Here is a 55,133-nt window from a genome sequence, read left to right as displayed (position 1 = left end):
GACTTCGGCCTCGTCCCCGGCAACCGCGTCCTGCTGCGCGGCCCCAACAACCCGTGGCTCGTCGCCACGTGGTTCGGGGTCCTGAAGGCCGGCGGGGTCGCCGTCACCACCATGCCGATGCTGCGCGCGTCCGAGCTCGCCGAGCTCACCGACATCAGCCGGCCCCTGCTCGCCGTGTGCGACCACCGCTACGCCGACGAGCTCGACCCGGCCCGCCGCCCCGGCGGGGCGGACGCCCAGGACCTGCAGGACCTGCCGGACCTGCCCGTCCTGACGTACGGCGGTCCCGGACCGACGGACCTGACCGCGCGCTGTGCGGCCAAGGACGGCCGGTTCGCCACCGTGGTCACCGCCGCCGACGACGTGGCGCTGATCGCCTTCACCTCCGGTACGACCGGCCGCCCGAAGGCGACCTTGCACTTCCACCGGGACGTCCTCGCGAACGCCGACACGTTCTCCCGGCACGTCCTCAAGCCCCGCCCGGACGACGTCTTCACGGGCACACCGCCGCTCGCCTTCACCTTCGGGCTGGGCGGGCTGGTGGTCTTCCCCCTCTCCGTCGGGGCCGCCACCCTGCTGATCGAGCAGGCGCCCCCGCTGCAACTGGCCGAACTCGTCGCGGCGCACGGGGTGACCGTGCTCTTCACCGCACCCACCGCCTACCGCGCGATCATGGAGGGCGGGGCGGTGGACCGGCTGGCCGGGCTGCGCCGCTGCGTGTCCGCCGGGGAAGCGCTGCCGGCCGCGGTCTGGCACGAGTTCCACGCCGCCACCGGGCTGCGCATCATCGACGGCATCGGCGCCACCGAGATGCTGCACGTCTTCATCTCCGCGGCCGACGAGGACATCCGGCCCGGTTCCACCGGCCGCCCCGTTCCGGGCTACCGCGCCGCCGTCGTCGACGAGCAGGGCGATCCCGTCCCCGACGGGCAGCCCGGCCTGCTGGCGGTCACCGGCCCCACCGGCTGCCGCTACCTCGCGGACGCGCGCCAGGCCTCGTACGTCAGGAACGGCTGGAACATCACCGGCGACACCTACATCCGCGACCCGGAGGGCTACTTCTGGTACGTCGCCCGCAGCGACGACATGATCGTGTCCTCCGGCTACAACATCGCGGGCCCCGAGGTGGAGAAGGCCCTGGCCACCCACCCCTACGTGGAGGAATGCGCGGTCGTCGGAGCCCCGGACACGCGACGCGGCATGGTCGTCAAGGCCTACGTGGTCCTCGGCGCCGGCGTCCCGGCCGCCGAGGGGACCGTCCGCGAGCTCCAGGCCCACGTGAAGCAGACCATCGCCCCGTACAAGTACCCGCGCGCCGTCGAGTTCGTCACGGAACTCCCGCGCACCGGCACGGGGAAGCTCCGGCGCGGCGCACTGCGCGAGCGCGCCCTCTCCGACACGGCGAGACCCGACACGGCGAGACCCGACACGGCGAGACCCGACACGGCGAGACCCGGCCCGGCGACACCCGCCCCGTCGGCACTCGCCCCGTCCGCGCCACTGTCCGCGCCGCCGTCCCCGCCCGCCGCGCCGTCGCCCCTGCCGCCCAGCGTCATCGTCGAACGCCGCGTCGAGTGGACCGACACCGACGCGGCCGGCCACTACCACCACTCCACCGTCGTGCGCTGGGTCGAGGCGGCCGAGGCCGTCCTGCTCCACCGCCTGGGCCTGGCCCACCTGTTCGGCAGTACACCCCGGGTGCACTTCGAGGCCGACTACCGGGCCCGGCTCTGGTTCGGCGAGGCGGTACGCACCGAGCTGACGGTCACGAAGGTCGGCTCGGCCTCCCTGCACTACGCCTTCACCGTGCGCGGCGAACAGGGCGTGGAGGCGGCCACCGGCCGCATGGTCATCGCCCACTCGGCCGCCCACGCCACCGGGTCCACGCCCTGGCCCGCCGACGTACGGGAACGGCTGGACGCGGCGGGGCCGCAGGAACCCGAACTGCTCACCCGCGCGGCATCCGCGCAATCACCAGGAGGTACGGCGTGCGCGTCGCAGTCATAGGAGGAGGGCCCGGCGGACTGTACTTCGCGGCCCTCACCAAGCAGCTCTCCCCGCACTGGGAGGTCACCGTCTGGGAACGCAACGCCCCCGACGACACCTTCGGCTTCGGTGTCGTCTTCTCCGACGAGACGCTCGACGGCATCGCCCAGGCCGACCGCGAGATCCACGCGGCCATGTCGGCCGAGTTCGCCCGCTGGGCCGACATCGACGTCCGCTACCGGGGCTCCACCCTCACCTCGGGCGGCCACGGCTTCGCCGCCCTCGGCCGCCGCCACCTGCTGCGGATCCTCCAGGAACGCTGCGCCGCCCTGGAAGTGGACGTCCGCTACCGCACCCAGGCCCCGCCCGCCGCCGAACTCGCCGCCTCGTACGACCTGGTGGTGGCGTGCGACGGCGTACGGTCGGCCACCCGCGCCGCCTACGCCGACACCTTCGGCACCGACCTCGACGAACGCAGCGGCCGCTACATGTGGCTGGGCACGGACAAGGTCTTCGAAGCCTTCACGTTCATCGTCGACGAGCACGACTTCGGCACCCTCCAGGTGCACGCGTACCCGTACGACGCCACCCGCTCCACCTTCATCGTGGAGATGGAGGAGGAGGCGTGGCGGCGTGCGGGCTTCGAGGAGTTCGCCGCCCTCGACCACCCGCCGGGCACCAGCGACGAGGACAGCATCCGGCGCTGCGAGGAACTCCTCGCGGACCACCTCGACGGGCACCGCCTCCTGCCCAACAACTCCAAGTGGCTCCGGTTCACCACCGTCCGCAACCGCACCTGGCGCCACGAGAACGTCGTCCTCCTCGGGGACGCCGCCCACACCGCGCACTTCTCCATCGGCTCCGGCACCAAGCTCGCCATGGAGGACGCCCTCGTCCTCGCCGCCAGCCTGCACGAACACCCGGACGTGCCGACCGCGCTCGCCGCGTACGAGGACGAGCGCAAGCCGGTGGTGGAGTCCACCCAGCGCGCGGCCCAGGCCAGCCTGGAGTGGTTCGAGCACATCGACCGCTACACCGGCCAGGACCCGCACCAGTTCGCCTTCAACCTCCTGACCCGCAGCCGCCGCGTCACCTACGACAACCTGCGCGTGCGCGACGAGAAGTTCACCACCGCGGTCAACCGCTCCTCGACCGTGCCGCCGATGTTCCGGCCCTACCCGCTCGGCGGACTGCTGCTGCGCAACCGGGTCGTCGTACCGCCCACCGCCCTGCACACCGCGCGCGAAGGCGTCCCCGGCGACTTCGACCTCGTCCACCTCAGTACGCAGGCCCTCGGCGGCGCCGGCCTGGTCCTCGCCGGGATGACGGCCGTCAGCGCCGACGGCCGGGCCACCCCCGGCTGCCCCGGCCTGTGGAACGACGAACAGGAAGCGGCCTGGCGGCGCATCACCGACTTCGTCCACGGCCAGTCCGACACCTGCCTCGGCATCCAGCTCACCCACGCCGGACGCCGCGCGGCCGCGCACGACCGGCAGCCGATCGCCGCCTCTCCGCTGGCCTGGGACGAGCGGAGCCCGGTGCCGCGCGAGGCCGACCGCGCCGACATGGACGCGCTCGTACGGGACTTCGTGAGCGCCGCCCGGCGCGCCGACCGGGCCGGCTTCGACGTGCTGGAACTCCAGTACGGGCACGGCCACGTGCTCTCCGGCTTCCTGTCCCCGCTGACCAACCTGCGGACCGACGAGTACGGCGGCGACCTCGACGGCCGGCTGCGTCTGCCGCTCGAAGTGCTGCGCGCCGTACGGGAGGTGTGGCCGGCCGGCAAGGCGCTGCTCGTGCGGATCTCCGCCGCCGACTGGGCCGAGGGCGGCACCAGCGAGGCCGACGCGGTCGCGATCGCCCGCGCGCTCGCCGAGGCGGGCGCCGACGCCGTCGACGTCTCCACCGGCGAGGTCGTCGCCCACGAGCGGCCCCGCTACGGCCGCAGCTACCAGACCCCGTACGCCGACCTCATCCGCAACGCCACCGGTATCCCCACCATCGCCGTCGGCGCGATCTCCACGTACGACGACGTGAACTCGATCATCCTGGCCGGCCGGGCGGACCTGTGCGGCGTCGGCCGCGCGCAGATCCACGACCCGCTGTGGACCCTGCACGCCGCGGCGGCCCAGGGCTACCAGGGCCCGGCCGCCCCCTGGGCGCGCGCCTGGCGGGCGGGCAGCGGCCGGCCCCCGTCGGCCCGCACCGACCGGATCCCGCCCCGCCTCGAACTCCTGCGGCAGCCCGCCGCGTCCGCCCACCGCCGCTGGCTGCCGCGCGCCGCCGCACCGGCGCCCGCTCCCGTCGCCCGATAGCAGGAGGCCCCCATGCCCAAGGACAGGGAGAACCTGCCCCGTTTCACCGCGGCGGCCGTCCAGGCCGCACCCGTCTACCTCGACCCCGCCGCCACCGTCGACAAGGCCGTCGCCCTGATCGCCGAGGCCGCGGCGGGCGGAGCCGAACTCGTGGTCTTCCCCGAGGTGTTCGTCCCCGGCTACCCCTACTGGAACTGGACGATGAACCCGGTCCAGGGCTCCCCCTGGTTCGAGCGGCTCCAGCGGGCCTCCGTCGACATCCCCGGCCCGCACGTCGACGCCCTGCGCGCGGCCGCCCGCCAGCACGGGATCGTCCTCGTCATCGGGGTCAACGAGCGCGCCCCGCACAGCCTCGGCGTCCTCTACAACACCCTGCTGACCATCGGACCCGACGGCGCCCTCCTCGGCGTGCACCGCAAACTGGTGCCGACCTGGGCCGAGAAGCTCACCTGGACCGGCGGGGACGGCAGCTCACTCGTCGTCCACGACACCCCCGTCGGCCCCCTCGGCGCGCTCGCCTGCGGCGAGAACACCAACACCCTGGCGCGCTTCACCCTCCTCGCGCAGGGCGAACTCGTCCACGCCTCCTGTTACATCGCCCTGCCCGTCGCCCCCGCCGACTACGACATGGCCGACGCGATCGCCGTCCGCACCGCCGCCCACAGCTTCGAGGGCAAGGTCTTCTCCGTCGTCGCCTGCTCGACCGTCTCCCCGGAGATCGTCGACCTGATCGCCGGGGACGACGAGGAACTGCGCAAGCAGTTCACCCGCCCCCGCAGCGCCCTGTCCGGGATCTTCGGCCCCGACGGCCGCCCGGTCACCGAACCCCTCGTGGACGACGAGGGCATCGTCTACGGCGAGATCGACCTGGCCCGCTGCATCCAGCCCAAGCAGATGCACGACATCACCGGCCATTACAACCGCTTCGACATCTTCCGCCTCGAAGTCGACAACCGCCCCCGGCCGCCCGTGACCTTCACCGTGCCCCCGGCCCCCTTCACCGACACCGCCACCCCTGAGGAGGACGTATGACCATCGAGCAGGACGACACCGTGCTCGGCCGCGCCCGGGTGTCCGAGACCCCCGAACTCACCGCGTACTACGAAGAGCTCGGCGCCCTCGACGCCGGCGCCCTGTGGACCGTGGCCAACGACATCGAACCCTGGTACCCGCAGCCCCGCTCCGTGCCCGTGCTGTGGCGCTACGACGATCTGCGCCCCCACGTCCTGAAGGCCCTCGGCCTCGTCAAGGGCGACGACGCCGGCCGCCGTGTCGTCATGCTCGTCAACCCGGGCCGCAAGGACGTCAGCGCCGCCGCGGGACTCCTCTACACCGGCCTGCAGATCATGGGACCCGGTGAGGCCATGACCGCCCACCGCCACCAGGCCGCCGCCCTGCGCTTCGTCCACGAGGGCACCGGCGCCTGGACGATCGTCGACGGCCAGAAGCTGAAGGTCGGGCCCCGCGACTTCGCCATCACCCCGAACGGCACCTGGCACGAGCACGGCAACGACGCCGAGGACGGCCCCGTCATCTGGCAGGACGGACTCGACATCCCGCTGGTCAACGCCCTGGACGCCGGGTTCTACGAGGTCCACCCCGACCTGTACCAGACCCCGGGGAAGGTCATCAACTCCTCGGTCCTGACCTACGGAGCGAACCTCTTGCCGTACGGGGTGGAGAAGTGGACCCGGCCCTACTCGCCGCTGCTCGCCTACCCCTGGGAGCCCACGTACGAGGCCCTGCGCGGGCTCGCCAAGGCGAGCGAGGGCTCCCCGTACGACGGGGTCATCGCCGAGTACACCAACCCGGTGACGGGCGGCCCGGTCATGCCCACCATGGGCGCCCACATGCAGCTGCTGCGCCCCGGCCAGGCCACCCTCGCCCACCGCCACACCGGCTCGGTGATCTACACGGCCGCCAAGGGCCGCGGAGTCTCGGTGATCGCCGGACAGCGCTTCGAGTGGAAGCAGGGCGACATCTTCTGCGTCCCGTCCTGGGCCTGGCACGAGCACCACAACCTCGACCAGACCGAGGACGCCTGCCTCTTCTCCTTCAACGACTTCCCCGTCATGCGCTCGCTCGGTTTCCACCGGGAAGAGGCGTACGCCGACAACGGCGGGCACCAGCCCGTCACCGCCGCCTGACCCACGAGGAGCCCCCGCATGCGCTTGCTGACCTTCACCACCGCACCCACCGCACCCACCGGAGCCACCGGAACCACCGGAGCCACCGAACGCCTGGGCGTCGAGGCCGACGGCCTCGTCCTCGACCTGGCGGTCCTGGCCGACCACGCCGGCGTGAGCCTCCCGCACGACCTGCTGTCCTTCGTCCAGGCCGGCCCGGCCGCGGAGGAAGCCGCCCGGCAGCTGCTCGCCGCCGACCCCGCCGGACCGCTCGCCGGCGCCGTCCACCGGCTGGAGGACGTGACCCTGCGCGCCCCGCTGCGCCCCGGCAAGATCATCGGTGTCGGCCTCAACTACATCGAGCACGTCGAGGAGTCCAGCCGCAGCCTCGACACCGACAAGGACCTGCCGCCCCGCCCGGTCCTCTTCGGCAAGCCCGCCACCGCCGTCACCGGCCCCGGCCAGCCGATCCTGCACAACGCCGACCTGACCACCCAGCTGGACTGGGAGTGCGAACTCGCCGTCGTCATCGGCCGCACCGCCCACCGGGTGAGCGAGGAGGAGGCGTACGACCACATCTTCGGGTTCAGCATCATCAACGACATCAGCGCCCGCGACCAGCGCCGCTCCGGCCAGTGGTTCTTCTCCAAGGGCCAGGACTCCTACGCCCCCTTCGGCCCGGTCATCGTGACGCGCGACGAGATCCGCGACCCCATGTCCCTCGACCTGTCGCTGCGCGTCAACGGCGTCACCAAGCAGAAGTCGAACACCCGCCACATGCTCTTCCCGATCGCCCGCCTCATCGCCGACATCAGCTCCGGCATGACCCTTGAACCCGGCGACGTCATCGCGACGGGCTCGCCCTCCGGTGTCGGTGCCGGCATGGTCCCGCCGGAGTTCCTCACCCCCGGCGACACGGTGGAAGCCACCGTCGAGCTGATCGGCACCCTGACCAACCCCGTCGTCGACGCCCGCTGAGGAGCACCCCGTGGCACCCCGCACCTACCGCATCGGCCAGATCGTGCCGAGCTCCAACGTCACCATGGAAACGGAGGTCCCGGCGATCCTCCGGGCCCGCCAGGCCATCGCACCCGACGAGCGCTTCACCTTCCACTCCAGCCGGATGCGCATGACCCACGTGACCCCGGAACAGCTCAGGGCCATGGACGCGGACTCCGACCGCTGCGCCGTGGAACTGTCCGACGCCCGGGTCGACGTACTCGGCTACGCCTGCCTGGTCGCCATCATGAGCATGGGCCTCGGCTACCACCGGACCGCGGAGCAGCGGCTGCACACCCGCACCGTCGAGAACGGCGCCCCGGCCCCCGTCGTCACCAGCGCCGGAGCCCTCGTCCACGGTCTGCACACCATCGGCGCCAAGAAGATCGCGCTGCTGGCCCCCTACATGCGCCCGCTCACGCGGACCGTCGTGGACTACCTCACCCACGAGGGCATCGAGGTCCTCGACTACGAGGCCCTCGAAATCCCGGACAACCTCGACGTCGCCGCCCACGACCCGGCCCGGCTGCCGGGCCTCGCGCGGGCGCTCGCGTACGCGGACGCCGACGCCGTGGTGCTCTCGGCCTGCGTGCAGATGCCGTCCCTGGGCGCCATCGAGGAGGCCGAACAACTCCTGGGCAAGCCGGTCGTCTCCGCGGCGGTCTGCACCGCCCACCAGATGCTCCGGGCCCTGGACCTCGACGCCGTGGCCCCGGGGGCCGGCCACCTGCTGTCGGGCAAGTACGCGCGGAGCCCCCTGCCCGGGCAGCTCTAGCGGTGGCGGGCTAGCGCATGGGCGGCGGCACCGTGTAGTTCGGGATCGACGGGTCCTTCGGGTCGAAGGGCGTCGGCTTCCAGCTCGCCGGCGGCGGGCGGTCGGGCGCCGGCGGCGGGTTGGGGCCCCGGTTGGGGTTCTGCGGGACCTCCGACGGACCCGCAGGGGTCCGCTGCGGCGCCGGTCCGCCGGTGGCCGAAGGCCTCGCCTCCGCGGCCGGCGTCGAGGCGGGGACGGACGGCTGCGCGGTCGCCGGCTCCGAGGGGGAGGGAGCCGGCGGGGCGGTCGTCGGGGCGCCGGGCTTCCCGGCGTCCGGTCCGGCCGTGCCGCCGGAGCAGCCGGCCAGCATCAGGGCGCCCGCCAGCGCCACGGTCACGGCGCCCGCCACTCGGTTCCCGGAGCCCATGCCCACCGCCCGCCCTCGCCGTACGGTCCGTCCGTTCGGGTCGGGCGATCGTAGCTCAGCCGTGCGCGGACGCCCCCGGCAGGATGATCGTGACCCCGGCTCCCGCGGCCGAACCCATCGCGGCCAGCGCCGCGGGGGCCGCGTCCAGCGGGATCGTCGAGGTGACCAGCAGGTCCGGGCGCAGTGCCCCGCCCCGGACCAGCTCCATCATCGGCGGGTAGGCGTGCGCCGCCATTCCGTGGCTCCCGAGGACCTCCAGCTCCCAGCCGATCACCCGGTCCATCGGCAGGACCGCCGCGCCGGCCGCCGCCGGAAGCAGCCCCACCTGCACGTGCCGGCCCCGGCGGCGCAGGCCGCTCACCGAGGCCGCGGCCGTCGCCGGGGACCCCAGCGCGTCGAGCGAGAGGTGCGCGCCCCCACCGGTCAACTCCCGCACCACGGCAGCGGTGTCGGCGTGCGCCGCGGCGTCCACACCGTGCACGGCGCCGAACTTCCGTGCCAGCTCCAGCGCCCCCGGGGCCGTGTCCACGGCGACCACCCGCGCCCCGGCCGCCGCCGCGATCATCACCGCGGAGAGGCCCACCCCGCCGCAGCCGTACACGCTGACCCACTCGCCCGCCGCGACCCTGCCCTGCGCCACCACCGCCCGGAAGGCCGTCGCGAACCGGCAGCCGAGCCCGGCCGCCGTGGCGTACGAGAGTTCCTCGGGGACGGCCACCAGGTTCACGTCGGCGTGGTCCAGGGCCACGTACTCGGCGAAGGACCCCCAGTGGGTGAACCCGGGCTGCGTCTGCCGCGCGCAGACCTGGTGGTCACCCGCCGCGCAATCGGCGCAGCTCCCGCAGGCGCACACGAACGGCGCCGTGACGCGGTCACCGACCCGCCAGTTCGACACTCCGGCCCCCACCGCCTCGACGACGCCCGCCAGTTCGTGCCCGGGGACGTGCGGCAGCACGATGTCCGGGTCGTGCCCCATCCATCCGTGCCAGTCGCTGCGGCACAGCCCGGTGGCCTCCACCCGCACCACCACCCCGTCCGCCGCCGGCCGCGGCTCCGGCACGTCCCTGACCTCGGCCTGCTCGCCGTACCGCTCGAAGACCACCGCTCGCATGGATCCCGCCCTCCGCTCGACTGCCCGGCACGCTACCCCTCCTCATGGCGCGCCGTCCCCGGCCTTCGCGAGGGCCAGTACCCCCGTGCCGATCAGGGCGATGCCCAGCAGCTGGGGGAGCAACCACCAGCCCGACCGGAGGTGTTCCTCGTAGAGGATCACGCCCAGTGCGATGCTGATGCTCGCGTCGCCGAGGGTCAGCGCGGGCTGCGAGGCGACCAGCGGCCCGCCCTGCATGGCGTGTTCGAGGAGCAGCAGGGCGCAGATCCCGCTCGCGCCGAAGGCGTACGTCTCCCAGGAGGTCAGGAACGCGCCGAAACCGTCGTCGTCGAGGACGTGCACCGAGGACTTCATCAGGGCGGCGGTGAGCGCGTAGCAGACGGCGGTGGCCGCACCGAGGCAGCCGGCCCGCGCGCGGCCGGGCGGGCGGCGCAGTCCGGCCACGGCCAGGAGGGCCACGACGACCGCGCAGGCCGTCAGGGCGACCACCCACCGCGCGGCGGGCACGTCCGTACGGTTGCCCTGGGGCGAGGCGGCCAGCAGCGCGATCCCGAGCCCCGCCACCACCCCCGCCACGGCCAGCCACAGCCCCCGCGGCAGCCGCTGACGCGTCACCAGCGAGGCGATCAGCAGGGCCAGCGGCAGTTCCAGCACGAACAGCGGCTGTACGAGGGCCAGCGCACCCGTGGCCAGCGCGAGGGCCTGTCCGGCCCCGGCCGCGATCACGGCCAGGATCCCGCCCACCCACACGGGCCGCCGCAGCAGATCGAGGACCAGGCCGAAGCGGAAGCCGTCGCTCTGCGGCACGGTGAGCGCCGCCCGCCGCTGGAGCACGGTGGCCAGCGCGTTGCTGAGCGCCGCGAACAGCGCGAAGAGGACCGGCAGGACGACGCCCATGCCCCGATCCTCACCGTGCCCCCTCCCGACCCCCGCCACGACACCGCCCCGCGCCCTTCCCACCCCGCGCATTCCCCCGTCCGGCCGCGCGCGTCCGCCCCGAACCGGAGTCGCGTGGTTCGGGGCATCGTGCGCGGTCGGACCGACCAGGCGGGCTCAACGGTGGCGGCGGTGGAGCTCCAGGGCGGTGACGACCGCCACGCCGAGGGTGATGTGCATGAGGGACAGGGCTGCGACGGTGCCGCCGTCGGCACCGGACGACAGCGGGCCGGCGACCGACAACAGCGCCAGCCCACCGCCCACGACCTGCGCGATCCGCAGGAAGACCGGCTTCCACAGGGCCAGCAGGAGGGCGGCGCCCGCCCCGACGAGCAGCGGGACGACGGAGGCGCCGATGACGCCCCCGACCGTGATCGCGTGCTCCTCGCCGCCGTCGTCGACGACGAGCGGGGCACCGGCCAGCTCGGCGACGGCAAGGACGATCAGATTGACCACGGCCGCGCCGACCGCGCCGGTGGCCAGCGCCTTCCACCAGGCGAGACCGGAACGGCGGACCGAGGGTGCGGTGGGAACGGCGGGGCCGGAGTTCGGAACGGCACTGCTCGACATGGGACTTCCTCCAACGTATGAAGTGCCGCGCTGCCGTACGGCAAGCGGCATACGAAGGAGCCTCCGACCTGAACCTCGCTTGAGGTCAAGCCCCACGTGCCTACGGTCGGCGGCGGTCCGCCGCCCGGCGCAGGATCAGGGACGCGAGGGCCGCCGGGGCTCCGGCCTGGCCGCGGATGCCGGGGAAGGCGTTGATGTCGACGATCAGCGGCGTACCGCCGCCGGTGTCGATGACGTCCACGCCGAAGACGTCCAGCGCGAACACCGCGCCCACCTCCCGCACCAGGCCGGCCCATCCGGGCGGCAGTTCCTCCGGGGACAGCGGCAGGTTGGGGCCCCGCCCGCCGGGGGAGAGCTCGGAGCGGCGCCGGGCAGCGAAGACCTGGTCCCCGATGGCCCACAGCTTGTGGTCCCAGCCGCTGTTGGGCGCGTACTCCTGCACCACGACCGGCTCCCGGGGCCAGGACCGCGCCAACTCGCGCAGCGCCGCGGTGTCGTCGGCGCGGGCGACGAGGTCGCCCTTGCGGTTGTGCCGGCTCTTGACCACCACCGGGGCGGCGAGGGGGGACCCGCAGGCCCACGCCGAGAAGGGGCCGACGGTACGGGTCGCGGCGAAGGGGAGTCCGGCCCGCAGGGCGAGCCCGGCCATCTCCGTCCGGTCCTGGCACAGTGCGGTGGCCGCCGCGGAGTTCAGCACGGCCGCGCCCCGCCGCTCCAGCTCCCGCGCGAGCCCCACGGCGTGCGGGGTCCCCGACTTGAGCAGGTACACATCGGCCGGCCGCCGGGGCACCGGTACGGGCACGTCCCCGGGCGGGGTCGGATCGAGGGCTTCGACGGCATGCTCCGGAGCCAGCAGCGCGGCGGCTCCCGCGAGCAGCGGATGCCCGGGGTCCGGCGTGATCAGGCCGATCCTCATATGCTCTCGCCCGCCCTGGCCGATGCCTGCACCGGGATCGACACGGGCAGCGTCGGGAACGAGAGCGTCGCGGGTGCGGGTGCGGGTGCGGGTGCGGGTGCCGGTGCGGCCGTGGACGCGGGCTGCGGGGAGGCCGCCTGCGGTTGCGCCGGGCCGCCCGTCCGCGCGAGCTCCAGCACCGCCCGGGCCACCCGCGCCGCCGCGTCCGGCACCTGACGGAAGCTCGGGAAGTCGTTCACGTCGACGACCACCGGCCCGTCCGGGCCCAGCAGCACGTCCACCCCGTACAGCTCCAGCCCGTAGACCGCCCCGACCTGGGCGGCGATCGCCGCCACCTCGGCCGACAACGGCACCCGGCGCTCCCGCACCGAGGGGTCCGGGTGCAGCGGGGAGCAGCGCTCGGTCGCGAACAGCTCGCCGCCGACCCCGTACACCTTGATGTCGGTGCCCGAGTTGGGTACGTACGGCTGGGCGATCAGCATGCCCTCGCCCGCGAGCACGGGGAGCATCGTCTCCAACTGCTCCGGTGAGGACACCAGGCGCACGGCCCGTCCGGAGCTGCCGTCGGCCGGCTTGACGACGAGCGGGTACTCCGCCGCCGGTACCTCCCTGAGCAGTTCGGGGCAGGCCACCGCGTACGTGGTCGGCAGCGGCAGCCCGCGGCCGCGCCCGATGGCGGCGGCGAGCGCCTTGTCCCGTACGCCCCGGATGGACCGGGCGTCGTTGACGGTGGTCATCCCGGCCGCGGCGGCGGCCTCGAGCAGGGTGAGCCCCGGGCCGCCGGAGACGGTCTTGAGCACCCAGGCGTCGTGCGCGCCCCTGTCCACGGCCTCGGACATGCGCAGCAGCGAGCCGCCCGGCCGCACCACGTCCACCCGGTGCCCCCACGCCGTCAGCTGCCCGATCACCTCGTTCGGCATGCCGTCGTGGCGGTAGTGCTCCTCCACCAGGAAGCAGAGCCTCATCGACCTTCCCCATATTCCCCGGACGTCCGCCGATTCCGTCCGGCGAGTTGTGACGTCACAGGATGTCATGGACCGCAATGTGATGATCGGTCCGGCTGTGGGCTTCCTTGCTACGCTGCCCGTTTTGGATCAACGGGGGAGGGATCGGGCATGGGCGATCGGTGGACGGGGCTGCTGCACGGGCTCGTCGGGAACAAGGCCGCACCGGCGGACGTGTTGCTGCGGCTGCTCGGCCACGAAGACGAGTGGGTGCGACGAGCGGTTGCGCGGCGCGCTGTTCTGCCGCAGGAGGTGATCGAGGCCGTCCTGGTCCACCCGGACCGCAATGTCCGGATCGCCTTCGCCGAGAACGCCGGCGCCGACGCCGAACAGCGCGCCCGGCTGGTCGACGACCCGGCTCCGGGGGTCCACCTCGCCCTGGCGATGGGGCCCATGTCCTACCGGCAGCGCGTGGCCCCGCTGCCCGACCGGGTGTACGAGCGGCTGCTGAACCATCCCAAGGCCCTGGTGCGCCAGGAGCTGATCGCGTGGGGCTGGACGCCCGCCCACGTCCTGGCGGGACTCGCGGACCACGAGGAGCCGCTGTTCCGGCGGGCGGCCTGCCAGGCCTGGGACCGGCTCCCGGACGAGGCACGGGAGCGGCTCCTCCACGACGAGGACCCGGGCGTGCGACAGGCCGCGGCCCTGCAGGTCTGCCACGAGGACGAGGAGCGGACCACCTGGCTGGTCGACCGGATGGAGGACGCGTGGCGGGTGGGCGAGGTCCTGGCGAAGGGCCGGCTCACCCGCGAACTCGCCGAACGCGTGATCGCGGAGGGTGAAGGGCTCGCGGCGATCGCGTGCAACCCCACGCTCCCGCGCGACCTGGTGGCGCGGCTGGCCGTCGACCCCGACCCGCGGGTCCGGCTCCAGGTCTCCGCCCGCCCCGAACTGAGCGAGTCCGAGCGCGCCGCCATCGACTACACGGTCGGCGCCGAGGACCGGCTGCCCGTCCTCGACTGGATGTGGGAGCGCTGCGAGGACGCCGCGTTCCTGCGGGGATGCGCCCGGTCCTCGCACACCTGGCTGCGGCGCAGCGCCGCGGTCTGCCCCGGCCTGCCGTCCGACGCCGTCGAACTGCTCGCTCAGGACGAGGACTTCGCCGTACGGCTGCTGCTCGCCGAGTTCCACCCGGAGCCGCCGCCCGAGCTGCTCCTCGACCTCTACCTGCACGGCACCCACCGCGCCGTGGGCATGCTGGTCACCCGGCCGGGCTTCCCCGCCGACGGGCTCGCCGCGCGCCTCGGCGACTCCCCGGACCCGAGGGGACGACGCCTGGCCCTGCGCGACCCCGGTCTGGAGCCGGAACTCCTGGACCGGCTCAGCCGGGACCCGCAGACGTGCGCGGACGCCGCCCGGGACCCCCGGCTCCCCGTGGCCCGGATCCTCGAACTGCTCGCCGACCCCGACCCCGACCCGGAGGCCGCGGTGGCGGCTCGGGCGGCCGCGGCCAACCCGGCGCTCCCCGCCGGGGACATGCGCCGCCTGCTGGACCGGGCCGGGGTGCCGGAAATCCCGGTGAATGATCGGACCATCGACTGCTAGCTTGATCGCGTGCCGAAGCTGAATCAGATCATCGCAGTGGAAAAGGGCGTCAAGTCCAAGTCCCTCCAGGAGCTCACGCAGGCTCACCACGACGTCCAGAAGCCCGCCTTGCTGGCCGGCATCTCCCGGACCTACCAGCCCAAGGACGAGGAGGGCGAGCAGCTGCCGCCCGAGTCCACCCGGGTGCAGGTCAAGGCGGAGGACGTGCTGCGGGCGACCGCGGGGACCCTGACGCGGCTCTTCGACGTGACGGCCACCAAGGACTGGGCGAACCGCTCCGCGGCCGCCGACGTCGTCGTGGACGGGACGGTCCTGCTGGCGCAGGTGCCCGTGCCGTACCTGCTCTTCCTCGAGAAGCAGCTGACGGACATGCACACCTTCGTACGGAAGCTGCCGGTGCTGGACGCCTCCGAGTCCTGGAACCTCGACCCGTCGACGGACTCCTGGAAGACGGACCCGGTGCGCACGATCCGCACCAAGAAGGTGCCGCGCAACCACGTCAAGGCCGAGGCCACCGAGAAGCACCCGGCGCAGGTCGAGGTCTACTACGAGGACGTCCCGGTCGGGTACTGGACGACCGTGAAGTTCTCCGGAGCGCTGCCCGCCCGCCGGGTCAACGAGCTGCTCGACCGCGTGGAGAAGCTCCAGCAGGCCGTCAAGTTCGCCCGCGAGGAGGCCAACAGCGCCGAAGTCACCGACCAGCGGGTCGGGGACGCGGTGTTCGGCTACCTGTTCCGGTAGCCCCGAAGACTCCCTCTGCATGTCTGCAGGGGGTGCGCGAGAGCGCAAGCTGAAACTGATGTTGAAGCTGAACAGGGGTGTCAGTTGGGGGTTCGAATCCCTCCCCCGGCATTGCGTGCCGGGGTGGCCCAAGCCGGTAGAGGCGGCCCCTCAATCTCAGATTATCGCTCCAGTCTCAGTATTCGCCGCCGAACACCGGATCGACCGAGCGTGGACGATCATCGATGGATGGGGGTTCAAGTCCCCTCTGCGCCTCTCCTCGTGGCGCGGTAGTTCAAAGGCAGAACACGTCGATCTAAGAATGATCCGCGACTCTTAAACGTGCCGGTGTGCGCAATTGGGTGGCACGCAGGAGCCCGGGAGCTGGATATGCTCCCGGGCTCCGTCACATCCCGGCCCCGGTCACCCCGGAACCGGCCCCGGCCCCGTCAGGCCGGTACGGACACGAACGTCCGGCCCGCCTCGTTCTCCACGAGGACCGCCTTGACGTTCGCCGGGTCCACCGCCGCCGAACCGTCCAGCGACGCGCCCTTGCCCTCGCCGTTGTCCTGGCCGCCGACGACCCAGCTGCCCGCGGTGGTGCGCGTACCGTCCTTGGCGACCACGACCAGCCTGCACCGCTCGCCCTTCGGCACTCCCGTGACCGCCGCGTGCAGGCGCACCCACTTCGCCGCAGGCGCCATCTGCACGGTCATCCGCGCGCCCGTGCCCGGATCGGTCGCGGAGAGCACCTTGGTCCCGGCGGGCGGCGGCGAGGGATCCGCCGGAGCCGTCGGGGACGGCGGCGCGGGCAGCGCGACGGGATCGGGATCGCCGCCCAGCTGCGTGCCGGCCCAGAACACGGCGGCCAGGGAGGCCGCCACGGCCAGTCCCGCGAACCCCGCGCGCCGGCGCTGCGCACCGGCCCGTTCGCCGCGCATCTGCCGCATGGTGCGCTGGAGCAGCAGGTCACCGCCCTGCGGCGGTCCGTCGAGGAACGCCTCCTCGGGCACCTCACCCAGTGCCGCTTCCATCTCGCGCAACGCGGCCACCTCCTCCCGGCACTGCACGCATCCGCTCATGTGTTCCTCGATCCGGCGGACCTCCTCGGCGTCCAGGACGCCGAGCACGTACGGGCCGAGCAGTTCCTCCTCGTGCCGCTGCCGGTTCATGCCACCACCTCACGCAGTCCGGCGGGCTGCTGGGGCGGCCTGCCCTGTCGTTTTCCGTCTCTGAAGCTGCTGTCACTCGAACGTTGGTCCCTGAAGACGTCGCGCAGCGCCTTGAGCGCGTAGTGCGCACGCGATTTGACCGTACCCGCCGGAATGCCGAGGGTGTCGGCCGCCTCCGCCACGCTGAGCTGCCGGTAGTACAACTCCTTCAGGACGTCACGGTGTTCCGGCGACAGCTGGTCGAGGGCCCCCAGGACCGTCATGCTGTCCACCACCGCGTCGGCGTGGTCCGCCTCCACCGGGGGAGTGGCCGAGGCCCCGGAGACCTCCGGGGGCCGTGCGGCCTTGGCCCGGTAGCGGTCGGTGATGATGTTGCGGGCCACGGTGAGCAGCCAGCCGCGCACCGAACCCTTTCCGTTGACCAGGACTTCGGAATGCCGCCAGGCCCGGATGAGCGTCTCCTGGACGACGTCCTCGGCGGCGGCCCGGTCCCCGGTCAGCCGGGTGGCGTACGCGAGCAGGGCGTGACCGTGCTCCTCGTACACCGACTTGATCAGTGCCTCGTCGGTCGAGCCCCGCCGAGTGCGGGGCCACAGTGGTCCGGCCATCTCACCCTCTCCGTCTTCCTCGCTTAGGTGGTGCGGTCGGAACACGCCACCGGCGCCCGCCCGGTTCACGTGACCTGCGTCACTCAGGTGCGGCAGGCGCGGCCCTCGTTGAGGCAGCCGACGACCTCGGACATCTGCCGGTCGGTCATCGCGTTCACGAACATGGCGTGGTCCGTCTTCGGGCTGTGCCGCTGCTCGGGGAAGGAGTCGAGCGCCACGGGCACCCCCGCGGGGACCTCGTAGGCGAGGGAGACGCGCAGTTCGGGCACCGGGAAGAAGTCCGGCGGGCAGACCCCGTTCGTGCCGGGGAAGCGCAGGTGCGAGCGGTGCCCGGCGCCGGCCGTGTCGATGCCGTTCCAGCAGCTCGGGAAGACCAGGGTGCGGGTGACCCGCTCGCCCTCGGGGCAGCGCGGGTAGCGGGTGGTCGGCCGGTCCGGGGAGCCGGAACACCCCCAGCGGGCCCGTACGTCGGCGTCGCTGCCCGCCGTGTACGCGACGGCGTCGCCCGTCATCCCGCGCAGGAAGCGCGGCATCGCCACCACCTTGCTCACCGGGCTGCCGCGGAACTCCACCAGGACCGAGACCTCCGGCAGGATCTCGCCCGCGTTCCCGTGCCCCGCCGAGTGCTCGTGGGGGCGCGCGCCCGGCCGGTCGAGCCGCCGCAGGACGGGCCAGTAGTACGTGGACCGGTCGCCGCCCGCGCAGCTCGTGGCGGCCGCGTCCAGGGAGGCGTCGGTCGACATCGCGTCCGTGGACAGGTTCCCCACGTACGCGTGCGTGTGGTGGGCGCCGGCCCGCAGGCCCGGCGAGACCACCAGGTTGTCCTCGTTGTAGTGGCCCTGCTCGTTGCGGCCGCAGTCCACCACCACCGAGCCGGTGGAACCGTCGGCACCCGGGGCGGGAGCGGCGGCCGGGACGCGTGGAACATCACGTATGTCCACGTAGTCGGAGGGCGCCGGACGCCCGGCGACGGTCCCCCCGTGCGGACCGGCCGCTCGCGAGGCACCCAGCACCGCGGCGGTCAGTCCGCCCCCCAGGACCAGGCAGATGACGAGTGTGAGCAGTCGGCGTTCTTTCCCCATGGCGGTCACCGTTGCCGGTGGCGCGACCGTCGTCAACCTGGCATCCGCATGGCGGTCTCCGCCCGGCCCAGGGGCACCGGACCCACCTGCCCCCACCAGCCCCTCAAGCCCCTTGAAGGGGGCTCCGGTTGTCCGTGGGACCGCTTGCCCACCCGGCCCGCGGCCGCGCACAGTGGACCGTATGACATCCGCCGCGACACCCGCCGAACTCCTGCAAGCATTCGCCCGCACCCGCGCCTCGCTCGACGGCGACGAGGTCACGTTCTGGTGGACCGGTGATGTCCACGCCTGGGCCCCGGGCGAGCCCTACCGGCACCTCTTCGGCTTCGAAGGGCTCAACGTCGCCCGCCTCGTCCCGGACGAGGAGATCGGCGGCTACCAGCTGCTCTCCAGGGAGGCCGCGTTCTACCTGGACCCGCGGACCCGGGAGATCATGGAGACCTGGGAGGGCAAGCCGGTGGTCCACGTCTGGAACGATCCGGCCAACCAGCGGTGGCGGCCGTTCCCGGTGCCCGTCACCGAACTGGGCGACCAGGTCTGCTTCAGCCTGGAGATCCCGCTCGCCTACCCCTCGCCCCTGCCGGTCGAGGAGTACCCGGACCAGTCGGCCGACGACACCTACCGGGCGCTGGAACTCTTCCAGTTCTTCACACCCCGGGCCGCGCTGGCCACCGACGCGGCGAGCGTCCCCTCGACGATGTCCTGGACGCGGATGTCCCCGTGGCTGCCCTGGATGGAACAGGGCGCGCGCCCCGGCGGCCTCACCTTCCACTGCCGGGGCCGCAAACTCGACGCGTACGCGCAGGTCCCCGAGCGCACCCGCGCGTACATCGCGGACCACCACCCCGAATTCGCCCACGCCCCGGAGAAGTGGAGCGAACCGAACGAAACCAGCTGGACGTACTACCGCAAACTCTTCCCGCCGAACTAGCCGCCACCCTTCTCGACTGGCCGCCGCCACCCTCCCCGGCCACCCCGCCGCCCCTGCCGAGGGACCCCCGGGGGTGCGGCAGGGGGCGGACAAGGGTTTTCCCCGTATCGAGTTCATCGCCGCGTTGCCTACTGTCTGCCCACCGGCGATCTTCCCCTGACGGGGCGGTTCACACGCCAACCCCACATGGCGTGTAGGCCCCACCGTCCGGGGAAGGGCCGGGAACGCCGTTGTCCCTGCCCCGCCGTTGCGGCCGGGACGACGTGGCGCGCGGCGGCGGCCGGGGCGAGACCGACCAACTCGCTTCCGGCCCCGCGGCCGCCGGAACCTCCCACACTGCACCGACCGGCCGCTCCGGCCTGCCCGGAAACGGCCCGCTAAGGGGAACACGTGCACGCTTCCAGACGTCGGCTCATATCCGTGGTGGCCATGTCCGTCACCCTGCTCGCCGGTTCCGCCACCGCCGCGGCCTCCGTGGCCGTGGCCGTCGAGAACCCCGGCGCGGCACCGGCCGCCACCGTCGCCGCCACGGCGCCCGTCCAGAACCTCATCGTCGGGTACAAGTCCTCGGCCACCGAGGCCAGCTCGAACACCGCGGCCGCCGACGACGCCGCCGCCAAGGGCAAGAAGGCAGGCAAGAAGGCGAAGTTCGACCGCCGCCTCGGCACCGGAGCCGCCCTCGTCAACCTCGGTGGGACCGTGGCCCCGGCCGAAGCGGCCGACGTGATGGCCCAGTTCCGCGCCGACCCGGACGTCGCCTACGTCGAGCCGGACACCCGCGCCTACGCCCAGGCCGTCACCCCGAACGACACCGAGTACGCCAAGCAGTGGGACCTCTTCGAGCCCACCGCCGGCATGAACGTTCCCGGTGCCTGGGACAAGACCACCGGCTCCGGCGTCACCGTCGCCGTGATCGACACCGGCTACGTCGCCCACTCGGACGTCGCCCCGAACATCGTCGCGGGCTACGACTTCATCTCCAGCTCCGCCGACGCCCGCGACGGCAACGGCCGCGACAACAACCCCGCCGACCAGGGCGACTGGAACGCCACCGACGGCGAGTGCGGCCTCGGCTCCAAGGCCAGCAACTCCTCCTGGCACGGCACCCACGTCGCGGGCACCATCGCCGCGGCCACGAACAACTCCAAGGGCGTCGCCGGCATCGCGTACGGCGCGAAGATCCAGCCCGTCCGCGTGCTCGGCAAGTGCGGCGGCGCCACCTCGGACATCGTCGACGCCATCACCTGGGCCTCCGGCGGCTCCGTGGCCGGCGTCCCGGCCAACGCCACCCCGGCCAAGGTCATCAACATGAGCCTCGGCGGCTCGGGCGCCTGCGGCACCAGCTACCAGAACGCCATCAACGCCGCCGTCGCCCGCGGCACGACCGTGGTCGTCGCGGCCGGCAACAGCAACGCGGACGCCGCGAACTTCTCGCCCGCCAGCTGCAACAACGTGATCAACGTCGCCTCGACCAACCGCGCCGGCGACCGCTCGTACTACTCCAACTACGGCGCGATCATCGACGTCGCCGCCCCGGGCGGTGAGACCCGCCGCGCCACCGACACGCCCGGCACCGTCACCACCCCCGAGAACGCCATCCTCTCCACGCTGAACGCGGGCACCACCACCCCCGGCGCCGAGAGCTACAAGCCCTACCAGGGCACCAGCATGGCCGCCCCGCACATCGCGGGCCTCGCCGCCCTGCTGAAGTCGGCGAACTCCGCGCTGACCCCGGCGCAGATCGAGTCGGCGATCAAGACGAACGCCCGCCCGCTCGCCGGCACCTGCACCGGCGGCTGCGGCACCGGTCTCGCCGACGCCGCCGCGACCGTCGCCGCCGTCACCTCGACCCCGCCCACCCCGGGCTTCGAGAACGGCACGGACGTCACCATCGGTGACAACACCACCGTGGAGAGCCCGATCACCGTCAGCGGTGTGAACGGCAACGCCCCGGCCGCCCTCAAGGTCGGCGTGAACATCCTCCACACCTACATCGGCGACCTCAAGGTCGACCTGGTGGCCCCCGACGGCACCGTCTACACGGTCCACAACCGGGCCGGCGGCAGCACCGACAACATCAACCAGGTCTTCACCGTCAACGCCTCCTCCGAGGTCGCGAACGGCACCTGGAAGCTGCGGGTGAACGACAACGCCGGCGGCGACACCGGCAAGATCGACTCCTGGAACCTCGCGTTCTGAGTCGCTCCCCCTCCACCGGAGTCCGGCACCAATTCGGCCTGACGGGCCGATAGTACGGACCAACTGAATCCCCGGGCCTGCCGATACCGCGCGTATCGGCAGGTCCGCCGGGTTTTCCGGGTCACGTGACTGAATTCTGCGTCACAATCCGGGTCCACCTGCCGTCCGACCTCGTATTCTCGCCTCTCACAGGAAGGGCACAGGAGCTGGGGACCGGAAGGCTGGTGGCTGTGCGTGGTGGCGGTGGGGAACGCTGACACGAGTGTCGGACACGGTGAACTCATCAAGGCGGTCGACCTTGCGCTGACCACGCACGGCCGGGCGCTGCTCACCGGACCCGCCGGCGCGGGCAAGACCGAGGTCGTGCGCGCCGTCGCGGCCGCGGCCGAATCCCGCCGCGAGAGCGTGCTCCGCCTCGCCCCCGAGGCCGCCGACCAGTGGATACCCGAAGCCTCCGCCGCCGCGCTCCTCGCCTCCGTCCCCGCCGCCGCCCTGGACCAGCTCTCCGGCCCCCAGCGCACCGCCATCGCCCTGCTGCGCCGCGAGGCCGACGCCCCCCGCGCCGGACGCGACCACATCGCGCTGCGCCTCGCCGTCGTCGAGGTGCTCCGCACCCTCGCCGCCCGCCACCCCGTCCTGCTCGTCCTCGACAACGCCCAGTGGCTCGACGCCGAGAGCACCGATCTGCTCCGTTTCGCACTGCGCCTCACCCCGCCCCGCGTACGGGTCCTGGTCGCCGAATGCGTCCAGGGCGGAACCTCCGTCGGCGAACCCCTCTGCGGCCCCGACGTCCCCGCGATACGCGTTCCCCCGCTCGGCGCCGACGAGGTCGCCGAACTCCTCGTCCGCCACTGCCTCCCCGCCCGCCTCGCCGGCCGCATCCACCAGGCCAGCGGCGGCAACCCGCGCCTCGCCCTCGCCCTCGGCCACTCCCTCGCCGAAGCCGCCGAGGCCCGCGACAGCAGCGCCCACCACGCCGACCCGCTGCCCGTCTCCGGACAGGCCCGCGAGGTGGCCCGCCGGCTCCTCGCCGGGGTCCCCGCCCAGGCCCGCCGCACCCTGCTGCTCGCCGCCCTCGCCTCCCGCCCCACCACCTCCCTGCTCCGCCGCGCCGGCCGCCCCGACGCCGAGGCCGAGCTGGCCGAGGCGGAACGGGCCGCACTGGTCAGGGTGGGGGAGGACGGCACCGTGGAGTTCACCGCGGGCGCCCTCCTCACCGCCCTCGCCGCCGACGCGGGCTGGCCGGAACGCGCTGCCGGGCACGCGGCCCTGGCCGCCGCCGTCGACGACCCGGTCCAGGCCGTACGCCACCGCGCGCTGGCCGTGGACACCCCCGACCAGTGGCTCGCCGCGGAGATCACCGAGGCCGCCGCCGTCTGCCGCCGCCGCGGCCAGCGGGCCCTCGCCGCCGAACTGGGCCTCCTCGCCGCCGACCGTACGCCGTCCTGGCTGGCCGGGGAGGAACTGGCCCGGCTCGTCACGGCCGCCGAGGACGCCGGCTGGGCGGGCCGCGCCGACCTGGCGCGCCGCGCCACCCGGGCCGTCCTGGCCCGCGACGCCTCGCCCGCCGACCGGGTACGGGCCCGGCTCGCCGTGATGGACGCCGCCGGGCAGGCCCTGGGCGCCCTCGACGAGACCTTCGCGTACGCCATGGACGAGGCGGCCGGGGACCCCTCCCTCCAGGCCGCCGTCCAACTGCGGATCGCCTGGAAACACAACCTCAGCGACGGCGACCCGGTCCGCTCCCGCGACGCGGCGGCCGAGGCCGGCCGGCTCGCCGCGCTCGGCGGCGACCAGACCGCCGAGGCCATGGCCCTGACCGTACGGGCCCGTATGGGCCGCATCCTCGGGGACACCGACGCCGAGGAGATCCTGGCCGAGGCACTCGCCCTGCCCGCGCCCGAGGTGCCGCTCGGCATGCGCAACGCCCCGCAGTACCTCGCCGTGCGGCACGCCCTCTTCGACGACCGGCTCGCCGACGCCCGCCACCAGTCGATGGTCCTGCTCCCCGCGGTCCAGCGCACCGGCTCCGCCGAGGACGTCTTCGAGGTCCTGCGCAGCCTCACCGAGGTGGAGCTGCGCAGCGGCCGCTGCGAGGCCGCCTCCGCCCACGCCCGCCGGGCCCTGGAACTGACGATCGAGGCGGGCCTGTCGCCCGGCCCCGCCTGGTACCTCGCCGCGATGGCCGAGGCCATGGGCGGCAGCTTCGCGCGCGCCGCCGGCTACGCCCGGCGCGGCATCCAGGCCTCACAGGAGGAGCAGGACCAGGTCTTCCTCTCCCGCAGCCTGCACGCGCTCGGCCTGGTCGAACTGGCCACCGGAGAGGCGGCGAAGGCGGTCGCCACCCTGCGCCGCGTCGCCGCGCTGGAAGCCGCCCAGCAAGTGGTGGACCCCTCCGTCCTGCGCTGGCACGGAGAGCTGGCCGAGGCGCTGATCGCCGCGGACGAGCCCGGCGAGGCCGCCGAACTCCTCGACCGCGTCCGTACGGTCGCCCTGGGCCTGGGCCGCACCGGCGTGATCGCCGCCCTCGACCGGGCCCGGGGCCTGTGCCTGTCCGCCCAGGGGGAGGCCGACGCGGCCGTCGACCTGCTGGAGTCCACGGCGCGGCGCTTCGACGACCTGCAACTGCCGCTGGAGCGGGGCCGTACGCTGCTCGCCCTCGCCCGGGTGGAGCGCCGCAGGCGCCGGCGGGCCCCCGCCCGCGCGGCGCTGCGGGCGGCGGCCGAGGTGTTCGGCCCGGCCGGGGCGGTTCCCTGGACGGAGCTCGCGAGGGAGCCGGCTCCCGGCGAGGGGGGCGGTGCGCAGGTGCCGGCGGCCGCGGTGCTGACCGAGGCCGAGACCCGGCTCGCCCTGCTCGTCAGCCAGGGCGCCAGCAACCAGGAGGCCGCGGCGAAGCTGTTCCTCAGCGTCAAGACGGTGGAGGCCCGGCTGACCCGCATCTACCAGAAGCTCGACGTCCGCTCGCGGGCCCAGCTCGCGACCGCCCTGCGCACCAGCTGACCGCCCCGCGGATCAGCAGGGGTCAGGGTTTGAGCGCGGGCAGGAAACCCTTCTTCCGGGCCTCGGCGACCTTGCGCAGGTGCGTGTCACCCCCGCCGTACGGGCGTCCCTCGGTCGCGGGGGCGGGATCCACCTGGCCCGCGATCTCGGCGGCCCGCGCCTCGGCCGCGACCCGCAGCAACCGGTCCAGCGGCAGCCGGCGCGGCCACGTCGCCCCTCTGATCCCCCTGCCCCACCCCTGGAGCCGGCCCGTGCACAGTCACCGGCCGGCTCCGGCCTTGTCGGCGCCGGCGCGGGAAGCGGAGAAGGGGCCCGGGCCGCGGATCGGCGGATCAGCAGCCGAGGTTGTTGCCCGGAGTCACCCCCAGCAGCTGGGTGAAGCTCTGGTACTTCGAGATGCGGCTCTGGACCTGGGCGGGGTTGCCGCCGTTGCACTCCAGGGACCCGTTGATGGAGCGGATGGTCTCGCCGAAGCCCGCGCCGTTCACCATGGCGGCGTGGGCGGTCATCGTGCCCGGGCCGTTCTGGGTGTTCCAGTACCAGAGCGCCGTCTTCATGGCGACGGCCGGATCCTGCTCCACGAGGTACGGGTTGGCGAGGAGGTTGATGCCCAGCGCGTCACCGGCCGCCTTGTAGTTGAAGTTCCAGCTCAGCTGGATGGGTCCGCGGCCGTAGTACGCCGCCTGCCCCGCCGGACAGCCGTACGGCTGGCTCGCGTCGCAGTAGTGGGGGTAGTTGGCGGTGTTCTGCTCGACGATGTAGACGAGTCCGCCCGTCTCGTGCGAAACGTTCGCGAGGAAGGCCGCGGCCTCGCGCCGCTTCACGGTGTCGTCCCCGGTGTTGGCGAATCCGGGGTAGGCGGACAGCGCCGCGACCAGGCCGTTGTACGTGTAGAAGGGGTTCCGGTTCGGGAACATCTGGTTGAACTGGGCCTCGGAGACCACGAATCCGGACGGATTGCCGGGGTCGGGGTCGGGGTCCTGGCCACCGCCACCGCAGGCGCCCTGGTCCGACCAGACGCCCCACTGCCCGGTGGTGCCGGGCGTCTCGCCCTGGGTCCACCACTTGGCCTGCCAGTTGTGTCCGGCGTACGAGGCGCTCATGCCGTTCGTGTAGACGGCGGACGAGGTCCAGGCGCCGGCGCAGGGGGCCGCCGCCGAGGCGGGGGAGGAGGGGAGGGCGATGGCGAGGCCGACCGTGACGGCCGCGGCGGCGGCCAGGGAGAGGGCACGGCGGCGAAGCGTACGTATCACGCAACTGCTCCTTCAGTGGGGGGAATTGCCGTGGGGGGCAACTGCGCCCACTGAAGCGAAAGTGGTCTGTACCTGTCAAGGTCTAGACCAAATGAAACGCGCCGGCATCACGCGTGACGCGTGACACCGGCGCGAAGCCGGGTCGATCAGCTGCCGGCGGAGAGGTTGCCGGAGAGGACCGGGATGTTGCTGAGGATGTGCGAGGCCGTCTCGTCACCCTTCGCCTGGGTGGAGTTCTCGGCGCACTGCTGGTTCTGCGGGTTGGACGCGACGTTGATGTCCTGGACGCCGATGTTGGCGATGACCGCCAGCAGGGACTGGGCGTTGACCTTGGCCGGCAGGCCGATGCAGAGCTTGTTGAGGGAGCCCTGGACGGCGCTGAGCTGCGGGCTCATCTTGCCGTGGGTCTCCTGGTTGCCGTAGATCTGCGCGGCGCCGTTGCCGTTGACGGTGGTGACACCCTCGTCGTTGCCGATGGCCATGGCCGGGGAGGCGACTGCGGCACCCGCGCCGAGCACGGAGGCGGTGACGGCGGCGGTGGCCATGAACTTCTTGAACATGTGGGGGATCCTTCTGTCGCACTGTCGCATGAGATAGCTGCCCTCGGCGGGACGAGCTGATCAACTGCCGACAGTGTCAGGAGTTATCCTCCCTCACCCGGGTGGCCCAATGGCGGGTGGAGTCGCCCGGTCCCGCCGCCGCGGCGGCGAGACTGAGCTCCTCGGATCCGAGGGTCAGCCGGTCTTGCGGCGGACCTTCTTGTTCTTGCCGCCGGGGCCGCTGCTGGCACCCTGGACCTTCGCCCGGCTCTGGTGCGCCTGCTGGGACTGGGCGTTCGCCGCGTTGCGCTCCAGGGCCTCCCGGAACTTGCGCTTGGCCGCATCGGCCGGGGACTCGTCCTGCGGGGCCTGTGAGGCCTGAGAGGCCTGCGGGGTGTCTGTTTCGTCAGCCATTCGTCCTCCTGGGGTGATCAAGCGGTTTCAGTCTGTCAGGTGGCGTGCCCACTGACCAGCGAGTTCGCCTCGCCCCCAAGCGCAGCTTGGAGAGGTCATAAGTTTTGATTATGGGGTCATAAAGCGAGACCGGGTGCTGGGTTAGGCATACCTTCGTTTAGGGTTCCCCTTGATCCACCTTGCCGTCGCTCGAAGGGAACCCCTGCCATGCCTCGCCCTCTGCGGGTAGCAATCGTCGGTGCCGGCCCCGCCGGAATCTATGCCGCCGACGCGCTGCTGAAGTCCGAGGCCGCCGTCGAGCCCGGTGTGTCCATCGACCTCTTCGAGCGGATGCCGGCGCCCTTCGGCCTGATCCGGTACGGCGTCGCCCCCGACCACCCGCGCATCAAGGGCATCATCACCGCCCTGCACCAGGTGCTCGACAAGCCGCAGGTCCGCCTCTTCGGCAACGTCGACTACCCGAACGACATCAGCCTCGACGAGCTGCAGTCCTTCTACGACGCCGTGATCTTCTCCACCGGCGCCACGGCCGACCGCGCGCTCACCATCCCGGGCGTCGAGCTCGACGGTTCCTACGGCGCCGCCGACTTCGTCTCCTGGTACGACGGCCACCCGGACGTCCCGCGCACCTGGCCGCTGGAGGCCGAGAAGGTCGCCGTGCTCGGCGTCGGCAACGTCGCCCTCGACGTCGCGCGCATCCTCGCGAAGACGGCCGACGAGCTGCTGCCGACCGAGATCCCGGCGAACGTCTACGACGGCCTCAAGGCCAACAAGGCGCTCGAGGTCCACGTCTTCGGACGTCGCGGTCCGGCCCAGGCCAAGTTCAGCCCGATGGAGCTCCGGGAACTGGACCACTCGCCCAACATCGAGGTCATCGTCAACCCCGAGGACATCGACTACGACGAGGGCTCCATAGCCACCCGCCGGGCCAACAAGCAGGCCGACATGGTCGCCAAGACCCTGGAGAACTGGGCGATCCGCGACATCGGCGAGCGTCCGCACAAGCTGTTCCTGCACTTCTTCGAGTCGCCCGCGGAGGTGCTCGGCGAGGACGGCCGCGTGGTCGGCCTGCGCACCGAGCGCACCGAGCTCGACGGCACCGGCAACGTCAAGGGCACCGGCCGGTTCACCGACTGGGACGTCCAGTCCGTCTACCGGGCCGTCGGCTACCTCTCGGACGAGCTGCCCAAGCTCCCCTGGGACGTCGACTCCGGCACCGTCCCGGACGAGGGCGGCCGCGTGATCGAAGCCGGCGCCCACCTGCAGTCGACGTACGTCACCGGCTGGATCCGGCGCGGTCCCGTCGGCCTGATCGGCCACACCAAGGGCGACGCGAACGAGACCGTCGCGAACCTGCTCGCCGACCACGCGGAGGGCAGCCTGAGCACGCCGGCCACGCCCGCTCCGGAGGCCGTCGAGGCCTTCCTCGCCGAGCGCAGCGTCCGCTTCACCACGTGGGAGGGCTGGCACCGGCTGGACGCGGCCGAGAAGGCCCTCGGTGAGCCCCAGGGCCGCGAGCGCGTGAAGATCGTCGAGCGTGAGGACATGCTCGACGCGAGCGGGGCGTAACGAGAGGGGGCCGGGACCCGGACGGGTCCCGGCCCCACCGCGTGGAGCGGCCCCGCCGGCGGCCGTCGCCGTACGGTACGACGCTGTCCGGGCAACGGGACGGGCCCGGGCGGGGGCCGGGTGGGCGAGGGCGGGCCTTCAGGAGCCCTTCGTCCGCTCCAGCACGCCGCGGACGAAGGCGGCCTGCCCGGCGTGCTGCAGGTCGTCGGCCAGTACGCTGACCAGCCGCACCCCGAGGGTGACCGGCGGGTCCCAGCGTTCGTCGACCACCCGGTCCAGATCGGCGGCGGCGAGCCCCCGGACGAACCCGAGGCTCTGCTCGTGCACCGCGTCGAAGTACCCCAGCAACAGCTCGCCCGAGTCCACGCGGACCGTGCCCGCCTGGCGCGCCGAATGGCCGTACCCGGTGGCCCCGGCGGGCAGCGGCAGGGCGAACCGGTCCGCCCAGCCCCCGGCCTGCCACAGCTGCTCCAGGCCGGCCGCGTCGGCGATGTGGTCGTCCTGGATGCGGGCCAGGTGCCAGACCAGCCAGGTGATCGAGTTCGCCGCCGGATCGACGCGCGCGTTCAGCAGCTCGGCCGGGACCCCGTCCACGGCCTCGTGCACGATCTCCCGGATGCGTCCGAACCCGTCGGCGATGACGTCCGTAGCCTTCATGCACCCACCATGCAAGGCCCGGCGGTCCCCCCGCCGCGAACGACACGCGGCAGGGGGGCCGCCGGGCCGGTGGTGTGGGTCGCTCAGTCGGTCAGCGGGTGGCTTCCACGGCCTCGGCCTGCCGGGCCGCCCCGGCCTCTCCGGCCGTCTCCGCCGTCTCGGCCGTCAGGGCCTTCTCGTTCTGCTCGGCCGCCCCGGGCTGCGCGGAAGCCGCCACGGTGCGGTGTCCGCCCCGCAGCCCGATCCAGCTGATCACCGCGACCAGCGCGAAGGCCACGGCCCCGATCCCGAAGGTGAGGGTGAAGCCGGACTCGGCGGGCAGCGGGGGCACGCCCGCGGGCAGGTGCTCGATGGTCTTCGAGGCCAGGATCGTGGTGACGACGGCGCTGCCGATCGCACTGCCCGTGGAGCGGGAGATCGAGTTGATGCCGTTGGCGATGCCGCTCTGGTGGTGCGGGACGCTGGACATGATCACGGCGGGCATGGCCGCGTAGCCGAAGCTGACGGCCGCGCCGACGACCAGTCCGGCGCCGATCACCGAGAGGCTGTGCTGGTGGTCCAGGACGAGCCAGGCGAAGCCGGCCGCGCCGAGCGCGGCGGCCAGCCCCAGTGCCACGCGCGGACCGCGGTGGCGCACGATCTGGCCGCCCACGGGCGAGGCGAGCAGCGAGACGATGGCGCCGGGCAGCAGGAACTGCACGGAGGCGCGCAGGATCGACGCGTCGAAGCCGTAGCCGGTGAGCGCCTCGGGCATCTGGACGAGGTACGAGACGCCCAGGAAGTTCGCGAACATGCCGAAGCCGACGAGGACGCCGGCCAGGTTGGCCATGAGGACCGGGCGGTGGACGAACATCTTCATGTCGACGAGGGGCTCGCGGACCTTGCGCTCGACGAGCACCCAGACCGCGGTCATGACGGCGGCGCCGGCGAAGCTGCCGAGCGTACGGCCGGACGTCCAGCCCCACTCGTGGCCCTGGGAGATCGGCAGCAGGAGCAGCAGCAGCGCGAGGCCGAGGGTCAGCGCGCCGAGGAAGTCGGTGCGCCCGCCGGTCTTGTGCCGGGTCGCGGGGACCAGGAAGACGACCGCGAGCAGGGCCAGCAGGGCGAAGCCCGTCGCCATCCAGAAGGCGTTGCGGTAGTCCGCGTCCGACCCGGAGGTGAGCAGCCCGGTCGCGACGAGCGCGAGGCCGCTGCCGAACGCGAGCGTGCCGCTGACCAGCGCCATCGCTCCCGGCAGCTTCTGCGGCCGGACCTCTTCGCGCAGGACCGAGAGGGCCAGCGGGAAGATCGCCGTCGCGGCGCCCTGGAGCACCCGGCCCAGGATCAGCAGGGGCAGCGTGGACGCCAGCGCCGCGATGACGGAGCCGACGACCATGACGCCGAGCACGGCCACCAGGGTGGGCTTCTTGCCGTGCTGGTCGCCGAACCGGCCCAGGAGCGGGGTGAAGACGGCCGCCGACAGCAGGGTGGCGGTGGTCACCCAGCTCACGTTCGCGGTCGAGGTGCCGAGGTCGTCGCGGATGAGTCCCAGGATCGGGACCGGCAGGGTCTGCATCATCGACACGACCATGGCGGCGAGGCTCAGGGCGAAGACGATGACCGTCTCGTTCCGGGGCCCGGAGGCCGGGGTGGCGGGGGAGGGGGTGCTCATGGCTGGGGGGACCTTCTTCGTGTTTCGGAGCTGAAGAGCTTCGGAACGCAGATGTTTGACTTCCTCAAGTAACTCGACTGACGGTAGACGTCGATAGTTAAGGTGGTCAAGTAAACAATTGATAATGTCAAACATCCTGAGTACGCTCCAGGTATGAGCGACACCGCCACGCACACCCCCACCAAGCTCCAGCTGCTGGAGCTGCTCGCGGCCATCGGCACCGCCCAATGGCGCGAGTTCGCGGCCGCCGCCGCCCAGCACGGCCTCACCTCCACCCAGGCGAGGGTCCTCGCCCAGCTCGACGGCCCCGTGCCCATGCGCGGCCTCGCCACCCTGCTGGTGTGCGACGCCTCGAACGTGACCGGCATCGTCGACCGCCTGGAGGCCCGCGAGCTGGTGCGCCGGGAGCCGGACCCCGCCGACCGCCGCGTCAAGAACGTCGTGGCCACGGACGCAGGCCGCGAGGTCATCCGCCGGGTCCGCGAGGAGATGCAGGACATGCACGGCGCGCTCGACACCCTCGACGAGGCCGAGAGCGCGACGCTCTACGCCCTGCTGGGCCGGCTGCGCCCCTCGATGGAGAAGGGCGCCTGAACCGTGTCGCCTGACTCACCTCGGCCGAGTCGCGTCGCCTGAATCGCGTCGCATGAATCGCGTCGCATGAATCGCGTCGACCGAATCGCGTCGACGCCGTCGGCGTCCCGAACTAGCCTCGACCTCCATGAGCACCCTGCAGACGATCAATGACGTACCCGTCCTGATGTGCGCGGCCGAGGGCGAGGTCATCGCGGGCGAACGCGATGCCCTCGACTGCATCGGCGACGCCTCCTACCAGGGCGCGCAATGGGTCGTCATCCCCGCCGAACGGTTCGACGACGCGTTCTTCAAGCTGAGCACCCGGGTCGCCGGGGAGATCATCCAGAAGTTCGCCCAGTACCGGGTCGGCATCGTCGTCCTCGGCGACATCTCCCGCCACACGGCGTCCAGTTCGGCGCTGCGCGACTTCGTCCGCGAGTGCAATCGCGGACGCCAGGCGTGGTTCCTCACCGACGCCGGGGAACTGACCGCGCGGCTGACCGGGCCGACCGCGTGAGCGGCGGCGACGGGCTGCGCCTCTTGCGCGCGGCCGACCGCGGCGCGACCCCGTGGAAGAACGGCGGGGGAGTCACCCGCGAGATCGCCGCACGGCCCGAGGGCGCCGGCACCGGGGACTTCGCCTGGCGGGTGAGCCTCGCGGAGGTCGCCGCCGACGGGCCCTTCTCCTCCTTCCCCGGGGTCGACCGCACCCTCACCCTGGCCGAGGGCGCCGGCATGGACCTCGCGGTGGCCGGCGTCCGACACCTGGTGGACGAGCGGTTCGCGCCGCGTGACTTCGCCGGGGACGAGCCGACGGACTGCCGGCTCCTCGACGGTCCGGTGGTCAACTTCAACGTGATGTACCGGCGGAGCGAGACCCGGGCGCAGACCGCGGTCGTACGGGGCGTGCTCGCGCTCGCCGTGCCGCCCGGGGAGACCCTGCTGATCGTGGCCCTGGACGGGCCGGCCGTGCTGCACCGGACCGGCGACGGGGGCCCCGGTCCCGGCTCCGGCTCCGGGTCCGGCGCGGGCCGCGTCGAGGAGCTGGCTCCGTACGACGCCGCCCTGCTGACCGGCGGGCCCGACCTGATCCTGCGTACGGCCGGCCGCGCGGCGGTGGTCCGCTTCGGCCCCGCTCCGACGGTGGACACCCTCAGCGAGTAGTCCCCGAGGCCTCGGTCCGCGCCCGTCCCGGAGTCCCCGGGTGCGGGCGCGGTGCCGTCGGGCGCCCCAGCAGGACCCCGGTCAGTGCGAGCGCCAGGCCGCAGAGCTGCAGCGGGCCGAGGGACTCCCCGGAGACGGCCGTGCCCAGCAGGACGCCCGTCACCGGATTGAGCAGGCCCAGCAGCCCGACGGTCCCGGCGGGCAGGTGCCGCAGCCCCGCGAACCAGGCGGCGAAGGCCACCGCGGTCGCCACCACGGTCACGTAGCCGAAGCCGGCCAGCGCGGGGCCGTCCAGGTGCGGCGGCGCCCCCTCCACGGCGACCGCCAGGGGCAGCAGGAGCAGCCCGCCGCCCAAGAGCTGCCAGGCCGTCGACGAGAGCACGTCCACCCCGGCGCCCCACCGCTTGGTCAGTACGTAGCCGAGCGAGGCCATCCCCATCGCGGCGGCCGAGGCGAGCACGCCGAGGAGGTCGAGGGGTGCGCCCGGGGTCAGCAGCATCAGGCAGACGCCGCCGACCCCGACGCCCGCACCGGCCAGGTGTCGCGGGCCCGGCCGCTCGGCCAGCAGCGCCCAGGCGAACAGCATCATCACCAGCGGAGCCGTCGCCATGACGGTCGAGGCCACGCTGGTCGGCAGCCGCTGCGCGGCCAGGTACACCAGCGCGAAGAAGCCGCCCATGTTGAGGACGCCGAGCAGCGGCGCCCGCCACCACCAGCTGCCGCTCGGCAGCCGCCGGCCCACCGCGAGCAGCAGCAGCCCGGCCGGCAGGGCCCGGATGACACCCCCGTAGAGCGGATGGCCGTCGGGCAGGAACGCGCGGGTGACGAAATAGGTCGTGCCCCACGCCACCGGGGCGATCGCCGTGACCAGTGACCACCGCAGATTGTCTTCCATGGAAGATACAATACCTTCCATGGAAGGTAACGCTATGCTGTTCCCGTGAAACCCCAGCCCAAGGACCACGTGGCCCGCATCCAGGACGAGTGGGCCCGCGAACGGCCCGACGTCGACGTCAGCCCCCAGGGCGTGATCGGGCGGCTGCACCGGCTCGGCCTGCTCCTGACCGACCGCCTCGCCCTCGTCTACCGCAAGTACGGCCTCGGCGAAGGGGAGTTCGACGTGCTGGCCACCCTGCGCCGGGCGGGGGAGCCGTTCGAGCGGGCACCCGGAGAGCTCGCCGCGCACACCATGGTGACGACGGGTGCCATGAGCAAGCGGATCGACCGCCTCGAACGCGACGGGCTGGTCACCCGCCGCCGCTCGACCGCCGACGGCCGGGGCCGGGTGGTCGCGCTCACACCGGCCGGACGGGACCTGATCGACCAGGCCTTCGCCGAGCACATGCGCAACGAGCGGAGCCTGCTGGACGGCCTGACACCGCTGGAGGCCGCGCAGCTGGAGCAGCTCCTCGCCACCTGGCTGGCGAAGGTCGAACCGCCGCTGCCCGGGCCGTAGTCGAACCGCCCCCCTGCCCCTGAGTGCTCAGCGCGACCGCGGGCGGACGCCCAGCTTCACCCACTTCGCCGTGCTGGGCACGCCCTTCGCGTCGAGCAGGAAGAGCATGTAGTACCCGGGCGGGGCGTCGGCCGCGCTCGGCGGGGTCCGGAGCCCGAGCGTGGTGCCGCGCACGCCGGTGATCCGGAGGTCCAGGTGGCGCTGGCTGGTGTTGACCGAGTGGGTGACGGTGGTCGGTGCCAGCAGGACGGCGCGCTTGACGTCCTTCGCCGTCGAGCTCGTGACCTGGAAGGCCGTGTCGTGGCCGAGCTCACCCGCAGGCGCCCGGTCGAGCGCCGGGCGAGCGCCCCGGTGCAGGTAGGCGGGCTCGAACAGCTCGATGCTGCCGTCCATCCCGTCCTTGATGTCGGGGTCGTTGGCGATCTGCTGGAGCTCGTCGCCGGTGACCATCATCCGCCCGTCCGGCAGGACCAGGGCGTTGGAGTGGTAGCCGCGGGGCAGCCGCTGGGCCGGACCCGGCTTCCAGTGGCCGCGCGCGTCGCGCAGTTCGATCTGCCGGTACTTCAGGTCCGCCTTCGGGTTGAAGGGGCCGTTGCCGTAGTCCCGGGTGTCCAGGGCGCCGTTGACGGTGAGCAGCGTGCCGTCCGGCAGGATCAGGGTGCCGTCCTGGGTGCGGCCGAAGGCCCTCGGCTCCTCGATGCTCCAGCGGCCGCCGGACAGCCGGTACGTGAGCGGGTCGCGCGGGTCGCCGCCGAGCACCAGGACGGAGTCCGGGCCGCGGAAGCCGGCCGGCAGCGGCACGGCCGAACCGTAGCCCCGGAAGTCGGCGGGCCGCCGGGGCAGGTCGGTGCGCACGTCCTTGACCGGATCGAACAGCCACTGCTGGTCGGCGTCGCGGCCGAGTCCGTAGATCTTCCCGTCCCGCAGGGAGAAGAGGTGCGGATAGTCGTTGCGGAAGGGGGCCTCGGAACGGAGCCGCTCCGCGGGAACGTTCACGGGGATGTCGAACGGGCGCCAGGGTACGGGGCGCCCCAGAGCGGGGAAGCGCTCCACGACCGGCGTGGGGGTGCCCGTACCGCGCTCGGACTGGCCGGACATGATGATCTGCCGGCCGTCCGCCGCGGTTACTACGGAGGGGTACCAGCGGCCGACGGCCATGTCGCGGTTGCGGAACCAGGTCTCGGTCCACGGGTCGAACACGAAGGACAGCTTGGCGCCGCTGCCGCCCTTGCCGCCGACGTTGCCGCCGAAGACCCCGACCATGCCGTTGGGGAGGTAGGAGTGCCCGGCGCAGAAGAACGGCGCGGGGCGCGGGGCGTAGGTGCCGTCGGGCATCAGCACCACCGGCGGCGGCACGTTCTTGAAGGCCCGGGCGCCGGTGCCCTTGGCGGGGTCCCAGAGGTAGGCCCGGCCGGCGTTCGTGCGCCCCACCGTGTTCGTGGGGCCGGTCTCCTTGGTGGGATCGGCCTCCACCCGCTCGAAGGAGAAGAGCAGCACCTTGCCCGTCGGCAGCAGGGCCACGTGGACACCGAAGTCGGGCGAGGGGAAGAACTCCGTGAAGCGGCCGAACCGCGCCGCGTCGAAACCGGCGTTGACCTTGCGCTGGGACTCCTCCAGCGAGGTCAGGCTCGCCGTGCGCTTCGCCTGCGGATAGCCCTGGGTGCCCTTGGCGGCCCGGCGCAGTTGCGCGTGCGCGCGGGCGTGCTCCTCGCCGAGCACGGCGGCCTCGTCGCCGGTGTGGTGGACCGCGGCGAAGGCGGGTGCGTGTCCCGTCGCCGTGACGGCCAGGACGGTGGCGAGCGCCAGCGCGGCCCGGGCGGCGGACCGTCGTACGCGGGACATGGGACTCCTCACCGCAGGGCCTGAAGGATCTCGCCGATATTAGGACAAGCGGGACTTGATGGCCGGTGCGACTCGGTGCTCCGTGCCACCTGCGGCCGTTCGGCGGACCGGTATGCGCAGGTTTATCGTTTCTGCGGTGAATCGTTTCGGCCATCGAGGTGAGAGCGCGTACCCGTCGGCCGTCCGGCGCCGCCGCCGGCGGCTATCCATGACGGTGTGATCAAGTCGCTCCGTACCGGATTCACCGCAGCCGCCGTGACCGCAACGCTCGTCACGCTGACCCCCACAGCCGGGGCCTCCCCCTCGGCGCCCACCGACAAGGTGACCGTGGACGTCGCCTCCATCAACGGATCGGGCTGCCGCCCAGGCAGCGCCGCCGTCGCGGTGGCGCCGGACAACTCGGCCTTCACCGTCACCTACAGCGAGTACGTGGCCCAGGCCGGCGGTGGCGCCCCCGCCATCGAAGGCCGCAAGAACTGTCTCCTCTCCCTCCAGGTGCACGTCCCCCAGGGCTACACCTACGCCGTGGCGCAGGTCGACTACCGGGGCTACGGCAACCTGCAGGAGGGCGCGACCGGCACCCAGAAGGCCAGTTACTACTTCCAGGGCATGAGCCAGACCGCCCAGCGCTCCCACAAGTTCAACGGCCGCTACGAGGACAACTGGCAGGCGACCGACACCACGGGCATCGAAGCCCTGGTGTTCGCACCCTGTGGCGAGCAGCGCAACTTCAACATCAACACCGAACTGCGCGCCGAAGTGGGCTCCTCCGACCCGTCGCAGACCAGCTTCATGGCCCTCGACTCGACGGACGGCAGCATCAACAGCATCTACCACTTCTCCTGGAAGCAGTGCCCCGTGCGCGGCTGATCCCGGACGTCCCTCCGCTCGGCCCGGCCGCCGGGACCCGCTGTCACGCGGGCCCCGGCGGCCGTTTTTTCGGCCGGCACGGCACATGAGGCATGTCCGCGTGGGCGGCGTCAGGCCGAAGCGCGCCGGACCAGCGAGGTCGCGGTGATCACCGGACCGACCGCGGCCCGCTCCTCCGGAGTCCCGTCCAGGGTGCGCATCAACAGCTGCGCCATCATGCGCCCCATCCCCTCGATGTCCTGACGCACGGTGGTCAGCGGCGGGTCGGTGCCCTCCGCCACGGACTCGGCGTCGTCGAAGCCCACCAGCGCCACGTCCTCGGGGACCGTCCGGCCCCGCTCCCGCAGCACCCGCAGCGCGCCGGTGGCCATCAGGTCGTTCCCGGCGAAGACGGCGTCGATCCCGGGGTCGCGGTCCAGGAGTTCGGCCATGGCGCGGGCCCCGCCCGCCGGGGTGAAGTCCCCTTCGGCGAACAGGTCGGGGACATCGCCCGGGAGCACGTCCCGGTAGCCGCTCAGCCGGTCGGCCGCCGAAGTCTGGTCGAGCGGACCCGCGATGTGCGCGATCCGCCGCCGGCCCTGCGCCAGCAGGTACCGTACGGCGTCCCGCGCGCCCCCGCGGTTGTCCGCGTCGACGTAGGCCACGCCCTCGTCCTCCCCGGGACCGGGACCGTCGGTCCAGCCGGGGCGGCCGCCGTAGACCGTGGGCATGCCGATGCGCCGGGTGATGGCGGGCAGCGGATCGTCGGTGTGCAGGGAGAAGGCGAGGGCTCCGTCGACGTGACCGCCGGCGAGGTAGCGCTCGATGCGGTCGTAGTCGCACCGGTCCTCCACCAGCAGCAGGACCAGTTGGGTGTCGTGGGCGGTCAACTCCTTGCTGATGCCGCGGACCTGGTGGGAGAAGAAGGGGTCCGAGAATATCCGGACCTCCGGCTCGGCGATGATCACCGCGACGGCTCCGGTGCGGCGGGTGACCAGGGTGCGGGCCGCCGGGTTGGGGACGTACCCCAGGTCGCGGATCGCCTCGCGCACCCTTTCCGCCAGATGCGCGCGGACGCCGTCTCCGCCGTTGACCACGCGGGAGGCGGTGGCCCGGGACACCCCGGCGAGCGCCGCGACGGCCTCCAGGGTGGGGCGGTTCCCGGGATGCGGTTCGGGCACGGGTGTTCCTCCAAGGTGATCACGAACGGTGCACAGCAGGGTAACCGCTACGCCCGGCAGCCCGGTTCCTCCGGCGGCCCGCCGGGTGCCCCCGACCTCGAAGGCCCGGTCCAGGCCATCGGCATCTCCGTGACATCAAGCGGATAGGTCATCCGGATATCTGTTACCGTCACCCTCGAAGCGGATGCACTATCCGGATGTGGGTACGGGAGGGCTGGGCATGAACAGCAGCGGGAGCGCGATGGCCGTGGTGACGGCCGGCACGGGCGGCATCGGTCTGGAGACGGCGCTGGGGCTGGCCGCCGCCGGCCTCTCCGTCACCGTGGTCGGCCGGAACGCCGACCGCGGAGCCCGGGCGGTCGGCCGTATCAACGCGGTCAATCCGGCACGCCCCGGCCGGTTCCTCCGCGCCGACCTCTCCTCCCTCGACGAGGTGCGCGACCTCGCCGGCCGGATCGCCTCGGAACGCGCCGCGGCGGGCGCACCGCCGGCCGTGCTGGTCAACAACATCGGCGCGATGTTCCCGAAGCGGCATGACATCGGTGGTGTCGAGGCCTCCTTCGTCGTCAACCACCTCTCGCCGTACCTCCTGACCGAACTGCTGCTGCCCACGTTCACGGCGTGCGGGTCCGGCAGGATCGTGAACGTGACCTCCGGTGCGGTCGTGGCCGCGAAGCGGGTGTTCGAAGCGGTGGAACCACCCGGCGGCTACTACGGCTTCCACTGGTACGGACGTGCCAAGCTCGCCCACCTCGCGTACACCCTCGACCTGGCCGCGCGGCTGGACGGCACGGGCGTATCGGTCTTCGCCGCCGACCCGGGCGGCGCCGCGACCGACATGACCGACGGCACCCTCTCCGACCCCGAGATCGTTTCGCCTGCCCTGCGGCTGCTGTGGCCGCTGGTGCGCCGCAGGTTCGAACGCTCCACTTCGGGCCCGGCGTCCGTGGCGGCCAGGCCGTCGATCGTCGCGGCGACGGACGCGGCCCTGGCGGGTCGCACGGGCCTCGTCATCGGATCCCGGGCGCGCCCGGTACGGCCGTTCCGCCCGGCGACCGACCCCCGCCTGGCCGCGGCCGTGCGCCGGCTCACCGAACGCCATGCCCCGCTCGCCACCGCCCTCCCGGACCTCGGCTGACCTGCACCCGGGCCGGCCGGAGGGGGCGGAGCGGATGGCCCATCCGATTAGGATGGGCCCATGACGACGACGCCACTGCGCAAGGACGCGGCCCGCAACTGGGACCGGATCGTGGCCGTCGCCCGCGCCCTGGTCGACCAGGGCGTCCCCCTCCAACTCAACGACGTCGCCCGCCGCGCCGGACTCGGTGTCGGAACCGTCTACCGTCACTTCGCCACGCCGGAGGCGCTCCTCGAGACCGTGGCCACCCCGTGCCTCGAGTCTCTGGCGGCCCACGGCGAGGAGGCGCTGGCCGACACCGATCCCTGGCGCGCGCTGGAAGGCTTCCTGTTCCGCACCGTGGAGGCCCAGGTGACCGACGCGTCGCTGGCGCCGGTCACCGCGGCGTCCACCGACGCCCTGTCGCGGACCGCGGAGCTCAAGGCGTCCGTGTGGTCGGCCGGCAAGACCCTCCTCGACCGGGCCCGCGAGGCCGGGGTGGTCCGGGCCGACCTCGCCCCCACCGACCTGGTACCGCTGATGTGCGGGATCGCGTACGCCGTGCACGTCCACGGCGGCAGCCCGGCGGAGCGGACCGACGCGGCGCACCGCTACCTGACCGCGCTGCTCGAGGGGTTGAAGACCGCGCCGCCGCCGAGCCGCTGAGCCGACCGTCAGGTCTGGCGATCCGTCCGCTCGTCTGAGGGCAGCAGGTCCTTGGCCCTGCGCTCCATCAGGATCGGCAGGTAGGTGCGCACACGTGCGTAGCGGAGCTCTTCGTACGCCGTGCGTACCGAGTCCTCCACCAGATCGGCGTCCACGTCGGGGTGTGCCTTCATCAGCCGCTCGGCGACATGGCGGATGGTGAGGGCGTCCTCCGGCTCCGCCATCACGCACCTCGGCCTTCCGTCGGGGACAGCCCTTCCTCAGTCTCGCGGAGCGGCCGTCCCGCCGGAAGTCGATCTTCCGCCGCTCTGCGCGCACTCGGCGGCACGCACGGCTGGAACCTGCCGCCGCCCGCATCCCGCCGTTCCCGTCAGGCGTCGAAGCGGCGGCGCGAGGCCTCGATGTGCCCGAAGTACCGGTGGGTCCAGTCGCACAGTCCGTCGATCGTCGCCCGCAGGGCCTGGCCCGGTTCGGTGAGGGTGTACTCGACCCGCGGCGGCACGGTGGGGTACACGGTCCGCTCGAGCAGCCCGTACCGCTCCAGCATTCGCAGGTTCTGGGTCAGCATCTTGTGGCTGATGCCCTCGACCTCGTCGCGCAGCGTGCTGAAGCGCAGGGTGCGCTCTCCCAGGGCTTCGATGATCAGGAGCGCCCACTTGTTGGCGACGTCCGAGAAGATCTCCCGCCCCAGCGAGTCCGCCCGCCTCAGGTCCGCCTCGTCGGGCGAGCCCGTGTACTGCTTGGTCACCATCAGGTTCCCCAGTCACTGAAAAGTGCGTTCTTCCATGTCAGAGGCCACTCTCCTACGGTGCCTGAGTAACCACAAGAGAGCGGGCGCGGGGTGGCTTGAGGAATCGAGCTCCCGGGCGCCCATGTCAATGGAGGCGGACAGCATGGCCATCACCCTGGTGAACCCCAAGGGACTGCCGGAAATCGATGCCTACCGGCAGGTGTCGATCGCGACCGGGTCGAAGCTCGTCTTCATCGCCGGACAGGTCGCCTGGCAGGCCGACGGCGTCACGGTCGGTGAGGGCGACCTCGCCGCGCAGGTCGAGCAGTGCTACCTCAACGTCGGCACCGCCCTGGCCGAGGTCGGCGCCTCCTTCGACGACGTGGCGAAGCTGACCCTGTACGTCGTCGACTGGACCCCCGACAAGATGCCCCTGCTGATGGAGGGAATCACCCGGGCGGCCGCGAAACTGGGTGCCGCACCGGTCCCGCCGGCCTCGCTGCTGGGCGTGGCGGCGCTGGACGTACCCGAGCACCTGGTCGAAATCGAAGCCACCGCCGTCATCGACTGACCGTCGACCGCGGCCGCACGGTCGGTGAAGCAGGTGCCACTGAAGCATGTGTGCCAAGCCCCGCCGAGCAGGCGGGACTTGGCCGACACGACCTAGGACTGCGCGTTGAGGCCGGTGGCGGCCTGGGCGATGACGGCGGCCACGACGGCCGGACGGGAGACGTAGACGGCGTGGCTGCCGGGCGTCTCGGTGACGGTCGCGCCGGCGCGCTCGGACATGGCGCGCTGAGCGGCCGGCGGGATCATCCGGTCGTCGGTGGCGACCAGGTACCACGACGGCTTGGTCTGCCAGGCCGATGCCGAGACCGCCCCGTCGAGGGCGTCGACGCCCCAGGGGACCTGGGAGTCGGCCATGAACGCGGCCGTCGATTCCGGGACGTCGGCGGCGAAGGACGCCGCGAACCTGTCCCGGTCCAGGAACAGGCGACCGTCCGTGGGCGGGACCGACCAGCACGGCCGGACCGTCGAGGCCGTCGAGGACCTGGTGGGTGGCGGCGACGTCGCCGGCCAGTGACAGGGTGGGGTTCTGGAAGACGGCCACCCGGTAGCCGTCGGCGGTCAGGTGGTCGTAGACCCCCCGCCAGCCCGATCCGTCCACGAAGCCACCGTGCACGAGCACGATGTTCCTGATGGTTGCCATGAGCGTCTCCGGTCTGGAGGGACAGGCCCGGCGCCTGTCCGGCGCCCTCCATGCAAGCCGTACGCGCGGACGGGGAACACGCAGAGCAGCACGCAGAGTTGGGCCGGGGTCCCGGCAGGAGGCAGGCAGGGGACAGGCAGGGGCCGGGCGTCAGGCCGAGTGCGCCCTTGCAGGCCTTCCTCGACTTGTGGACGGAGCTGTCCGACGGGCGGGCACCCGCCGGGTAGGGCGCGCGCCGGCGGAGCGGCCCTCAGGTCGGCTGGCGCAGTCCCGCGACGAGGAGGGCGACCAGGCGACGGGCGTCGTAGCGGGGGTCGCTCTCGGCACCGATGCAGAGGTTTCCGACGCCGCGCATGAGCTGGTACGCGTCGAGGTCGGAGCGGATCTCACCGGAGGCGGTGGCGGCGTCGAGGAGCTGGGCACACGCCGGCACGAGGCGTTCGAGGAAGTAGGCGTGCAGCGTCTCGAAGCCGGTGCCGTCCCCCTGCATCGCGGCGGCCAGTCCGTGTTTGGTGACCAGGAAGTCGACGAAGAGGTCGACCCAGCGCGCCAGCGCCGCATGGGGTGTCGGGCTGGTCGTCAGCAGGGCCGGGCCGGCCTCGGCGCAGGCGTCGACCTGGTGGCGGAAGACGGCGATGACGAGGTCCGCGCGGGTGGGGAAGTGGCGGTAGATCGTGCCGATCCCGACGCCGGCCCGGGCCGCGATGTCGCGTACCGGCGCTTCCACGCCCGAGGCGACGAAGGCCGCGGCGGCCGCCTCCAGCAGGGTCTGCTGGTTGCGCCGGGCGTCCTTGCGCTTGGAGGTGGCTGAGCTTCCCGGGCTCTGGCCGCTGTCGTTCACCGCGGTACTCCTTCCGAACGTGCCGAACCACTCTTGTGAAACGGAACAACGTTCCGTATCGTTAACGGAACACGGTTCCGTTTCATTCATGATGGCAGAACCGCGAGCGGTTGACCACGTCGCTGTCCATGAAGGCACCCAGCGAAAGGCACTTCCATGTCCGAATCGAAGACCGCGAACCCGCAGAACACCGCGGACGCTCCCACCACGGTGATTTCCGCGAAGCCGGTCGTTCTGCCCGCCCCCGGCCGCGGCGAGGACCTTCAGGTCCGCGTCTCCGCCCCCGCGACGGGCGGCGATCTGCCGATCATCGTCCTCTCGCACGGCCACGGCTGCTCGATGAACGGCTATGCCCCGCTGGCGGACTTCTGGGCCGCCCACGGCTTCGTGGTCCTACAGCCCACCCACCTCGACTCCAGGACGCTCGGCCTCCCCGCCGAGGACCCCCGCACGGCGCGGATCTGGCGCATCCGCATCGAGGACCTGGGCCGCGTACTGGACGGGCTCGACACCCTGGAAGCCTCCCTGCCCGGCCTCGCCGGGCGCCTCGACCGCGACCGCATCGCCGTCGCCGGCCATTCGTGGGGCGCCCAGACGGCGAGCACACTGCTGGGCGCGCGCGTCCTCGACTCCGACGGTGTCCCAGGCGAGGACATGTCCGACCCCCGTGTCACGGCGGGCGTGCTCCTCGCCGTACCGGGCCTTGGCGACGACCTGACCCCGTTCGCCGTCGAGAACCTCCCCTTCATGAGGCCGTCCTTCGACACCATGACCACACCGGCCCTCATAGTCGCCGGCGACCACGACGACTCCGCCCTGTCCACGCGCGGACCGGACTGGTTCACCGACGCCTACACCCACAGCCCGGGCAGCAAGGGCCTGTTGACGCTGTTCGGCGCCGAGCATTCGCTAGGAGGCATCCCCGGGTACGAGGCCGCCGAGACCACCGACGAGAGCCCGGCGCGCGTCGCTCTGATCCAACGACTCACCACGGCCTTCCTGCGCAGCGCCCTCCACCCCGAGGACACCGGCTGGAAGGCGGCGGCCACCGCACTGGCGGAAGACCCCGGCCCGCTGGGGAAGCTGCACACCAAGGAGACGACCCGGCCGACCACACCGGGCGGGCGATCGTCCTCCTCCGGCTCGCGGACACGCTGAACCACCGCACGTACGACGCGATGGCCAGGTCAGGCCCGGCTGGTGTCCGGCCCGGCTGGTGTGCGGCACGGCGCCCGCGTCGTCGTCGGTCATCAGACAGTAGGGTTGCCCAGGTGGATACTCCTTCGCTCCCGCGTTCCTTCCGGCTGCTCGTGACAGGCGGGGGGACCGGCGGTCACACCTATCCGGCCCTGACGGCGGTCCGTACCCTGCAGAGCCGCCTCGCGGCGACGGGCGGCACGCTCGATGTCCTGTGGATCGGTACCGCGGACGGCCTTGAGGCTCGGGTCGCGCCGGCGGAGGGGATCGCGTTCAAGACGGTGGCGACGGGGAAGATCCGCCGCTCGTCGAACCCCCTCAAGATGCTGTCCGCCGCGAACGTGAAGGACATGGCGCGGGTGCCGCTCGGTGTGGCGCAGGCGCGGTCGATCGTGTCCGAGTTCCAGCCGGATGTCGTGCTCGCGACGGGCGGGTACGTCGCGGTGCCGGCCGGGCTGGCCGCGCGGCTGTGCAGGCGTCCGCTGGTCCTGCACGAGCAGACGGTCCGCCTGGGTCTGGCCAACCGGAAGCTGGCGGGTTCGGCCACGCGGATCGCCGTGTCCTCCGACTCGTCGCTGGCCCTGCTGCCCACCGAGGTACGGGACCGGGCGGTCGTCACGGGGAACCCGGTGCGGCCGGAGGTGCTGACCGGTCACCCGGACAAGGCGGTTCAGGCGATGGCCCTGTACGGCTTCGACAGGCGGCTGCCGACGGTCTACGTCACCGGCGGCGCGCAGGGCGCGCAGCAGATCAACGGGGTCGTCCGGGACGTGCTGCCCTGGCTGCTGAGCCACGCGAACGTGATCCACCAGTGCGGCCCGGCGAACGTGAACGAACTCCGCGACGCCGCCGCCGGCCTGGACCCCGTCCTCGCCGGGCGGTACCACCTGACCGGTTTCGTCGGGCCGGAGCTGCCCGACGTGCTCGCGCTGGCCGATGTGGTGCTGTCGCGCAGCGGGGCCGGGACGATGGCGGAGCTGACCGCGCTCGGGAAGCCGGCCGTGTTCGTACCGCTCGCCACGTCGGCGGGGAACGAACAGGCGCACAACGCCCGGCACCTGGCCGACGCGGGAGCGGCCGTCGCCCTGCTCGGCGACGTCACGGCGCAGGCGCTCGGCGATGCGCTCGGCCCGCTTCTGACCGATCCCGGACGGCGGGCGGCGATGGCGGAGCGGGCCAGGGCGTACGGAAGGCCGGACGCCGCGGACCGGCTCGTGGACGTCCTCCTGTCCGCCGCGTCCGGCTGATCCGCCCGCCGCGGGGACACCAGGCCCGCCGCTCCATCGGCGGCGGGTCCGGGCCGCTGAAGCCCTGAAGCCCTGAAGCCCTGAAGCTAGCGTCCGCCGGGGGCGGTCAGGGCGTGGAGTCGGGCGCGCAGGGCGGTCAGCCGGATGCGCAGTCGCTGCGGTGGTGTGGGCGGCAGGCTGCGAGAACTGCCGCGCGCGTAGTACCGCTCCACGTAGTACTGGCCACCGCTCAGGACGGTCGTGACGGCGATGTACCAGAGGGTGGCGACCATCAGCAGCGGGATCACCCGGTAGTTCTGGTTGTAGACCAGCTGGACCGAGTACAGCAGGTCGTGGACGGCCAGCACGCTGACGATGCTCGTGCCCTTGAGCGTGCCGATCAGCATGTTCCCGGCGGTCGGCACGATCGACCGCATCGCCTGGGGGACGACGATCCGGCGCAGGGTGCGGCGCCTGCTCAGGCCGAGCGCCTGTGCGGCCTCGGTCTGGCCGGGGTCCACCGAGAGGATGCCGCCGCGCACCACCTCGGCGGCGTACGCGGACTCGTGCAGGGTCAGGCCGATGACGGCGGTGAGGGTCGGGCCGAGCAGGTTCACCGTCTTGACGGTGAAGAGCTGGGGGCCGTACGGGATGCCCAGGCCGAGCGTCGGGTACAGGGCGCCGATGTTGAACCAGAACAGCAGCTGCACCAGCAGCGGCGTGGACCGGAAGATCCACACGTAGCCCCAACTGAGCGTCTGCAGGACCGGGTTGGCGGAGAGGCGCATGACCGCCAGCACGGTGCCGAACAGGAAGCCGAGCACCATCACCGCGCCGGTCAGCCACAGGGTGAGCAGGAGCCCGTCGAGCACGGCGGTGGTGGTGAAGTACTGCCCCACCACGTCCCATTGGAAGGCTTCGTTGCGCACTACGGAGACCAGCACCATCGCGAAGACCAGCAGGGCGGCGGCAGCGGACAGCCGGAGGCCGATGCGCCGGCGCGGCACGATCGGCGGCAGTTCGGTCCCGGGGATGCCGTGCGCCCGCGAGTGCTTCGCCGGAGGGGCGGTCGCCCTGGCGGGAGCAGCGGGAGCGGTGGGAGCGCCGGTGGTGTGGGATGCGTGGGAGGCGTCGGAGACGTCGGGCGGGGTGGCCATGGGGAGGCTCTCCAGGGGAGGGGGCGCGGGCGTGGATGACCACCCGGCGGCACGGCGCGCGGCAGCCCGGAACGGGCTCCGCGCGCAGACGCTGCTGCCGGGGAACGGGTACTCGTGTCGTCACGCTCGCCGCGTCCCTCAACGCGGGCGGAGGGGCTTCCGTGTGGGCGGAGGCGCTCCGTCGTCGATCGTATGTGCCCATGGCCCGGCCGTGTCAACCACGTCAGGCCCGGCCGACAGGGGCCGTCCGCCATCCGGGCCCTTGCTTGACGAAGAGCCGCATGTACTGCTCAAGTAGTCGCATGAATGCCCATCAGCGCCTCGTCTCGCGCGACTACATCGACTTCGGTCGGGTGTGGTCCGCGGCGTGTTGCGCCTGATGCGGCAGCGGGCTGTCTGATCGGCCCTTCCCTCCCTCGGTGACCCCGTCGCGGGCCGAGATCTCCCTCGGCGTGCGCTGCCGCCGCCCCGATTCTCCCGACGCCCCGCGTCGTCACGCCCGTACCACCCGCATGTGAGTTCGTGACGTCCTGATGCCTTGATGCCCTGACGTCCTTTCAATCTCCGTTGCAACAGCGGCTGCTCCGTCATGCCCGCATGCGCGGTCTCCATCAGCGCTTCCGAAAGGCCACCCCATGCCCGTGGAATTCCTCGGCATCGCCGCGACCAACGACGGATCCGAAACCACCGCGCGATCCGGCGCCGCATTCGACAAGGACTACACGCTCCGGCTCGCCCGGGCGCACGAGGACCACGGCTGGGACCGCGTGCTGTTCGCCTACGGTTCCGGATCCCCGGACCCCGCCCCGGCGGCCGCCTACATCGCGAGCCGGCTGGACCACCTCCAGATCCTGCTCGCCCACCGGCCCAACGTCTCGTACCCCACCTACGCCGCCAAGACCTTCGCCACGCTGGACCAGATCAGCGACGGCCGCCTCACCGTCCACTTCATCACCGGCGGCAACGACCACGAGCAAGGCCGTGAGGGGGACACCCTCACCAAGGACGAGCGCTACGCCCGCACCCGCGAGTACATCCGGATCGTCAAGAAGATCTGGACCACCCACGAGCCCTTCGACCACGAGGGCGAGCACTACCGCTTCCACGACTTCGTCAGCGATGTCTTCCCCGTCCAGCAGCCGCGCCCGAACGTCTCGTTCGGCGGCTCCTCGCCCGCCGCGTACGCCGCCGGCGGAGCGGAGGCCGACGTCTACTGCCTGTGGGGCGAGCCGCTCGCGAAGACCGCCGAGCAGATCGAGGCCGTGAAGGCCGCGGCGAAGGCAGCGGGCCGCACCGACGTGCCGCGCATCCAGGTCGCGTTCCGCCCGATCATCGCCCCGACCGAGGAACTGGCCTGGGAGAAGGCCCACCGCACGGTGGGAGCCATCAAGCAGCGGCGGCAGGCGGGCCTCGTACGGCACCACCGCAACGGAGTCCTGGAGGCCACGGCGCCCCAGAACACCGGATCACAGCGCCTGATCGCCATAGCCGAGGCGGGGGAGCGCTACGACCGGGCGCTGTGGACCCCGACCGCCGCCGCCACCGGCGGCGCGGGCAACTCCAACGCCCTGGTCGGCACCCCGGAGACGGTCGCCCGGGCACTGCTGGACTACCACGACCTCGGCGTCGACATCCTCTCGGCCCGCGGCTACGACCTGCTGGGCGACGCCGTCGACTTCGGCCGGCACGTGATCCCGCTCGTCCGTGAGGAGGTCGCGAAGCGCGACGCCGAGCGCGAAGCGGCGCACGGTCCCCACCAGACCCTCACGGCGGCGCGCGGGTGATCTCCGCAGCACGCACGCCCCACCCCACGGCCACGCCCCACCCCACGGCCGCGCCCCACCCCAACGCCCACACCCCGCCCCGGCACCACGCCCCGCAACGGAAAGGCCTTCCCGCTGTGAACCTCCCCGGGAACGGGACCCGCACCCGCCTGCGCACCGCCGCAGCCCTCGCCCTGCTGCCCCTCCTGGCGCTGACCGCCTGCGGCTCCGGTGGCGGTGGGGCCCCGGCCGTGGCCGGTGCCCAGGTGTCCTCGGTACCCGCCGACGACCCCGTCGCCGGCGTGCAGACCGTGGACTCGATCGCCGCCCTGCTGCCCGCCGAGGTCCGCAAGGCTGGCACCCTCCGGGTCGGCAGCTCCGTCGGAGCCCCTCCCGCGGCGTTCTACCCGAACGGGCAGGACAAGCCGCCCGCAGGCCAGGACATCGACATCGCCGACGCGGTGGCCAAGGTCCTCGGCGTGAAGCTGGAGCGCCAGGACGCCTCCTTCGAGACGATCCTGCCCGCGCTCGGCAGCGGCAAGTACGACTTCGGGACGGGCAACTTCGGCGTCACCACCGAACGCCTGAAGACCATCGACTTCGTCACCTACATCAACGACGGGCAGGGGTTCGCCGTCAAGACGGGCAACACCACCCTGACCACACAGGTCTCCGACCTCACCCAGCTGTGCGGACTGACCATCGGCACCGGCGCGGGCACGACGTTCGAGAAGACCCTCACCGCGCAGAAGGGCGTCTGCGCCGCGGCCGGCAAGAAGCCGTACGAGGTCAAGGTCTTCTCCGAGACCGGGGCCGTCACCACCGCCCTCCAGCAGGGCCGGATCGACGTCGTCATGTCGACGATCAACGGCCTGCGCCACCAGGCCGCACAGCCCGCCGCCCAGACCGCGTTCCTCGGCGAGTACCACCGCCTCGACGTCGGATTCGCCTTCAAGAAGGGCTCCCCGCTCACTCCCGCCCTCCAGGCAGCCGTCAACGAGCTGATCAAGAACGGCACTTACGCGCGGATCCTGAAGAAGTGGGGCACCACCGCCTCCGCGATCGACACGTCGCAGATCAACCCGGCCGAGCACACGTGAAGGGAGGACCCGTGAACGACGTCATGGTCGACGTGCGCGGCGTCCACAAGAGCTTCGGGCCGCTGGAGGTGCTGCGCGGCGTGGACCTGTTGGTCCATGCCGGTGAGGTCACCGTGATCCTCGGCCCCTCCGGCTCGGGGAAGTCCACGCTCCTGCGCACCATCAACCACTTGGAGAAGGTCGACCGCGGCTGGATCAGCGTGGACGGCGATCTCATCGGCTACCGCAGCTCACGCGGCAAGCTGTACGAGCTGAAGGAGAAGGAAGTCCTGAGGCAGCGCACCCGCATCGGGTTCGTCTTCCAGAACTTCAACCTCTTCCCGCACCTCACCGTGCTGGACAACCTCGTCGAGGCCCCGCTCTCCGCGCTGCGCCGCCCACGGCAGGAGGCGGAGGCGACGGCCCGTCGGCTGCTGGACCGCGTCAGCCTCTCCGACAAGGCCGACGCCTATCCGCTGCAACTGTCCGGCGGGCAGCAGCAGCGCGTGGCCATCGCCCGCGCGCTCGCCCTCGAACCCAAGGTACTGCTCTTCGACGAGCCGACCTCGGCGCTCGATCCGGAGCTGGTCGGCGAGGTCCTGGACGTCATCAAGGACCTCGCCCGCGCCGGAACCACCATGATCGTCGTGACGCACGAGATCGGCTTCGCCCGTGAGGTCGCCGACACCGTCGTGTTCATGGACGCCGGATCCGTCGTCGAACAGGGGCCGCCCGCGGCCGTCCTGGACGACCCGCAGCACGCCCGTACCCGCGCCTTCCTCTCCAAGGTCCTCTGACTCTCCACTGACTCGGGTCAGGACCTGTCCCGGCCGCCTCGGCCGAGTCGCCAGGACAGATGGGCTCCGAGCAGTTCGGCACGCTCCTCGGGCGCCGTGTCACGCAGGACCATGCGCAGCGTCAGAAGATCGCGCAGGCCGCGCAAGAGGTCCGCCCGCGGCTGCTGCCGGCCTCGGACGAGGCGGCCCAGCAGGGCGAGGACCACGGGTGCGCCGAGAGCGGCGGCCAGCACGTGGTCGTGATCGATGTTGGTCATGGCAGTTCTCCTCGGGCTCATGGCCGATCGGATCCGGGAAAGGTCCGGCCGGACCGGTCAGGCCATGCAAGCCTTTGCGGTGGGTGTTCATCCCCGGGAGTGAACAAGGATGAACGGGACATCCGTGGGGGAGCGATGGCCGACGGGGAAGCACTGACTCCGCAACAGGCACTGGCACTGGCACGTCTCGGCACCTCGCTCAGGAACGCCCGGCAGGCCCGCAAGTGGGCGGTCAGGGAACTGGCGTCGCGGGCGGAGATCGCCGTGGGAACGATCAGTCAGACCGAACAGGGCAAGACCACGCCGAACTTCGCCACGCTCGACGCGCTCCTCACCACTCTGGGCATCGAGGGAGAAGAACGCGCGGAGCTGGAGGGCCTGCGGGACCGGGCCGAACCCCGCACCCGCCCCGTGCGGGCCCGAGCGGAGTCGCAGAGCCGCCTGCTCCACGACTACGTCGCCGCAGCCCGCGAGGTCGCCCGACACCACCCCCACCCCTTCTTCCTGCCCGGAACCGCACCGTCTCTGACCGATGTCCACTGGGGTCAGCAAGCAGTCCCGGTGGATCCGGACAGCCCCGTTGACGGGAACCCGGCAGCGCTGCTCGGTGCCGGGCCGAGACCGCTGCCCACCACCGAGGCCCTGGCCGAGAAGCAGGTGTGCGTGATCACCGCCGGGCCGGGGGGCGGAAAGTCCAGTCTGCTGCGCATCTGGCTGGACCAAGGGCTCAACCGCTGGGCCGATTCCCAAGCGGAGGAAATGCCCGTCCTGGTGCCGGCCGAGTCTCTGGTCAGGCACACGTTCGGCAAGGCCCTCGCCACGGCCGTGAACGAGCACCTCAGGCCGCACGGCCTCCTGGACGACGTCCCCCCGGAGTTCTTCACCCGCCCGCCGCGGGCCGGGGCGCGCTGGCTCGTGCTGGTCGACGGCTTGGACGAGGTCACCAGCACGGCAGCCCGTCACGACATCGTGGGCGCCCTCGCCGCCCTGGCCAAGGGGCGCCACGCCCACTTGTTCCGCTTCGTCATCGCCGCCCGCCCGCTGCCCACCCGCGAGTTCCGCGCTCTCGGCCCGGACGTGGCCTGGTACCGCCTGCTGCCCTTCAGCCCCGAGGACGTCGAGCAGGTGGCCTGTCGCTGGTTCGGCGCCCTCGGACTGCCCGAGCCGGTGCGGGCGGCCGAGCGCTTCACGCGGGATCCGGCGTTCCGGCGGATCGCCGACCTCGCCCGCACGCCCCTGATGGCCGCGATGCTCTGCCAGCTCCACGTCGACTCACCCGACAAGGAGTTGCCCACCAGCCGCGGCAAGATCTATCGGCAGTTCACCGAGCGGCTGCACGAGCGCCAATGGGCCGCCGCATCACCGGACACCCGTCAGCGCTACGCCGGCCTGGAGAGGCACGGACCCGCCGTCCTCGGCCGAGCCGAGCACACCCTCGAGAAGCTTCCCGAGCTCATCGGTCTGCTGGCCGCCGAACGCCGGCGGGACGAGACGGTGTCGGCGGTCGCCCTCCTGGAGTCACAGCCCGCTGCCCAACGCCCGGCCACGGTGCCCTCGGGCGAGTGGCGAGCGTTCCTGGAGGCGAGCCTGCTGCGCAGCGGGCTGTTGACGGTCAGGGCAGGCGAGATCGTCTTCCTCCACCAGACACTGCTCGAATACTGCGCCGCCCGCCACGCGAGCCCGCAGACCCGTGCGACGGAACTGTCCCGCCTGCTCGTGAAGGACTGGTCCCGGCACTGGGTGTTGCCTCAGCTGGATGCCAGCAGGCGACTGCTGGGGCGCCGGTACTGGAACCCACCCGGCCGGGAGGAGGAGTCCTACTTCGGCTTCCTGCTCGACGACGGTGAGCACGACTCCACGCCGGTGATCGAAGAACTGCGACGCCTCGCGCACCGGGGCGGACTGACTGGATGCAGATTCCTGGCCGATCAGTGCGACTTGGGTACGGAGCTGCCGTCGTCCGTCACCGGCGTCGTGACCGACACCCTGCTGAGGCTGTGCCGCATCGGCCGTTTCGAGCTCTGGCGGGCCAAGGTGGCGCGAAGCCGGTGGACCGCCGACGACCCGGCTCCCGACATCGAGCGCATGTTCGCCCGAATCCTGTCCAGCTTCGAGATCGATGACCGGGTGTGGGCTGCCAGTACGCTCCTGCTCCTGAGGGACAGGCGCGGCCTGGAGATTCTGACCGAACTGGCCCGTTCGCCCTACCTCTCCGGCGTGTGCGGGCCGCCGGTCGCCGCACGGCTGGCCAAGCTCGGCGACACAAACGGCGGCGAGATCCTGGCCGCTCAGGCCCAGGACACCGGCCTCAAGGCGGGGAAACGGCTCAAGGCCGCCGGATTCCTCGCGGAACTGGGCGATGAGCGCGGGGTGGAACTGCTCACTCGGCTCGCCCACGACGATGACGTGGCCCACGGCCCGCGAGCCGAGGCGGCCCTCTGGCTCGCGGATCTCCACCACCACGCCGCCGAGAAGCCGGCCCAGCCGAACGGCGGCCCCCAGCCCGCGGCTCCCCTCGACGCCGTCGGCCACGACATGCTGGTCGCCTTCGCGCACGACCGTACCTGGCGCGGTTCCTCACGGCTCAGGGCTGTCCGGCTCCTGGCGGGAGTTGACGACGGGCGTGCCCGTGAGGTGTACGCGGAGCTGGCGAACGACGCGACCCTGCGATGGTGGCACCGCCTGAGAGCGCGCCGCGCCGCGACCTAGGCCGTCCCCCTCGGACCTTGCTCCCCCGGCAGAGATCACATAGGCGTTCCGTGCGGGGTGCGCGCCGTGAGAAAGAATGCGCCCGGGGCGGGAGTCGTGGGGCGCCACCCGTCTGCCCGACGAGAGGCCCGGCCAGGTCCTGAAGCGTTCCGATGCGCTGACGATCAACAATGCCGGCCAGATCCTCGGCCGGACCGAATACGGGGACGTCCACCCGCGCGCGGTCATCTGGCGTGAGAAGTCGGTCAGGTCGGCGAACCTAAGGCCCGTCCCGCAAACTGTCTGATCAGCGTCTGATGGCATGATCGAGGCGTGATCAGTGAACTCGGCCAATCTGGTGCGATGAGGTATGTCCTGTTCGATGTCGATGGCACGTTGATCGATGCCGTGGACAATCAGCGCCTGGTCTGGCGCACGTGGGCAGAGCGTTACGGACTGGACCCTGATGAGGTCTACCGAGTGGCGCTGCGGACGAGGCCGATGGAGACCTTCGCGCAGGTCGCTCCGCACCGGGATGCTCAAAAGTGCCTGGCCGCACTGCACGAGCTGGAGGACGAGGATGTCCGCTCCGGCACCTATGCGGCTTTCGACGGTGCCGCGGAGCTGCTGAACGCTCTGCGGCCCGGGGCCTGGGCACTGGTGACGTCGAACTATGAGCACCGGGTACGTGGACGTTTCGCACGGACGGGCTTGCCGGTCCCGGAGGTCCTCGTGGATGCGGCTGCGGTGGAGGAAGGCAAGCCGTCGCCGGTCCCGTACCTGCAGGCCGCCGCGCGACTCGGTGCCCAACCGGAGGACTGCCTCGTCATCGAGGACGCCCCTTCCGGGGTGCAGTCCGGGCTGCGTGCCGGGATGACAGTGTGGGGCGTCAACACTCCCGCAGCGGTGGACGGCGTGCATCGTCACTTTGGCAGCCTGCACGAAGCGGTCCGCGACATCCTCGCCTTCGCCTCCGGGCCCCTCCCTCACAGGCTGGAGGGATCGGCCACAGTGCAATGATCTTGCTGTCGCTGGTGTGATCACGTCGAAGATCTCTTGCGGGACGAGCCTTAGGTGTTCGGGGACGCCTTGCCCCGACGGTTGAAGGGAAGCCTGCCGAGTACGACCGCCATGCCGCAGGTGTTGGTGAGGGCGGAGAAGACCAGGCCGGCCGCGATCCCCGCGGACAGCAACTGGAAGGCCGGGTGGACGAGGAAGCCGAGGGCCAGGCCGAGGAGGACGACGGAGCCCGCCGTGAAACGGACTTGGCGCTCCATGGCCCAGACGTTGCGCGGACGGCCGTCCGGGTAGTGGAGCCGGTGGCCCTCGGCCGCCCAGGCGGTGGTGCCGCCGGTGAGGCTCGTCGCGTCGATGCCGTGGGCGGCCAGGGTGGCGACGGCGTTCTCCGACCGGGCGCCGGAGGCGCACACCACCAGCAGGGGCTTGTGTTCGGCGGCCTCACGGAGATCCGTCAGCGCCCGCCCGATGCGGTCGAGGGGGATGTTGAGGGCGTCCGGCAGGTGGCCGGACGCGAACTCGCCCGGGGTGCGGACATCGACGACGGTCAGCTCGTGGTGGCGGGGGAACGCCTCGGTCACACTCAGGGCTGCGGAAACACTCATGGCGGATCGTGGTCCTTGGCAGAGGGGACGGTGGTGTCAGCTCGGCGGCCGTGGGCCGTCCGCGGCCACGCGGAAGCCGATGTTGCCGGTGGAGCTGTCGGGCGTGTTGGAGCTGCGGGCCGCGACGCGGTAGCGGTTGCAGTACGAGTCGTGGCAGAGGTAGGAGCCGCCGCGCATCACGCGGCTGGTGCCGGGTGCGAACCTGTCGGCGCACCATTCCCACACGTTGCCGACGACGTTGTAGAGGCCGAAGCCGTTGGGGCGGAAGGACTTCGCCGGCGCCGTGCCCTCGTAGCCGTCCTCCGCGGTGTTGAGGGTGGGGAAGTCGCCCTGCCAGATGTTGCACATGTGCCGGCCGCCGGGGGTGAGGTCGTCGCCCCACGGGTAGCGCCGTTGCCGGAGGCCGCCGCGGGCCGCGTACTCCCATTCGGCCTCGGTGGGCAGCCGGGTGCCCGACCAGGCGCAGTACGCCTGGGCGTCGTTCCAGGAGACGTGGACGACGGGATGGCCACGGCGCGTGGTGACGGACGAACCGGCCCCCTCGGGGTGGCGCCAGCTCGCACCGGGGACGGCCCGCCACCAGGGGACGGCCGCCACGGCGGGGGACACGGCGGCGACCTGATCGGACAGGAAGCCGCCGAAGACGAAGGAGACACCGAAGTGTTCGGCCTCGGTGACATGGCCGGTGGCTTCGACGAACTGGGCGAACCGGGCGTTGGTCACCGTCGTCGGCGCGATGCGGAACGGGCCGACGCCGACCTCGCGTACCGGCCCTTCGCCGTCGGCCGGGAAGGAGTCCGGATCGTCGGTGCCCATGAGGAAGCGCCCGCCCGGCAGGTCGATCAGCCGCCCGGCGGCCCGTTCCGCGGGGGCGACCGGTGGCCGCGGCGCCGGGGAGAGCGCGACGGTGGTGACGTCACCTTGGCCGGGAGTGCAGCAGGAACTCATGGCGGCTCCGTCGGTGCGGGTGGTGGGGAGCGGCTTTCCGCACCCGGGGGTGCCCAGGAGGGTGACGGGCTCTGTGGGAGCCATGGTCGTCACCTCCTGGGTCTGCCGGGCTACGGGTTACTTGGCGCCGAGGCCGGCGTCGGAGACCTCGGGCTTGCCGGCGGCCTTGAGGACCTTGTTCAGGAGCGTCAGGTCGTAGATGCCGGCGAGGTCGGGCTGCTCGATGAGCTTGGCCTTGACCGCCCACTCCGACTGGGTCTTCAGCGTGGAGGCCAGCGGGTCG

The 55,133-nt window shown here is 72.4% G+C and carries 54 protein-coding genes and 2 pseudogenes (1 of these 56 running past the window's edge); 29 read left to right on the top strand and 27 right to left on the bottom strand.

The features are described from left to right. From AB0D29_RS33460 to AB0D29_RS33430, 7 genes and pseudogenes are all read left to right on the top strand, one after another. A pseudogene (locus AB0D29_RS33460) lies at positions 1-1,383 on the top strand (AMP-binding protein); its annotated part reaches 255 nt to the left of the window's first position; the annotation flags it as partial. Further along, complete coding sequence (locus AB0D29_RS33455; protein ID WP_362859441.1) at positions 1,375-2,007, top strand: thioesterase family protein; 633 nt, start codon at positions 1,375-1,377, stop codon at positions 2,005-2,007. The pseudogene AB0D29_RS33460 and the gene AB0D29_RS33455, both read left to right, overlap by 9 nt. Next, positions 1,989-4,301, top strand: coding sequence for an FAD-dependent monooxygenase (locus AB0D29_RS33450; RefSeq protein WP_362859405.1), 2,313 nt, complete (start codon positions 1,989-1,991; stop codon positions 4,299-4,301). The genes AB0D29_RS33455 and AB0D29_RS33450 overlap by 19 nt, the downstream gene beginning before the upstream one ends. A gap of 12 nt (positions 4,302-4,313) precedes the next feature. Beyond that, positions 4,314-5,333 (top strand): carbon-nitrogen hydrolase family protein, encoded by a 1,020-nt coding sequence (locus tag AB0D29_RS33445; RefSeq protein WP_362859404.1) that lies wholly within the window; start codon positions 4,314-4,316, stop codon positions 5,331-5,333. Continuing rightward, positions 5,330-6,448 (top strand): cupin domain-containing protein, encoded by a 1,119-nt coding sequence (locus AB0D29_RS33440; protein WP_362859403.1) that lies wholly within the window; start codon positions 5,330-5,332, stop codon positions 6,446-6,448. Before AB0D29_RS33445 ends, AB0D29_RS33440 begins: the two co-directional genes overlap by 4 nt. Before the next feature lie 18 nt (positions 6,449-6,466). After that, positions 6,467-7,405: a fumarylacetoacetate hydrolase family protein gene (locus AB0D29_RS33435; RefSeq protein WP_362859401.1), complete on the top strand. Its 939-nt coding sequence runs from the start codon at positions 6,467-6,469 to the stop codon at positions 7,403-7,405. Between the two features lie 64 nt (positions 7,406-7,469). Continuing rightward, positions 7,470-8,201, top strand: coding sequence for an Asp/Glu racemase (locus AB0D29_RS33430; RefSeq protein WP_362859440.1), 732 nt, complete (start codon positions 7,470-7,472; stop codon positions 8,199-8,201). Between the two features lie 10 nt (positions 8,202-8,211). Here the strand turns inward: AB0D29_RS33430 and AB0D29_RS33425 are convergent, their stop codons facing one another. The 6 genes from AB0D29_RS33425 to AB0D29_RS33400 all read right to left on the bottom strand — a co-directional run bounded on the left by AB0D29_RS33425 (position 8,212) and on the right by AB0D29_RS33400 (position 13,105). Further along, on the bottom strand, positions 8,212-8,577 hold the full coding sequence (locus AB0D29_RS33425) for a hypothetical protein (RefSeq protein ID WP_362859399.1): 366 nt from the start codon (positions 8,575-8,577) through the stop codon (positions 8,212-8,214). Between the two features lie 85 nt (positions 8,578-8,662). Next, on the bottom strand, positions 8,663-9,718 hold the full coding sequence (locus AB0D29_RS33420) for an alcohol dehydrogenase catalytic domain-containing protein (protein WP_362859398.1): 1,056 nt from the start codon (positions 9,716-9,718) through the stop codon (positions 8,663-8,665). 42 nt (positions 9,719-9,760) lie between these two features. After that, positions 9,761-10,615 carry a DMT family transporter gene (locus AB0D29_RS33415; RefSeq protein ID WP_362859396.1) on the bottom strand — a complete coding sequence of 285 codons (855 nt, stop codon included), beginning with the start codon at positions 10,613-10,615 and terminating at the stop codon, positions 9,761-9,763. 156 nt (positions 10,616-10,771) lie between these two features. After that, positions 10,772-11,224, bottom strand: a complete 453-nt coding sequence (locus AB0D29_RS33410) for a DUF6069 family protein (protein WP_362859394.1) — start codon at positions 11,222-11,224, stop codon at positions 10,772-10,774. 100 nt (positions 11,225-11,324) lie between these two features. Continuing rightward, positions 11,325-12,140: an alpha-L-glutamate ligase gene (locus AB0D29_RS33405; protein ID WP_362859392.1), complete on the bottom strand. Its 816-nt coding sequence runs from the start codon at positions 12,138-12,140 to the stop codon at positions 11,325-11,327. Beyond that, entirely contained in the window at positions 12,137-13,105 is a 969-nt protein-coding gene (locus AB0D29_RS33400) for a hypothetical protein (RefSeq protein ID WP_362859391.1), read from the bottom strand. Before AB0D29_RS33400 ends, AB0D29_RS33405 begins: the two co-directional genes overlap by 4 nt. Positions 13,106-13,255: 150 nt before the next feature. Between AB0D29_RS33400 and AB0D29_RS33395 the strand changes: the two genes are divergently transcribed. Together AB0D29_RS33395 and AB0D29_RS33390 are read left to right on the top strand one after the other, a co-directional pair. Next, complete coding sequence (locus tag AB0D29_RS33395; RefSeq protein WP_362859389.1) at positions 13,256-14,689, top strand: hypothetical protein; 1,434 nt, start codon at positions 13,256-13,258, stop codon at positions 14,687-14,689. A gap of 9 nt (positions 14,690-14,698) precedes the next feature. Further along, complete coding sequence (locus AB0D29_RS33390; RefSeq protein ID WP_362859388.1) at positions 14,699-15,430, top strand: hypothetical protein; 732 nt, start codon at positions 14,699-14,701, stop codon at positions 15,428-15,430. A gap of 428 nt (positions 15,431-15,858) precedes the next feature. Here the strand turns inward: AB0D29_RS33390 and AB0D29_RS33385 are convergent, their stop codons facing one another. From AB0D29_RS33385 to AB0D29_RS33375, 3 genes are all read right to left on the bottom strand, one after another. Continuing rightward, positions 15,859-16,581, bottom strand: a complete 723-nt coding sequence (locus AB0D29_RS33385; protein ID WP_362859386.1) for a zf-HC2 domain-containing protein — start codon at positions 16,579-16,581, stop codon at positions 15,859-15,861. Further along, positions 16,578-17,189: a sigma-70 family RNA polymerase sigma factor gene (locus AB0D29_RS33380; RefSeq protein WP_351296917.1), complete on the bottom strand. Its 612-nt coding sequence runs from the start codon at positions 17,187-17,189 to the stop codon at positions 16,578-16,580. Before AB0D29_RS33380 ends, AB0D29_RS33385 begins: the two co-directional genes overlap by 4 nt. 83 nt (positions 17,190-17,272) lie before the next feature. Further along, positions 17,273-18,271, bottom strand: coding sequence for a DUF1996 domain-containing protein (locus tag AB0D29_RS33375; RefSeq protein WP_362859385.1), 999 nt, complete (start codon positions 18,269-18,271; stop codon positions 17,273-17,275). A 181-nt stretch (positions 18,272-18,452) separates the two neighbouring features. On the opposite strand from AB0D29_RS33375, the gene AB0D29_RS33370 reads away from it, so the two are divergent. The 3 genes from AB0D29_RS33370 (at position 18,453) to AB0D29_RS33360 (ending at position 24,401) form a co-directional block, all read left to right on the top strand. Next, positions 18,453-19,202: a DUF1838 family protein gene (locus AB0D29_RS33370; protein WP_362859384.1), complete on the top strand. Its 750-nt coding sequence runs from the start codon at positions 18,453-18,455 to the stop codon at positions 19,200-19,202. Positions 19,203-19,631: 429 nt separating this feature from the next. Further along, positions 19,632-21,401, top strand: coding sequence for a S8 family serine peptidase (locus tag AB0D29_RS33365; RefSeq protein ID WP_362859438.1), 1,770 nt, complete (start codon positions 19,632-19,634; stop codon positions 21,399-21,401). Between the two features lie 243 nt (positions 21,402-21,644). Beyond that, positions 21,645-24,401, top strand: coding sequence for an AAA family ATPase (locus AB0D29_RS33360; RefSeq protein WP_362859382.1), 2,757 nt, complete (start codon positions 21,645-21,647; stop codon positions 24,399-24,401). 22 nt (positions 24,402-24,423) lie between these two features. On the opposite strand, the gene AB0D29_RS33355 is transcribed toward AB0D29_RS33360, so the two are convergent. The 4 genes from AB0D29_RS33355 to AB0D29_RS33340 all read right to left on the bottom strand — a co-directional run bounded on the left by AB0D29_RS33355 (position 24,424) and on the right by AB0D29_RS33340 (position 26,607). Then, positions 24,424-24,582 (bottom strand): hypothetical protein, encoded by a 159-nt coding sequence (locus AB0D29_RS33355; RefSeq protein ID WP_362859381.1) that lies wholly within the window; start codon positions 24,580-24,582, stop codon positions 24,424-24,426. A 151-nt stretch (positions 24,583-24,733) separates the two neighbouring features. Beyond that, a complete protein-coding gene (locus AB0D29_RS33350; protein ID WP_362859436.1) occupies positions 24,734-25,621 on the bottom strand; it encodes a glycoside hydrolase family 19 protein in 888 nt (295 codons plus the stop codon). Positions 25,622-25,800: 179 nt separating this feature from the next. Further along, positions 25,801-26,214, bottom strand: coding sequence for a rodlin (locus AB0D29_RS33345; protein WP_362859379.1), 414 nt, complete (start codon positions 26,212-26,214; stop codon positions 25,801-25,803). Between the two features lie 174 nt (positions 26,215-26,388). Continuing rightward, complete coding sequence (locus AB0D29_RS33340) at positions 26,389-26,607, bottom strand: DUF5302 domain-containing protein (RefSeq protein WP_362859377.1); 219 nt, start codon at positions 26,605-26,607, stop codon at positions 26,389-26,391. 207 nt (positions 26,608-26,814) lie between these two features. Between AB0D29_RS33340 and AB0D29_RS33335 the strand changes: the two genes are divergently transcribed. After that, positions 26,815-28,176 (top strand): FAD-dependent oxidoreductase, encoded by a 1,362-nt coding sequence (locus AB0D29_RS33335; RefSeq protein WP_362859376.1) that lies wholly within the window; start codon positions 26,815-26,817, stop codon positions 28,174-28,176. 138 nt (positions 28,177-28,314) lie between these two features. Here AB0D29_RS33335 and AB0D29_RS33330 read toward each other — a convergent pair whose 3' ends face one another. Continuing rightward, positions 28,315-28,833, bottom strand: coding sequence for a DinB family protein (locus tag AB0D29_RS33330; protein WP_362859375.1), 519 nt, complete (start codon positions 28,831-28,833; stop codon positions 28,315-28,317). Between the two features lie 91 nt (positions 28,834-28,924). Beyond that, positions 28,925-30,484, bottom strand: a complete 1,560-nt coding sequence (locus AB0D29_RS33325; RefSeq protein ID WP_362859374.1) for an MFS transporter — start codon at positions 30,482-30,484, stop codon at positions 28,925-28,927. A gap of 153 nt (positions 30,485-30,637) precedes the next feature. Here AB0D29_RS33325 and AB0D29_RS33320 point away from each other — a divergent pair, with 153 nt between their 5' ends. The 3 genes from AB0D29_RS33320 to AB0D29_RS33310 all read left to right on the top strand — a co-directional run bounded on the left by AB0D29_RS33320 (position 30,638) and on the right by AB0D29_RS33310 (position 32,224). Further along, entirely contained in the window at positions 30,638-31,078 is a 441-nt protein-coding gene (locus tag AB0D29_RS33320) for a MarR family transcriptional regulator (RefSeq protein ID WP_362859372.1), read from the top strand. 127 nt (positions 31,079-31,205) lie between these two features. Beyond that, a complete protein-coding gene (locus AB0D29_RS33315; RefSeq protein WP_362859370.1) occupies positions 31,206-31,577 on the top strand; it encodes a DUF4180 domain-containing protein in 372 nt (123 codons plus the stop codon). Beyond that, positions 31,574-32,224: a HutD family protein gene (locus AB0D29_RS33310; RefSeq protein WP_362859369.1), complete on the top strand. Its 651-nt coding sequence runs from the start codon at positions 31,574-31,576 to the stop codon at positions 32,222-32,224. Before AB0D29_RS33315 ends, AB0D29_RS33310 begins: the two co-directional genes overlap by 4 nt. Here AB0D29_RS33310 and AB0D29_RS33305 read toward each other — a convergent pair. Beyond that, complete coding sequence (locus AB0D29_RS33305; protein WP_362859367.1) at positions 32,214-33,119, bottom strand: EamA family transporter; 906 nt, start codon at positions 33,117-33,119, stop codon at positions 32,214-32,216. The genes AB0D29_RS33310 and AB0D29_RS33305 overlap by 11 nt on opposite strands. 69 nt (positions 33,120-33,188) lie before the next feature. On the opposite strand from AB0D29_RS33305, the gene AB0D29_RS33300 reads away from it, so the two are divergent. After that, positions 33,189-33,680, top strand: coding sequence for a MarR family transcriptional regulator (locus AB0D29_RS33300; protein ID WP_362859434.1), 492 nt, complete (start codon positions 33,189-33,191; stop codon positions 33,678-33,680). A 27-nt stretch (positions 33,681-33,707) separates the two neighbouring features. Here the strand turns inward: AB0D29_RS33300 and AB0D29_RS33295 are convergent, their stop codons facing one another. Continuing rightward, entirely contained in the window at positions 33,708-35,522 is a 1,815-nt protein-coding gene (locus AB0D29_RS33295) for a galactose oxidase-like domain-containing protein (RefSeq protein WP_362859366.1), read from the bottom strand. Positions 35,523-35,777: 255 nt separating this feature from the next. Between AB0D29_RS33295 and AB0D29_RS33290 the strand changes: the two genes are divergently transcribed. Continuing rightward, positions 35,778-36,392, top strand: coding sequence for a DUF4360 domain-containing protein (locus tag AB0D29_RS33290; protein WP_362859432.1), 615 nt, complete (start codon positions 35,778-35,780; stop codon positions 36,390-36,392). 110 nt (positions 36,393-36,502) lie between these two features. Here AB0D29_RS33290 and AB0D29_RS33285 read toward each other — a convergent pair whose 3' ends face one another. Continuing rightward, on the bottom strand, positions 36,503-37,552 hold the full coding sequence (locus AB0D29_RS33285; protein WP_362859365.1) for a LacI family DNA-binding transcriptional regulator: 1,050 nt from the start codon (positions 37,550-37,552) through the stop codon (positions 36,503-36,505). Positions 37,553-37,772: 220 nt separating this feature from the next. Here AB0D29_RS33285 and AB0D29_RS33280 point away from each other — a divergent pair, with 220 nt between their 5' ends. Both AB0D29_RS33280 and AB0D29_RS33275 read left to right on the top strand, forming a co-directional pair. Next, positions 37,773-38,690 (top strand): SDR family NAD(P)-dependent oxidoreductase, encoded by a 918-nt coding sequence (locus AB0D29_RS33280; protein WP_362859364.1) that lies wholly within the window; start codon positions 37,773-37,775, stop codon positions 38,688-38,690. A 60-nt stretch (positions 38,691-38,750) separates the two neighbouring features. Further along, the gene (locus tag AB0D29_RS33275) at positions 38,751-39,335 is read left to right on the top strand and encodes a TetR/AcrR family transcriptional regulator (RefSeq protein ID WP_362859363.1); all 585 of its coding nucleotides are present in this window, start codon (positions 38,751-38,753) and stop codon (positions 39,333-39,335) included. Positions 39,336-39,343: 8 nt separating this feature from the next. Here the strand turns inward: AB0D29_RS33275 and AB0D29_RS33270 are convergent, their stop codons facing one another. Together AB0D29_RS33270 and AB0D29_RS33265 are read right to left on the bottom strand one after the other, a co-directional pair. Beyond that, entirely contained in the window at positions 39,344-39,559 is a 216-nt protein-coding gene (locus AB0D29_RS33270; RefSeq protein ID WP_362859361.1) for a three-helix bundle dimerization domain-containing protein, read from the bottom strand. 146 nt (positions 39,560-39,705) lie between these two features. Further along, positions 39,706-40,086, bottom strand: a complete 381-nt coding sequence (locus tag AB0D29_RS33265; RefSeq protein ID WP_362859360.1) for a helix-turn-helix domain-containing protein — start codon at positions 40,084-40,086, stop codon at positions 39,706-39,708. Between the two features lie 142 nt (positions 40,087-40,228). On the opposite strand from AB0D29_RS33265, the gene AB0D29_RS33260 reads away from it, so the two are divergent. After that, complete coding sequence (locus AB0D29_RS33260) at positions 40,229-40,636, top strand: RidA family protein (protein ID WP_362859359.1); 408 nt, start codon at positions 40,229-40,231, stop codon at positions 40,634-40,636. Between the two features lie 92 nt (positions 40,637-40,728). Here AB0D29_RS33260 and AB0D29_RS33255 read toward each other — a convergent pair whose 3' ends face one another. Beyond that, positions 40,729-41,052 carry an alpha/beta hydrolase gene (locus tag AB0D29_RS33255; RefSeq protein ID WP_362859430.1) on the bottom strand — a complete coding sequence of 108 codons (324 nt, stop codon included), beginning with the start codon at positions 41,050-41,052 and terminating at the stop codon, positions 40,729-40,731. On the opposite strand from AB0D29_RS33255, the gene AB0D29_RS33250 reads away from it, so the two are divergent. Then, positions 40,988-41,149 carry a hypothetical protein gene (locus AB0D29_RS33250; protein ID WP_362859358.1) on the top strand — a complete coding sequence of 54 codons (162 nt, stop codon included), beginning with the start codon at positions 40,988-40,990 and terminating at the stop codon, positions 41,147-41,149. The two genes, AB0D29_RS33255 and AB0D29_RS33250, sit on opposite strands and share 65 nt — an antisense overlap. Positions 41,150-41,525: 376 nt before the next feature. Here the strand turns inward: AB0D29_RS33250 and AB0D29_RS33245 are convergent, their stop codons facing one another. Next, positions 41,526-42,116: a TetR/AcrR family transcriptional regulator gene (locus tag AB0D29_RS33245; protein WP_362859357.1), complete on the bottom strand. Its 591-nt coding sequence runs from the start codon at positions 42,114-42,116 to the stop codon at positions 41,526-41,528. A 156-nt stretch (positions 42,117-42,272) separates the two neighbouring features. Between AB0D29_RS33245 and AB0D29_RS33240 the strand changes: the two genes are divergently transcribed. Further along, positions 42,273-43,274: a chlorophyllase gene (locus AB0D29_RS33240; protein ID WP_362859355.1), complete on the top strand. Its 1,002-nt coding sequence runs from the start codon at positions 42,273-42,275 to the stop codon at positions 43,272-43,274. Positions 43,275-43,387: 113 nt separating this feature from the next. Continuing rightward, positions 43,388-44,560 carry a UDP-N-acetylglucosamine--N-acetylmuramyl-(pentapeptide) pyrophosphoryl-undecaprenol N-acetylglucosamine transferase gene (locus AB0D29_RS33235; protein WP_362859353.1) on the top strand — a complete coding sequence of 391 codons (1,173 nt, stop codon included), beginning with the start codon at positions 43,388-43,390 and terminating at the stop codon, positions 44,558-44,560. Between the two features lie 86 nt (positions 44,561-44,646). Here the strand turns inward: AB0D29_RS33235 and AB0D29_RS33230 are convergent, their stop codons facing one another. After that, complete coding sequence (locus tag AB0D29_RS33230; RefSeq protein ID WP_362859352.1) at positions 44,647-45,696, bottom strand: amino acid ABC transporter permease; 1,050 nt, start codon at positions 45,694-45,696, stop codon at positions 44,647-44,649. Between the two features lie 635 nt (positions 45,697-46,331). Here AB0D29_RS33230 and AB0D29_RS33225 point away from each other — a divergent pair. From AB0D29_RS33225 to AB0D29_RS33215, 3 genes are all read left to right on the top strand, one after another. After that, positions 46,332-47,480 (top strand): LLM class flavin-dependent oxidoreductase, encoded by a 1,149-nt coding sequence (locus AB0D29_RS33225; RefSeq protein ID WP_362859350.1) that lies wholly within the window; start codon positions 46,332-46,334, stop codon positions 47,478-47,480. 116 nt (positions 47,481-47,596) lie between these two features. Further along, positions 47,597-48,559: an ABC transporter substrate-binding protein gene (locus AB0D29_RS33220; RefSeq protein ID WP_362859349.1), complete on the top strand. Its 963-nt coding sequence runs from the start codon at positions 47,597-47,599 to the stop codon at positions 48,557-48,559. Positions 48,560-48,582: 23 nt separating this feature from the next. Further along, entirely contained in the window at positions 48,583-49,335 is a 753-nt protein-coding gene (locus AB0D29_RS33215; protein WP_362859429.1) for an amino acid ABC transporter ATP-binding protein, read from the top strand. 17 nt (positions 49,336-49,352) lie between these two features. Here the strand turns inward: AB0D29_RS33215 and AB0D29_RS33210 are convergent, their stop codons facing one another. After that, complete coding sequence (locus tag AB0D29_RS33210; protein ID WP_362859347.1) at positions 49,353-49,592, bottom strand: hypothetical protein; 240 nt, start codon at positions 49,590-49,592, stop codon at positions 49,353-49,355. Positions 49,593-49,727: 135 nt separating this feature from the next. Here AB0D29_RS33210 and AB0D29_RS33205 point away from each other — a divergent pair, with 135 nt between their 5' ends. Further along, on the top strand, positions 49,728-52,301 hold the full coding sequence (locus AB0D29_RS33205; protein ID WP_362859346.1) for a helix-turn-helix domain-containing protein: 2,574 nt from the start codon (positions 49,728-49,730) through the stop codon (positions 52,299-52,301). A 342-nt stretch (positions 52,302-52,643) separates the two neighbouring features. Further along, positions 52,644-53,300 (top strand): HAD-IA family hydrolase, encoded by a 657-nt coding sequence (locus AB0D29_RS33200; protein WP_362859427.1) that lies wholly within the window; start codon positions 52,644-52,646, stop codon positions 53,298-53,300. 50 nt (positions 53,301-53,350) lie between these two features. Here AB0D29_RS33200 and AB0D29_RS33195 read toward each other — a convergent pair whose 3' ends face one another. The 3 genes and pseudogenes from AB0D29_RS33195 to AB0D29_RS33185 form a co-directional block, all read right to left on the bottom strand. After that, the gene (locus AB0D29_RS33195) at positions 53,351-53,902 is read right to left on the bottom strand and encodes a rhodanese-like domain-containing protein (RefSeq protein WP_362859345.1); all 552 of its coding nucleotides are present in this window, start codon (positions 53,900-53,902) and stop codon (positions 53,351-53,353) included. Positions 53,903-53,938: 36 nt separating this feature from the next. Further along, on the bottom strand, positions 53,939-54,850 hold the full coding sequence (locus AB0D29_RS33190) for a formylglycine-generating enzyme family protein (RefSeq protein ID WP_362859426.1): 912 nt from the start codon (positions 54,848-54,850) through the stop codon (positions 53,939-53,941). A gap of 117 nt (positions 54,851-54,967) precedes the next feature. Continuing rightward, positions 54,968-55,133: pseudogene (locus AB0D29_RS33185) on the bottom strand (sulfate ABC transporter substrate-binding protein); the annotation flags it as partial.

This window comes from Streptomyces sp. NPDC048424 (assembly GCF_040651555.1).
Lineage (GTDB): Bacteria > Actinomycetota > Actinomycetes > Streptomycetales > Streptomycetaceae > Streptomyces.
This window is presented reverse-complemented; position numbering and strand designations above follow the sequence as displayed.

Coding starts and splice junctions, on each gene's coding strand:
- AB0D29_RS33445 (WP_362859404.1), top strand. CDS start 4,314: ATGCCCAAGGACAGGGAGAACCTGCCCCGTTTCACCGCGGCGGCCGTC.
- AB0D29_RS33440 (WP_362859403.1), top strand. CDS start 5,330: ATGACCATCGAGCAGGACGACACCGTGCTCGGCCGCGCCCGGGTGTCC.
- AB0D29_RS33435 (WP_362859401.1), top strand. CDS start 6,467: ATGCGCTTGCTGACCTTCACCACCGCACCCACCGCACCCACCGGAGCC.
- AB0D29_RS33430 (WP_362859440.1), top strand. CDS start 7,470: ATGGAAACGGAGGTCCCGGCGATCCTCCGGGCCCGCCAGGCCATCGCA.
- AB0D29_RS33420 (WP_362859398.1), bottom strand. CDS start 9,718: ATGCGAGCGGTGGTCTTCGAGCGGTACGGCGAGCAGGCCGAGGTCAGG.
- AB0D29_RS33415 (WP_362859396.1), bottom strand. CDS start 10,615: ATGGGCGTCGTCCTGCCGGTCCTCTTCGCGCTGTTCGCGGCGCTCAGC.
- AB0D29_RS33410 (WP_362859394.1), bottom strand. CDS start 11,224: ATGTCGAGCAGTGCCGTTCCGAACTCCGGCCCCGCCGTTCCCACCGCA.
- AB0D29_RS33405 (WP_362859392.1), bottom strand. CDS start 12,140: ATGAGGATCGGCCTGATCACGCCGGACCCCGGGCATCCGCTGCTCGCG.
- AB0D29_RS33400 (WP_362859391.1), bottom strand. CDS start 13,105: ATGAGGCTCTGCTTCCTGGTGGAGGAGCACTACCGCCACGACGGCATG.
- AB0D29_RS33395 (WP_362859389.1), top strand. CDS start 13,256: ATGGGCGATCGGTGGACGGGGCTGCTGCACGGGCTCGTCGGGAACAAG.
- AB0D29_RS33385 (WP_362859386.1), bottom strand. CDS start 16,581: ATGAACCGGCAGCGGCACGAGGAGGAACTGCTCGGCCCGTACGTGCTC.
- AB0D29_RS33380 (WP_351296917.1), bottom strand. CDS start 17,189: ATGGCCGGACCACTGTGGCCCCGCACTCGGCGGGGCTCGACCGACGAG.
- AB0D29_RS33375 (WP_362859385.1), bottom strand. CDS start 18,271: ATGGGGAAAGAACGCCGACTGCTCACACTCGTCATCTGCCTGGTCCTG.
- AB0D29_RS33370 (WP_362859384.1), top strand. CDS start 18,453: ATGACATCCGCCGCGACACCCGCCGAACTCCTGCAAGCATTCGCCCGC.
- AB0D29_RS33365 (WP_362859438.1), top strand. CDS start 19,632: ATGTCCGTCACCCTGCTCGCCGGTTCCGCCACCGCCGCGGCCTCCGTG.
- AB0D29_RS33345 (WP_362859379.1), bottom strand. CDS start 26,214: ATGTTCAAGAAGTTCATGGCCACCGCCGCCGTCACCGCCTCCGTGCTC.
- AB0D29_RS33340 (WP_362859377.1), bottom strand. CDS start 26,607: ATGGCTGACGAAACAGACACCCCGCAGGCCTCTCAGGCCTCACAGGCC.
- AB0D29_RS33335 (WP_362859376.1), top strand. CDS start 26,815: ATGCCTCGCCCTCTGCGGGTAGCAATCGTCGGTGCCGGCCCCGCCGGA.
- AB0D29_RS33330 (WP_362859375.1), bottom strand. CDS start 28,833: ATGAAGGCTACGGACGTCATCGCCGACGGGTTCGGACGCATCCGGGAG.
- AB0D29_RS33325 (WP_362859374.1), bottom strand. CDS start 30,484: ATGAGCACCCCCTCCCCCGCCACCCCGGCCTCCGGGCCCCGGAACGAG.
- AB0D29_RS33320 (WP_362859372.1), top strand. CDS start 30,638: ATGAGCGACACCGCCACGCACACCCCCACCAAGCTCCAGCTGCTGGAG.
- AB0D29_RS33315 (WP_362859370.1), top strand. CDS start 31,206: ATGAGCACCCTGCAGACGATCAATGACGTACCCGTCCTGATGTGCGCG.
- AB0D29_RS33305 (WP_362859367.1), bottom strand. CDS start 33,119: ATGGAAGACAATCTGCGGTGGTCACTGGTCACGGCGATCGCCCCGGTG.
- AB0D29_RS33295 (WP_362859366.1), bottom strand. CDS start 35,522: ATGTCCCGCGTACGACGGTCCGCCGCCCGGGCCGCGCTGGCGCTCGCC.
- AB0D29_RS33280 (WP_362859364.1), top strand. CDS start 37,773: ATGAACAGCAGCGGGAGCGCGATGGCCGTGGTGACGGCCGGCACGGGC.
- AB0D29_RS33275 (WP_362859363.1), top strand. CDS start 38,751: ATGACGACGACGCCACTGCGCAAGGACGCGGCCCGCAACTGGGACCGG.
- AB0D29_RS33270 (WP_362859361.1), bottom strand. CDS start 39,559: ATGGCGGAGCCGGAGGACGCCCTCACCATCCGCCATGTCGCCGAGCGG.
- AB0D29_RS33265 (WP_362859360.1), bottom strand. CDS start 40,086: ATGGTGACCAAGCAGTACACGGGCTCGCCCGACGAGGCGGACCTGAGG.
- AB0D29_RS33260 (WP_362859359.1), top strand. CDS start 40,229: ATGGCCATCACCCTGGTGAACCCCAAGGGACTGCCGGAAATCGATGCC.
- AB0D29_RS33250 (WP_362859358.1), top strand. CDS start 40,988: ATGAACGCGGCCGTCGATTCCGGGACGTCGGCGGCGAAGGACGCCGCG.
- AB0D29_RS33240 (WP_362859355.1), top strand. CDS start 42,273: ATGTCCGAATCGAAGACCGCGAACCCGCAGAACACCGCGGACGCTCCC.
- AB0D29_RS33230 (WP_362859352.1), bottom strand. CDS start 45,696: ATGGCCACCCCGCCCGACGTCTCCGACGCCTCCCACGCATCCCACACC.
- AB0D29_RS33225 (WP_362859350.1), top strand. CDS start 46,332: ATGCCCGTGGAATTCCTCGGCATCGCCGCGACCAACGACGGATCCGAA.
- AB0D29_RS33215 (WP_362859429.1), top strand. CDS start 48,583: ATGGTCGACGTGCGCGGCGTCCACAAGAGCTTCGGGCCGCTGGAGGTG.
- AB0D29_RS33210 (WP_362859347.1), bottom strand. CDS start 49,592: ATGACCAACATCGATCACGACCACGTGCTGGCCGCCGCTCTCGGCGCA.
- AB0D29_RS33205 (WP_362859346.1), top strand. CDS start 49,728: ATGGCCGACGGGGAAGCACTGACTCCGCAACAGGCACTGGCACTGGCA.
- AB0D29_RS33200 (WP_362859427.1), top strand. CDS start 52,644: ATGAGGTATGTCCTGTTCGATGTCGATGGCACGTTGATCGATGCCGTG.
- AB0D29_RS33195 (WP_362859345.1), bottom strand. CDS start 53,902: ATGAGTGTTTCCGCAGCCCTGAGTGTGACCGAGGCGTTCCCCCGCCAC.
- AB0D29_RS33190 (WP_362859426.1), bottom strand. CDS start 54,850: ATGAGTTCCTGCTGCACTCCCGGCCAAGGTGACGTCACCACCGTCGCG.